At 60.7% G+C, this 57,671-nt stretch carries 46 protein-coding genes and 1 pseudogene (2 of these 47 cut by a window edge); 30 read left to right on the top strand and 17 right to left on the bottom strand.

From position 1 onward, the window contains the following. Positions 1 to 73, bottom strand: the 5' end (the start) of a protein-coding gene (locus tag FHT87_RS04520) for an NAD(P)/FAD-dependent oxidoreductase (protein WP_183725803.1). Its footprint begins 833 nt before the window's first position; only the first 73 of its 906 coding nucleotides appear in the window; the start codon lies at positions 71 to 73; the stop codon falls past the left edge of the window. A gap of 136 nt (positions 74 to 209) precedes the next feature. Between FHT87_RS04520 and FHT87_RS04525 the strand changes: the two genes are divergently transcribed. Beyond that, on the top strand, positions 210 to 665 hold the full coding sequence (locus FHT87_RS04525) for an Rrf2 family transcriptional regulator (RefSeq protein WP_183799810.1): 456 nt from the start codon (positions 210 to 212) through the stop codon (positions 663 to 665). 7 nt (positions 666 to 672) lie between these two features. Here FHT87_RS04525 and FHT87_RS04530 read toward each other — a convergent pair whose 3' ends face one another. Then, entirely contained in the window at positions 673 to 1,152 is a 480-nt protein-coding gene (locus FHT87_RS04530) for a class I SAM-dependent methyltransferase (RefSeq protein WP_183799813.1), read from the bottom strand. 121 nt (positions 1,153 to 1,273) lie between these two features. On the opposite strand from FHT87_RS04530, the gene FHT87_RS04535 reads away from it, so the two are divergent. Beyond that, positions 1,274 to 2,449 (top strand): DUF3095 domain-containing protein, encoded by a 1,176-nt coding sequence (locus FHT87_RS04535; RefSeq protein ID WP_183799815.1) that lies wholly within the window; start codon positions 1,274 to 1,276, stop codon positions 2,447 to 2,449. On the opposite strand, the gene FHT87_RS04540 is transcribed toward FHT87_RS04535, so the two are convergent. After that, on the bottom strand, positions 2,439 to 3,788 hold the full coding sequence (locus FHT87_RS04540; protein WP_183799818.1) for a nucleotide sugar dehydrogenase: 1,350 nt from the start codon (positions 3,786 to 3,788) through the stop codon (positions 2,439 to 2,441). The genes FHT87_RS04535 and FHT87_RS04540 overlap by 11 nt on opposite strands. 418 nt (positions 3,789 to 4,206) lie before the next feature. Between FHT87_RS04540 and FHT87_RS04545 the strand changes: the two genes are divergently transcribed. From FHT87_RS04545 to FHT87_RS04590, 10 genes are all read left to right on the top strand, one after another. Beyond that, positions 4,207 to 5,547 (top strand): adenylate/guanylate cyclase domain-containing protein, encoded by a 1,341-nt coding sequence (locus FHT87_RS04545; RefSeq protein WP_183725813.1) that lies wholly within the window; start codon positions 4,207 to 4,209, stop codon positions 5,545 to 5,547. Between the two features lie 183 nt (positions 5,548 to 5,730). Beyond that, the gene (locus tag FHT87_RS04550; RefSeq protein ID WP_183725815.1) at positions 5,731 to 7,620 is read left to right on the top strand and encodes an ABC transporter ATP-binding protein; all 1,890 of its coding nucleotides are present in this window, start codon (positions 5,731 to 5,733) and stop codon (positions 7,618 to 7,620) included. Beyond that, positions 7,620 to 9,524, top strand: coding sequence for an ABC transporter substrate-binding protein (locus FHT87_RS04555; protein WP_183725817.1), 1,905 nt, complete (start codon positions 7,620 to 7,622; stop codon positions 9,522 to 9,524). The genes FHT87_RS04550 and FHT87_RS04555 overlap by 1 nt, the downstream gene beginning before the upstream one ends. A gap of 3 nt (positions 9,525 to 9,527) precedes the next feature. Next, on the top strand, positions 9,528 to 10,526 hold the full coding sequence (locus FHT87_RS04560; RefSeq protein ID WP_183725818.1) for an ABC transporter permease: 999 nt from the start codon (positions 9,528 to 9,530) through the stop codon (positions 10,524 to 10,526). Beyond that, positions 10,526 to 11,701 carry an ABC transporter permease gene (locus FHT87_RS04565; RefSeq protein ID WP_183725820.1) on the top strand — a complete coding sequence of 392 codons (1,176 nt, stop codon included), beginning with the start codon at positions 10,526 to 10,528 and terminating at the stop codon, positions 11,699 to 11,701. Before FHT87_RS04560 ends, FHT87_RS04565 begins: the two co-directional genes overlap by 1 nt. Positions 11,702 to 11,796: 95 nt before the next feature. Further along, positions 11,797 to 13,005, top strand: coding sequence for a glycosyltransferase family protein (locus FHT87_RS04570; RefSeq protein WP_183799821.1), 1,209 nt, complete (start codon positions 11,797 to 11,799; stop codon positions 13,003 to 13,005). Between the two features lie 11 nt (positions 13,006 to 13,016). Beyond that, the gene (locus FHT87_RS04575; protein ID WP_183799823.1) at positions 13,017 to 14,264 is read left to right on the top strand and encodes a glycosyltransferase; all 1,248 of its coding nucleotides are present in this window, start codon (positions 13,017 to 13,019) and stop codon (positions 14,262 to 14,264) included. Next, positions 14,261 to 15,394, top strand: a complete 1,134-nt coding sequence (locus FHT87_RS04580) for a glycosyltransferase (protein ID WP_183799825.1) — start codon at positions 14,261 to 14,263, stop codon at positions 15,392 to 15,394. The genes FHT87_RS04575 and FHT87_RS04580 overlap by 4 nt, the downstream gene beginning before the upstream one ends. Positions 15,395 to 15,588: 194 nt before the next feature. Beyond that, a complete protein-coding gene (locus FHT87_RS04585; RefSeq protein ID WP_183725828.1) occupies positions 15,589 to 18,303 on the top strand; it encodes an ABC transporter ATP-binding protein in 2,715 nt (904 codons plus the stop codon). A gap of 96 nt (positions 18,304 to 18,399) precedes the next feature. Further along, positions 18,400 to 18,867: a cyclic nucleotide-binding domain-containing protein gene (locus FHT87_RS04590; protein ID WP_183725830.1), complete on the top strand. Its 468-nt coding sequence runs from the start codon at positions 18,400 to 18,402 to the stop codon at positions 18,865 to 18,867. 77 nt (positions 18,868 to 18,944) lie between these two features. On the opposite strand, the gene FHT87_RS04595 is transcribed toward FHT87_RS04590, so the two are convergent. After that, positions 18,945 to 20,276, bottom strand: coding sequence for an MFS transporter (locus tag FHT87_RS04595; RefSeq protein ID WP_183725832.1), 1,332 nt, complete (start codon positions 20,274 to 20,276; stop codon positions 18,945 to 18,947). 374 nt (positions 20,277 to 20,650) lie between these two features. Here FHT87_RS04595 and cyoA point away from each other — a divergent pair, with 374 nt between their 5' ends. Genes cyoA through FHT87_RS04620 form a run of 5 tightly spaced genes read left to right on the top strand, consistent with a single transcriptional unit; the run spans position 20,651 to position 25,687 of the window. Next, on the top strand, positions 20,651 to 21,811 hold the full coding sequence (gene cyoA, locus FHT87_RS04600; protein WP_183801015.1) for a ubiquinol oxidase subunit II: 1,161 nt from the start codon (positions 20,651 to 20,653) through the stop codon (positions 21,809 to 21,811). A 42-nt stretch (positions 21,812 to 21,853) separates the two neighbouring features. Beyond that, a complete protein-coding gene (gene cyoB / locus FHT87_RS04605) occupies positions 21,854 to 23,857 on the top strand; it encodes a cytochrome o ubiquinol oxidase subunit I (RefSeq protein ID WP_183799828.1) in 2,004 nt (667 codons plus the stop codon). Positions 23,858 to 23,863: 6 nt separating this feature from the next. Further along, positions 23,864 to 24,484, top strand: coding sequence for a cytochrome o ubiquinol oxidase subunit III (cyoC, locus tag FHT87_RS04610; RefSeq protein ID WP_183799831.1), 621 nt, complete (start codon positions 23,864 to 23,866; stop codon positions 24,482 to 24,484). Continuing rightward, on the top strand, positions 24,481 to 24,882 hold the full coding sequence (gene cyoD / locus FHT87_RS04615) for a cytochrome o ubiquinol oxidase subunit IV (RefSeq protein WP_183725838.1): 402 nt from the start codon (positions 24,481 to 24,483) through the stop codon (positions 24,880 to 24,882). Before cyoC ends, cyoD begins: the two co-directional genes overlap by 4 nt. A gap of 46 nt (positions 24,883 to 24,928) precedes the next feature. After that, the gene (locus FHT87_RS04620; RefSeq protein ID WP_183799834.1) at positions 24,929 to 25,687 is read left to right on the top strand and encodes an SURF1 family protein; all 759 of its coding nucleotides are present in this window, start codon (positions 24,929 to 24,931) and stop codon (positions 25,685 to 25,687) included. A gap of 81 nt (positions 25,688 to 25,768) precedes the next feature. Here the strand turns inward: FHT87_RS04620 and FHT87_RS04625 are convergent, their stop codons facing one another. The 4 genes from FHT87_RS04625 to FHT87_RS04640 form a co-directional block, all read right to left on the bottom strand. Continuing rightward, the gene (locus FHT87_RS04625; protein ID WP_183725842.1) at positions 25,769 to 26,545 is read right to left on the bottom strand and encodes a hypothetical protein; all 777 of its coding nucleotides are present in this window, start codon (positions 26,543 to 26,545) and stop codon (positions 25,769 to 25,771) included. 123 nt (positions 26,546 to 26,668) lie between these two features. Further along, positions 26,669 to 28,594: a PAS domain-containing sensor histidine kinase gene (locus FHT87_RS04630; protein WP_183725843.1), complete on the bottom strand. Its 1,926-nt coding sequence runs from the start codon at positions 28,592 to 28,594 to the stop codon at positions 26,669 to 26,671. A gap of 78 nt (positions 28,595 to 28,672) precedes the next feature. After that, positions 28,673 to 30,079, bottom strand: a complete 1,407-nt coding sequence (locus FHT87_RS04635) for an FAD/NAD(P)-binding protein (protein ID WP_183725845.1) — start codon at positions 30,077 to 30,079, stop codon at positions 28,673 to 28,675. Between the two features lie 275 nt (positions 30,080 to 30,354). Next, positions 30,355 to 31,224 carry an aldose 1-epimerase family protein gene (locus FHT87_RS04640; protein WP_183799847.1) on the bottom strand — a complete coding sequence of 290 codons (870 nt, stop codon included), beginning with the start codon at positions 31,222 to 31,224 and terminating at the stop codon, positions 30,355 to 30,357. A gap of 201 nt (positions 31,225 to 31,425) precedes the next feature. Here FHT87_RS04640 and FHT87_RS04645 point away from each other — a divergent pair, with 201 nt between their 5' ends. The 5 genes from FHT87_RS04645 (at position 31,426) to FHT87_RS04665 (ending at position 38,013) form a co-directional block, all read left to right on the top strand. Continuing rightward, entirely contained in the window at positions 31,426 to 33,387 is a 1,962-nt protein-coding gene (locus tag FHT87_RS04645) for an ABC transporter ATP-binding protein (protein ID WP_183799850.1), read from the top strand. Positions 33,388 to 33,411: 24 nt separating this feature from the next. Beyond that, positions 33,412 to 35,307 (top strand): ABC transporter ATP-binding protein, encoded by a 1,896-nt coding sequence (locus tag FHT87_RS04650; protein WP_183725849.1) that lies wholly within the window; start codon positions 33,412 to 33,414, stop codon positions 35,305 to 35,307. 190 nt (positions 35,308 to 35,497) lie between these two features. Beyond that, a complete protein-coding gene (locus tag FHT87_RS04655) occupies positions 35,498 to 35,803 on the top strand; it encodes a hypothetical protein (RefSeq protein WP_112546130.1) in 306 nt (101 codons plus the stop codon). 336 nt (positions 35,804 to 36,139) lie between these two features. Next, on the top strand, positions 36,140 to 37,180 hold the full coding sequence (locus FHT87_RS04660; protein WP_183799853.1) for a LacI family DNA-binding transcriptional regulator: 1,041 nt from the start codon (positions 36,140 to 36,142) through the stop codon (positions 37,178 to 37,180). A gap of 20 nt (positions 37,181 to 37,200) precedes the next feature. Beyond that, a complete protein-coding gene (locus tag FHT87_RS04665) occupies positions 37,201 to 38,013 on the top strand; it encodes an inositol monophosphatase (protein ID WP_183799856.1) in 813 nt (270 codons plus the stop codon). 65 nt (positions 38,014 to 38,078) lie between these two features. Here the strand turns inward: FHT87_RS04665 and FHT87_RS04670 are convergent, their stop codons facing one another. Further along, positions 38,079 to 39,371: an MFS transporter gene (locus FHT87_RS04670; RefSeq protein ID WP_183799859.1), complete on the bottom strand. Its 1,293-nt coding sequence runs from the start codon at positions 39,369 to 39,371 to the stop codon at positions 38,079 to 38,081. Between the two features lie 172 nt (positions 39,372 to 39,543). Here FHT87_RS04670 and FHT87_RS04675 point away from each other — a divergent pair, with 172 nt between their 5' ends. Then, complete coding sequence (locus tag FHT87_RS04675; protein ID WP_183799862.1) at positions 39,544 to 40,809, top strand: glycerate kinase; 1,266 nt, start codon at positions 39,544 to 39,546, stop codon at positions 40,807 to 40,809. Positions 40,810 to 40,844: 35 nt separating this feature from the next. On the opposite strand, the gene FHT87_RS04680 is transcribed toward FHT87_RS04675, so the two are convergent. Beyond that, complete coding sequence (locus tag FHT87_RS04680) at positions 40,845 to 41,705, bottom strand: DUF1989 domain-containing protein (protein WP_183799865.1); 861 nt, start codon at positions 41,703 to 41,705, stop codon at positions 40,845 to 40,847. Between the two features lie 145 nt (positions 41,706 to 41,850). On the opposite strand from FHT87_RS04680, the gene FHT87_RS04685 reads away from it, so the two are divergent. After that, complete coding sequence (locus FHT87_RS04685; protein WP_183799868.1) at positions 41,851 to 42,720, top strand: LysR substrate-binding domain-containing protein; 870 nt, start codon at positions 41,851 to 41,853, stop codon at positions 42,718 to 42,720. Between the two features lie 8 nt (positions 42,721 to 42,728). On the opposite strand, the gene FHT87_RS04690 is transcribed toward FHT87_RS04685, so the two are convergent. Beyond that, on the bottom strand, positions 42,729 to 44,300 hold the full coding sequence (locus FHT87_RS04690; protein WP_183799871.1) for a diguanylate cyclase: 1,572 nt from the start codon (positions 44,298 to 44,300) through the stop codon (positions 42,729 to 42,731). A gap of 428 nt (positions 44,301 to 44,728) precedes the next feature. On the opposite strand from FHT87_RS04690, the gene FHT87_RS04695 reads away from it, so the two are divergent. The 5 genes and pseudogenes from FHT87_RS04695 to FHT87_RS04715 form a co-directional block, all read left to right on the top strand. Next, complete coding sequence (locus FHT87_RS04695) at positions 44,729 to 45,754, top strand: ABC transporter substrate-binding protein (RefSeq protein ID WP_183799874.1); 1,026 nt, start codon at positions 44,729 to 44,731, stop codon at positions 45,752 to 45,754. A gap of 40 nt (positions 45,755 to 45,794) precedes the next feature. Further along, positions 45,795 to 46,673 carry an ABC transporter permease gene (locus FHT87_RS04700; protein WP_183725871.1) on the top strand — a complete coding sequence of 293 codons (879 nt, stop codon included), beginning with the start codon at positions 45,795 to 45,797 and terminating at the stop codon, positions 46,671 to 46,673. Continuing rightward, entirely contained in the window at positions 46,649 to 47,389 is a 741-nt protein-coding gene (locus tag FHT87_RS04705) for an ABC transporter ATP-binding protein (protein ID WP_183799877.1), read from the top strand. The genes FHT87_RS04700 and FHT87_RS04705 overlap by 25 nt, the downstream gene beginning before the upstream one ends. Before the next feature lie 20 nt (positions 47,390 to 47,409). Continuing rightward, positions 47,410 to 48,786 carry an LLM class flavin-dependent oxidoreductase gene (locus tag FHT87_RS04710; protein ID WP_183725874.1) on the top strand — a complete coding sequence of 459 codons (1,377 nt, stop codon included), beginning with the start codon at positions 47,410 to 47,412 and terminating at the stop codon, positions 48,784 to 48,786. Between the two features lie 90 nt (positions 48,787 to 48,876). Next, positions 48,877 to 49,941 (top strand): annotated as a pseudogene (locus FHT87_RS04715) (LLM class flavin-dependent oxidoreductase); the annotation flags it as partial. Positions 49,942 to 50,070: 129 nt separating this feature from the next. On the opposite strand, the gene FHT87_RS04720 reads toward FHT87_RS04715, so the two are convergent. Both FHT87_RS04720 and FHT87_RS04725 read right to left on the bottom strand, forming a co-directional pair. Continuing rightward, positions 50,071 to 51,666 carry a DHA2 family efflux MFS transporter permease subunit gene (locus FHT87_RS04720; RefSeq protein WP_183799880.1) on the bottom strand — a complete coding sequence of 532 codons (1,596 nt, stop codon included), beginning with the start codon at positions 51,664 to 51,666 and terminating at the stop codon, positions 50,071 to 50,073. 23 nt (positions 51,667 to 51,689) lie between these two features. Next, positions 51,690 to 52,901, bottom strand: coding sequence for an HlyD family secretion protein (locus FHT87_RS04725; protein ID WP_183799883.1), 1,212 nt, complete (start codon positions 52,899 to 52,901; stop codon positions 51,690 to 51,692). A gap of 134 nt (positions 52,902 to 53,035) precedes the next feature. Here FHT87_RS04725 and FHT87_RS04730 point away from each other — a divergent pair, with 134 nt between their 5' ends. Then, positions 53,036 to 53,683: a TetR/AcrR family transcriptional regulator gene (locus tag FHT87_RS04730; protein ID WP_183799886.1), complete on the top strand. Its 648-nt coding sequence runs from the start codon at positions 53,036 to 53,038 to the stop codon at positions 53,681 to 53,683. 206 nt (positions 53,684 to 53,889) lie between these two features. On the opposite strand, the gene gfa is transcribed toward FHT87_RS04730, so the two are convergent. The 4 genes from gfa to bioD all read right to left on the bottom strand — a co-directional run. Further along, positions 53,890 to 54,462: an S-(hydroxymethyl)glutathione synthase gene (gene gfa / locus FHT87_RS04735; protein ID WP_183725882.1), complete on the bottom strand. Its 573-nt coding sequence runs from the start codon at positions 54,460 to 54,462 to the stop codon at positions 53,890 to 53,892. Positions 54,463 to 54,810: 348 nt separating this feature from the next. Further along, positions 54,811 to 55,794 carry a beta-ketoacyl-ACP synthase III gene (locus FHT87_RS04740; protein WP_348649349.1) on the bottom strand — a complete coding sequence of 328 codons (984 nt, stop codon included), beginning with the start codon at positions 55,792 to 55,794 and terminating at the stop codon, positions 54,811 to 54,813. Further along, the gene (locus FHT87_RS04745) at positions 55,791 to 57,071 is read right to left on the bottom strand and encodes an adenosylmethionine--8-amino-7-oxononanoate transaminase (protein ID WP_183799889.1); all 1,281 of its coding nucleotides are present in this window, start codon (positions 57,069 to 57,071) and stop codon (positions 55,791 to 55,793) included. Before FHT87_RS04745 ends, FHT87_RS04740 begins: the two co-directional genes overlap by 4 nt. Next, on the bottom strand, positions 57,068 to 57,671 hold the 3' portion of the coding sequence (bioD, locus tag FHT87_RS04750; RefSeq protein ID WP_183799892.1) for a dethiobiotin synthase. 38 nt of this gene lie beyond the right edge of the window; 604 of the gene's 642 nt are visible here — the last part of the coding sequence; its start codon lies beyond the right edge, outside the window — the gene reads right to left on this strand; it ends in the stop codon at positions 57,068 to 57,070. The genes FHT87_RS04745 and bioD overlap by 4 nt, the downstream gene beginning before the upstream one ends.

The raw sequence follows: 57,671 nt of genomic DNA on the forward strand, positions 1-57,671 counted from the left end.
GCGCCCGGGCAAGCTGCATGGCTGCGGACAGGCCAGCGAAATTTCCGCCGATGACGATGACCTCGAATGACATGGACCTCTCCTTTGACGTCGCCTCAATCATGAAGCAACATAAGTTACATGAAATGATGCAGTCAAGCATCATGTTACTTGTCTTGTTACGATCCGCTTGTGATAATGGCCCATTCGATCGATGGGAATAGAACTTCATGCGCAATGACAGCCGCCTTTCACGCATGCTGCACGTGCTGATCCACATGGATCGGCATGAGCATTCGGCGACCTCCGAAATGATTGCAAAGATGCTGAACACCAATCCCGTCGTCGTCCGCCGCACCATGGCCGGCCTTAGAGAACAGGGCTATGTCCGTTCCGAAAAGGGGCATGGCGGGGGCTGGACGCTGGTGCGCCCGTTGTCGGAAATCACGCTGCTCGATGTCTACAACGCCATCGGCGAACCGCATCTTTTCGCCATCGGCCCAGCCGACGACCAGCCGAAATGCCTTGTGGAACAGGCTGTGAATGCTGCTCTCGAGGATGCGATGAAGGAGGCGCAGGCCCTGCTCCTGCGGCGATTGGGCAGCGTGACGCTGGACGAAATCGCGGCCGACTTCGAGGCAAAATATGCCGCGCTCTCGGCTGCGTCCTATTCCTGCGCCTCATAAGCGCGGATCATTTCCTGCGGTAGAGGAAATACCGGCCTTCCTTGATGCCGCCGGGCAAAGGCAGAGGCAAAAGTTCGGGATGTTCCAGCGGCAGGCCGCTGACGGCGATGCCGTGATGGGTAAGCACGCCGGCCATCAGCTGCGGCAGCCAGGTCAGCGTCACGGCATCGATCTCGTCATGGCCGGTGCCGATATCGGCATGGGCGAGCGCGGCATTGATCCCGAGGAACGCCTGGCCGGTGTCGCGGATATTGCCCGTCACCATATTTTCGGCTGGCGGCGTGGAGGCGGAATAGGAGCGTATTTCCCAATCGAAGGCGATAATGCGGCGATCGGGAAAATGCTCGCGCAGATGGTCGTAGGTGCGGCCATTGCCGAGGCCGAATTCGAGCACCGGCCCCTCCACCTCTTCCACCAGATCGATGATGGCATTGAGAATATCGCGTTGAGCCGACAATCGGCGAATGAAGCTGTCGAGGCGGCTCATCTTGTCCTGTCCGTCATAAAATATGTCAGCGGTGCTACCATATCGATGCGGTGCAAGTCGATTGCCGGAACCGCAAATTGCCGTTGCAGCGGCAACACGGGTCTGTGATAAACTCGGCCCCATGAACGAGATATCCAGCGACGCATTCTTCGCCAACGTGCCTGTTTTCAGCGACTTCGAAGGCGTGACCGATGAGAGCAATTACCAGCCGCTGCCCGAAGGGTGGGTGCTGGCGATGGCCGATATCGTCGGCTCGACGAAGGCGATTTCCGGCGGCCGCTACAAGGACGTCAACATGGCCGGCGCAAGCGTCATTTCCGCGGTGCTGAATGCCGTTGGCAAGGGCGACTATCCCTTCGTCTTTGCCGGCGACGGCGCGTTGATCGCCTTGCCCGCTTCGCTTGAGAAGGAAGCACGCAAGGCTCTTGCCGCGACGCAGGTCTGGGTGAAGGAGGATCTTGACCTCGATCTTCGTATCGCCATCGTGCCGATCGCCGATATTCGCGCGGAAGGTCTCGATGTACGCGTCGCTCGCTATTCGGCAAGTCCTTACGTCACCTATGCAATGTTTTCCGGCGGCGGCACGCTTTGGGCCGAAAAAAACATGAAGATGGGCCGGTACGGCGTCGAAAAGGCCGCGCCCGGCACTCGGCCGGATCTGACCGGCCTCTCCTGTCGCTGGAGCCCGATCGAGGCCCGCAATGGCGAGATCGTCTCGATCATCGCCGTACCGGGCGAAGCTGGTCCGGGGCCGGAATTTCAGGCTCTCGTCGCCGGCATCGTTTCGCTCACCGCCGAGCAGAACCGCAATGGCCATCCGGTGCCGGAAGATGGGCCGGAGTTTGCTTTTTCAATGAGTGGCATCAATCGCGAGGTGAATGCGACGGCGCCCAAAGGCAAACGACTGCGGCAAAAGCTGTTCATCTTCCTGCAGACCGGCTTGATCGTTTTCCTGCACAAATTCGGCCTCACCTTCGCTCATTTCAACGCGCGCCGCTACAAGCGGGACATCGCGGGTAATTCGGATTTCCGAAAGTTCGACGACGGACTGAAGATGACCATCGACGTGGATGCCGCCCATCTCGCCCGCATCGAGACGCTGCTGAAGCAGGCGCAGGAAAGAGGCGTGGCTCGCTACGGCCTGCACTGCCAATCATCGGCACTGGTGACATGCTTCGTGCCGACGCCACTGTCGCGCGACCACATGCACTTCATCGATGGTGCCGCCGGCGGTTATGCGGTCGCTGCCAGCCAGATCACCGGCAAGCAGCTTTCCGGCGCGCTCGTTACGCCTTGATAACGTGATCGGCAGTAAGGCCGAGCCGGCTGAAGACGTTTCGGGTATCGACAATCAGTTTGGCGCTCCTCGAAAGAGCCGCATAGTCGATCATGTCGTGATCGGTCGCGATGAGAACCGCGTCGTATCCCGCAACGACTTCCGGCGTCAGGTCGATGGATTTCCGGCCCTTCAGTGCCTGATATTCACGGGTCGGCGGAATCTCCGCGACGAAGGGGTCATGATAATCCGCCTTGCCGCCGCGTTCCTCGATAATTTCGATCAGGCGCAGCGACGGGCTTTCCCTGATATCGGCAACGTTCTTCTTGTAAGCGAGGCCAAGCACGAGGACGCGTGAGCGGCTGAGCGCCTTGCCGGCACGGATATCCAGCGCCTCGGCCAGTTTGCCGACGACATAGCGCGGCATCGCCGAATTGATCTCGCCGGCAAGTTCGATGAAACGGGTCGGCAGTTCGTATTCTCGCGACTTCCAGGTGAGGTAGAAGGGGTCGATCGGAATGCAGTGACCGCCGAGACCGGGACCGGGATAGAAGGGCATATAACCGAACGGCTTGGTCTTGGCAGCGTCGATAACCTCCCAGACATCGATCCCCATTGCCGCGTAAACGGTCTTCAGCTCGTTGACGAGTGCGATGTTGACCGAGCGGAAGATGTTTTCGGTGAGCTTCACCGCTTCCGCCGTCGCATTGGAGGAGACCGGAACGACGGTCGAAACGGCTGCCCCGTAGAAGGATTTCATCAACGACAGGGCTTCTGCACCGTCGCCTGCAACGACCTTCGGGATGGTAGCGGTGTGGTAATGCTGGTTGCCGGGGTCCTCGCGTTCCGGCGAGAAGCCGACGAAGAAGTCGGAACCGGATTTCAGCCCGGTCTCTTCGAGAATGACCTTCACGATATCATCGGTGGTGCCAGGATAGGTGGTCGATTCCAGCACGATGAGCTGGCCCGGCCGCAGATGGGCGGCGATCGACCGCGACGTCGCTTCCACGAAGGAGAGATCGGGATCGCGATGTTTGGTGAGCGGCGTCGGCACGCAGATAACGATCACGTCGCAATCCGCAAGGCCGGCGAAATCGGTCGTCGAGAAAAAACGCCCCGCATCGATCTCGGCTGTCAGCGCCTCATTCGTCACCGCATCGATATAGGAGCGGCGGGCATCCAGCGCGACGATTTTCTTCGGGTCGATATCAAAGCCGGTCACAGTAAAGCCGCTGCGTGCCACAGCCATCGCCAACGGCAAACCGACATAGCCAAGGCCGATAATGCCAGCGCGCGCCGTGCGGGCCTCAATCTTCTTTGAAAGCGTCTCGAAGGTGGAAGAGCGTGCGTCCAAGGCCATGCCTCTTGCGAAAAGTGAATCCGAACGCTGATCTAATGCATGATCGCGGCAAATTAAACCCGGCCCCTTCGCAGCGCCTGCCCGCGCCACGGCTTGGATTCATCAGCGGGGTGTGGCGAACATGGTTCGGTCCGAGCAGTGCCACAACCGAGACGCACAAAAAAATCCGGATCCCATTGTTTCGCACTTCCGGCGTGCCTATTTTGGCAAGTGATAATGAACCATTTTGCAAAGATTGCTCGCCCGTTTCCAGGAGGTCGGAAGCTGGCGGGTGTCAGTGCCGGGTCATCGGCACATCGTTGACACGATAATACCGCTCGTACATCCTGAATTCTTTGCGATCTGCTCATCGTGAATGGGCAGGTCGGGTTGTTTTTGTCTTTGAGGATGGACGTGCGACATGAGGATAATACCAAGAATGAGCACGATCGAATCCAGCGTATCCTCCATTTTGTTGGACCGTGTTGCTGAATGGCTGACGAATTCTTCGCTGGCCGGTGACGACCTTGAAAACATCGTGCGCGGTTTCTGCGAGCGGCTTGCTGCCGCCGGTCTGCCACTCGCGCGCGTGCACCTGACCTTCTCGATGCTGCATCCGCTCTACGACGCACTGAGCTTCACCTGGAAGCGCGCGAGCGGCGTAACCATCGAAGGCTTTCGGATGCCGGCCGGCCAGAAGCAGGATCGTTTCCTGCAGAGCCCCTATTTCCATCTTCTCGACAACAATCTGCAGCATATCCGCCGCCGTATCATGCCTGAAGGCCCGAATGAATTCCCGATTTTCGAGGATCTGCGGCAGGAAAAGATCACCGATTACCTCGCCTTCGTGCAGCCGTTCGGTGACGGCTCGGTGCAGGGCATGATGGGTTCATGGTCGACCGACAGCCCGGTCGGTTTTTCCGACGACATGATCGACGCGCTGCTGCGCATGCAGAACCATCTGGCGGTCGCCGCCAAGATGGCGGTGCTTGCCAAGCTCGCCAACAATATGCTGACTACCTATCTCGGAGGCGATGCCGGCAAACGCGTGCTGAACGGGCAGGTTCGCCGTGGCGACGGCGAAACGATCCGTGCGGCCCTCGTGATGGCCGACATGCGCGAATCGACCATGTATGCCGAGAAGGAGGGCCGGCAGGCCTATATCGATACGCTCAACCAGTTCTTCGACGCGATCGCCGCACCCTTCAACCGCAATGGCGGCGAAATCCTGAGCTTTCTCGGCGATGGCTTTCTCGCGGTCTATCCCTGCGGCCGCCACAAGGACCCGTCCAAGATCGCCTGCGAGGCAGCGCTTTCAGCCGTACACCACGCGCAGGCGCGTGTTGCCGAACTCAACAAGGATCGCGAGACAAAGGGGCTTCCAAAGATCGGCTATGGCATCGGCCTACATGTCGGCAACGTCATGTTCGGCAATGTCGGCCTGAAGGACCGCCTCACCTTCTCTGCCTTCGGTTCGGCGGTGAACGAGGTGCAGCGCCTGCAGGTACTGACGAAGAAATATAGCCGCGAGGTCGTCGCGAGCCAGGCCTTTGCCGGCTATTGCGGCGGCGAATGGATCACGCTCGGCGAGGAAAAGCTGCGCGGCATCCGCCAGAAAGTGACGGTGCTGCAACCGCGCGCGCCGGCATCTGCCATTCACGTCGACGAAGGCTTCCGCGAAGCCGTTCAGAACGGCCTTTCGGAAGCAGAACAGGTCATCATGCTTCACCGCGACAAGAAACAGGTAAAACGCACGCCGATCGAAAAATTCATTCAGTAACCACGCGCGAACATTGCAGCCGCTTTAGCCGTTGCGTCTATATGAGAACCCTCGCACCAAGCGGCCTGTAAAATGGGCGCCCTGTGCCGCTTTTTCCCATGTCTGTCATCAACTGGACACCCCGTTTACGGTACGATAGTGTGCCTTAACGGGAACACATAAAGACTGGGGAATTTCATTGGTATGGCGTCTGCAGCCGATCTGTTGCGTGTTGAGAATCTGGATGTCGCCTTCTCCGTTTTCGGCGACCGGCTGCGTGTCGTAAAGGAAGCCAATCTCCGCATCCTGCCGGGAAAAGTGACTGCCCTCGTCGGCGAAAGCGGCTCCGGCAAATCCGTCATCAGCCAGGCGATCATGGGCATCTTGCCGGCACCGGCACATGCAAGTGGTCGCATCCTGTTTACCGATCCGCTAGATGGCAAGGCGACGGATATCGTGGCGCTGTCGCGCGATAGCGGTGAGATGCGCGACCTGCGCGGCCGCCGCATGGCGACCATCTTCCAGGAGCCGATGACGTCGCTCTCGCCGCTCCACACGGTCGGCAACCAGATCAGCGAAGTGCTTCTGATCCACACGGACGCCGATAAGAAAGAAGCGCGCGAGCGCACCGAGGAAATGCTCGGCCTCGTCGGTTTTTCCAATCCGAAGCGCACCTACGACATGTATCCGTTCGAGCTTTCCGGCGGCATGCGTCAGCGCGCCATGATCGCGATGGCGCTGATCTGCAAGCCGGCGCTGCTGATTGCCGACGAGCCGACGACGGCGCTCGACGTGACGATCCAGGCGCAGATCCTGGAACTGCTGCGCGACCTGCAGGCCAAGCTCGGCATGGCGATGCTGCTCATCACCCACGATCTCGGTGTCGTCGCCAATATGGCTGACGAAGTGGTGGTGATCTATCACGGCGAGATCATGGAGGCCGGCCCGGTCGAGGCAATCTTCCGCAATCCGCAGCATCCCTATCTCAAGGCCTTGATGGCCGCGGTTCCGCATTTCGACATGAAGCCAGGCGAGCGGCTGAAGGCACTGCGCGAGGTACCGGTCAATCTGGAATCGCTGATCGGCAAGAAGAAGTCGGTCGAGAAGGAGGCGCCGGGCGTGCTGCTTTCCGTTGCCAATCTTTCCAAAACCTACAAGACGCGCAAGCGCGGCTTCTTCGGCGGGCAGGAAGCGGCCATCGTGCACGCCGTCGATGATGTCAGCTTCGATATCCGCCTTGGCGAATGCCTGGGGCTGGTCGGCGAATCCGGCTGCGGCAAGACGACGGTCAGCAAGATCCTGATGCGTGCAGTGACACCGGACGGCGGCTCGGTCCTCTTCAACGATGGCAAGGACGTCATCGACGTCCTCTCCGTCAAGGGCTCGGAACTGCAGGACCTGCGCACCAAGATCCAGATGGTGTTTCAGGACCCTGTCTCCTCGCTCTCGCCGCGCATGACGGTGCGCAACATTCTGAGCGAGCCTCTTGAGATTCACGACCGTGGCAACAGCGCCGAGCGCAAGCAGAAGGTCGAGGCGCTGATGGGCGCGATCGGCCTCGATCGGCGCTATCTCAACCGCTATCCGCACAGCTTCTCCGGCGGCCAGCGCCAGCGCATCGGCATTGCCCGCGCGCTCGCCCTCGGTCCCAAGCTCATCATCCTCGACGAACCGGTCTCGGCCCTCGACGTCTCGGTTCAGGCACAGATCCTCAATCTCTTGAAAGACCTCCAGAAGGAACTCGGGCTCACTTATCTCTTCATCTCGCACAACCTCGCCGTTGTGGATTATATGGCCGATCGCATCGCCGTCATGTGCAAGGGACGCATCGTCGAGATCGCGCCGCGCGAGATCATCCTGCGCAACCCGGTTCACCCCTATACGAAGTCACTGCTTGCCGCCGTTCCCTTCCCGGACCTCGACCGGCCGCTCGACTTCAAAGCGCTGCAGGAAAACGGTGCAGCCGACAAGCAGAACTGGGGCGGCGTCTTCACGGCCGATCATGACGATGCCTCCGAACTCGCCTTTGCCGACCTCGGCGGCGGCCATCTGGTGCGCGCCCGTAAGGGCGCCGACGCAAAGGAGCTGGTCTGATGGTGACACGCCGCATCTTTCTCGGCGGCCTGATCGGTTCGGCTATCGCGCCTTCGGTGCTCCGGGCACAGCAGATCGCCGAGCCAGAAATTTTGAAGGCCAGGGTCGCTGACGGCAGCCTGCCGCCAATGGCTGAGCGCATTCCGACTGAGCCGCGTATCGTCAATCTCAAGGAGATGGGCCGCGTGCCCGGCACCTATGGCGGCAACGTGCGCACCATCATCGGCGGTGTGCGCGATATCCGCTACATGACCGTCTACGGCTATTCGCGGCTGGTCGGCTACGACACGAAGTTGCAGTTCCAGCCCGATATCCTTCGTGACTTCACCTCGGAGAATGACACGGTCTTTACCTTCTACCTGCGCGACGGGCACAGATGGTCTGACGGGCATCCTTTCACGGCCGAAGCCTTCCGATACTGGTGGGAAGACGTCATCCTCAACAAGGAACTGACGCCCGGCGGCGGCGCGCTGGAGCTACGTCCACATGGCTCCCTGCCGCGCTTCGAAGTGCTCGACGAGTTGACTGTGCGCTATAGCTGGGACAAGCCCAACCCGGTTTTCCTGTCGGCGCTTGCCGGCCCCCTGCCGCTCGTCATCTATGGCCCGGGCCATTACTTGAAACAGTTCCACAAGGGCTTCCAGGACAAGGTCAAGCTCGAGGAGCTGATGAAAAAGAACCGCGCCAAGAAGTGGGCCGATCTGCACATCAAGATGGCCCTCGCTTCCCGGCCCAACAATCCCGATCTGCCAACGCTCGATCCCTGGAAAAACCGCACCGCTCCGCCGGCCGATCAGTTCGTCTTCGAGCGCAATCCGTTCTTCCACCGCGTGGACGAAAACGGCATGCAACTGCCCTATCTCGACCGCTTCATCCTCAACGTCTCGTCTTCCTCGATCATCGCCGCCAAGGCGGGTGCGGGCGAATCCGACCTGCAGGCGACCGGCATCGACTTCAACGACTACACCTTCCTGAAAGAGGCGGAAAAGCGCTTCCCGGTGAAGGTCGATCTCTGGAAGATGACGCGCGGCTCGCGCATCACACTGTTACCGAACCTCAATGTCGCCGACGAAGCCTGGCGCGCGCTTTTTCGCGACGTGCGCTTCCGCCGGGCCTTGTCGCTGGCGATCAACCGGCATGAGATCAACATGGTGGCCTTCTACGGCCTCGGCAAGGTGAGTGCCGACACGGTGCTGCCGGAAAGCCCGCTCTTCAAGCAGGAATATGCCGATGCCTATGTGAATTTCGACCCTGATACGGCCAACAAGCTGCTCGACGAACTCGGCCTCGACAAGCGCGACAGCGATGGCATCCGCCTGCTGCCTGATGGACGCCGCGCCGAGATCACCGTCGAGACAGCCGGCGAGAGCAATCTCGACACGGACGTTCTGGAACTCGTGCACGATCACTGGGCCGATATCGGTCTGGCGCTCTTCACCCGCACCTCGCAGCGCGACGTCTTCCGCAATCGCGCCATGAGCGGCTCGATCATGATGTCGATCTGGTACGGGCTGGACAACGGCGTGCCGACCGCCGACATGTCTCCTTATGGACTAGCCCCTACACTGGATGACCAGCTTCAATGGCCGCTCTGGGGCATGTACTATCTTTCGGCCGGTCAGGAGGGCAAGGCGCCCGATCTGCCGGAGGCGGCCGAGCTTGTGGATCTCCTGAACCAGTGGGGCGCAAGTGCTACGACGGAAGAGCGTGAGGTTATCTGGCACAAGATGCTGTCCCTCTATACCCAGCAGGTCTTTTCGATCGGCCTCATCAACAGCACGCTGCAGCCGATCCTCATGTCCGCCAAGATGCAGAATGTGCCGGAGCACGCGCTCTACGGCTTCGATCCAACCTCCTTCCTCGGCGTCTACATGCCTGATACCTTCTGGTTCAAGGAGGCCTGAGCGATGATCCGCTATATTCTCTGGCGTATCGCCGCCATGGTGCCGACCCTGCTCGTGATATCGGCGCTGGTCTTCGTCATCATCGAACTGCCGCCGGGTGACTTCTTCGAAAGCCAGATCGCCGAACTGCGCGCACAGGGCGAGACCGCAAACCTGCAGGAAATCGAGGAGCTGCGCCATCAATACGGCTTCGACCAGCCGGGGATCGTGCGCTACTTCTTCTGGGTCGGCGGCATGCTGCATGGCGATTTCGGCTATTCCTTCGAATATCAGCTGCCGGTTTCCGACGTCGTGGGCGACCGATTGTGGCTGACGATCCTCGTCTCCTTCACGACCATCCTTCTCACCTGGCTGATTGCCTTCCCGATCGGCATCTATTCGGCAACCCATCAATATAGCTGGGGCGATTACGGCCTGACCTTCCTCGGCCTGCTCGGCATCGCCATCCCCAACTTCATGCTGGCGCTGATCCTGATGTATTTCGCAAATGTCTGGTTCGGGCTTTCCATCGGCCATCTGATGGACCAGCAATATCTGAACGAGCCGATGAGCTGGGCTAAGGCGCGGTCCATCCTCGCGCATCTCTGGATCCCGGTCATCATCGTCGGCACGGCGGGTACCGCCGGCATGATTCGCCGCCTGCGCGCCAACCTGCTCGACGAGATGCAGAAGCAATATGTGACGACGGCACGCGCCAAAGGGCTGCATCCGGTGCGCGCCCTGGTCAAATATCCGCTCCGTATGGCGCTCAACTTCTTCGTCGCCGATATCGGCTCGATCCTGCCGTCGATTATTTCGGGCGCCGAGATCGTCGCCATCGTTCTGTCGCTGGAGACGACCGGGCCGATGCTAATCAAGGCACTGCAGAGCCAGGATATGTATCTTGCCGGCTCGTTCCTGATGTTCCTCGCCTTCCTCAACGTCATCGGCGTGCTGATTTCCGATATCGCGCTCGGTTTCCTCGATCCCCGCATCCGTCTGCAAGGCAGGAGCACCAAATAATGTCGCCCCTACCCGCTCCCGGTGCGCCGCTGCCGCATTATGTTTCGACCGCCCCGTTCGATCCGATCGCAACGGAGACGATGACATCAGCGCAGTCGCGCATCCACCTTGCCTCGCAGAAGCAGCTCATGTGGTGGAAGTTCAAGCGCCACAGGCTGGCGCTTGCATCCGGCATCTTCCTCGCCGCCGTCTACCTGATGATCCTTATCGTCGAGTTCCTGGCGCCTTACGGGCTGCATACCCGCAACGTCGATTTCATCCATTCGCCGCCGCAGCGCGTCCGTCTTTTCGACAGCGAGGGCAATTTCGTCGGCCCCTTCGTCTATGGCCGGAAGATGACGCTCGATATCGATACGCTGCACCGTCTCTATACCGACAACCAGAACGACATCCAGCCGATCCGCTTCTTCTGCCGTGGCGATGACTACAAGCTCTGGGGCCTTGTCGCTTCCGACTTTCATCTCGTCTGCCCGGCAATCGGTGGACAGATGTTCCTGCTCGGCACCGACCGTCTCGGCCGTGACGTGCTTTCACGCATCCTTTATGGCGCACGCATCTCGCTCACCATCGGGCTGATCGGTATTTCCATCAGTTTCGTGCTCGGTATCATCATCGGCGGCCTCGCTGGTTATTGGGGTGGCATCTTCGACCTCATCGTCCAGCGCCTGATCGAAGTGCTACAATCACTGCCCTCCCTGCCGCTCTGGATGGCGCTCGCCGCCATCATGCCGGTGACATGGAGCCCGATCGTCATCTATTTCGGCATCACCGTCATTCTTGGCATCATCGACTGGACGGGCCTTGCCCGCGCCGTACGCTCCAAGCTTCTGGCGCTGCGTGAGGAAGATTATGTCCAGGCAGCCCAGCTCATGGGTGCCAGCACCCCGCGTGTCATCGGCCGGCATCTCGTGCCCGGCTTCATGTCGCATCTTATCGCATCCGCCACCATTTCCATTCCGGGTATGATCCTCGGTGAGACGGCGCTCTCCTTCCTCGGCCTCGGCCTGCGGCCACCCATTACCAGCTGGGGCATCCTGCTGACGGAGGCCAAGAGCGTAAGCGTCATCGCCTTCTATCCGTGGCTGCTGTTCCCGATCGTTCCGGTTGTACTGGTGATTTTGGCGTTCAATTTTCTGGGAGATGGCTTGCGCGATGCGGCAGATCCCTACAAATAGCGTCGAGTTCGACGGGCTGCTTTGCGTCCGCCGCCTCGTGGCCTCCGATTTGCGGGGGTGGTAGAAGTATGTCGTCCACCTCAGAGGGCACACCCATGGCCAGACGCCTCGAAGATGCACGCATCCTCATGTACAGCCACGATACATTCGGCCTCGGCCATTTGCGCCGTTGTCGCACGATCGCCCATGCCCTCGTCGAGGATTATCGCGGCCTGAACATCTTGATCATCTCGGGCGCGACGATTGCCGGCGCCTTCGATTATCGTGCCCGCGTCGACTTCGTGAAGATCCCGAGCGTCATCAAGCTTCGCAACGGTGAATATACCTCGTTGGCCAGCCACATCGATCTTCAGGATACGCTGAAGATGCGCGAGTCGAGCATTCGTCACACCGCCGAGACCTTCGAACCCGATATCTTCATCGTCGACAAGGAGCCGATGGGCCTGAAGGGCGAGATCGAGGAAACGCTTGCCTATCTGAAAGCGCGCGGCACCACTCTGGTGCTCGGTCTGCGCGAGATCATGGACGCACCGCATCTGCTTGAAGCCGAGTGGAAGAGAAACAGCATCATGCAGAAGATCGACCAGTATTACGACAGCATCTGGGTCTATGGGCCGCCGGACTTCTACGATCCGCTTGTCGGCCTCGACGTACCCGCCGGCGTTCGCCGCAAGATGGATTTCGTCGGCTTCCTGCAGCGCAGCGTCTCCAAGGGCAAGAACTCGCTGAATGCCCGCAAGGACGACTATATCCTGGTGACGACAGGCGGCGGCGGTGACGGCTCCGATCTCGTTCACGACGTGATGAATGCCTATGAGGCCGACGAGACGCTGACGCAGAAGGCGCTTGTCGTACTTGGTCCGTATATGCCGGCGGCCGAACGTGCAAAGCTGGTCAAAAAAGGGGAGAAGATCCCCTATATCGAGGTGATCGAATTCGACAATCACATGGAGGAATTGATCGACGGCGCCACTGCCGTCGTCGCTATGGGTGGCTACAACACCTATTGCGAGATCCTTTCCTTCGACAAGCCGGCGCTCATCGTCCCACGCGTCGCCCCGCGCGAGGAGCAGCTTCTGCGCGCCCGCCGCGCCAGCGAACTCGGCCTCATCGATATGCTGCTGCCAGTGCAATCTGCTGACCCGGCGATCATGGCCGAAACGCTGAAGCGCCTGCCCTCGCGGTTGCCGCCATCAAGGAGCGGCTGCAACATGCACCTCGAGGGGCTGGATCATATTTCCCGCACTGTCGGCATATGGCTGGACAGCCGAGGACGCCATCTTTCCCTCGTCGGCGCAGAATAAAGAGCCATCCTTTGTCGCCACGCCGCAAGATTCTCGTCGTGCTGAAAGGCTATCCCCGCCTTTCGGAAACCTTCATCGCCCAGGAACTGCTCGGCCTTGAAAAGGCCGGCTTCGACCTGACGCTGATTTCCATGCGCCGGCCGACCGACAAGAAGCGTCATCCCGTCCATGATGAGATCAAGGCGCGCGTCGTCTATCTTCCGGAATATCTGCATGAAGAGCCGATTCGCGTGCTGAGGGGCCTTCTTGCCGGCTTTTCGAAACCTGGCTTCGGCGCGCTGATGAAGCGTTTCTTTGCCGATCTGCCGCGCGACATCTCCCGCAATCGCTTCCGCCGGCTCGGCCAGGCGCTGGTCCTGGCACGCGAATGGCCTGACAACGGCGAGTGGCTGCACGCTCATTTTATCCATACGCCCGCTTCCGTGACGGAATATGCGAGCATTCTGACCGGCACGCCCTGGACCTGCTCGGCCCATGCCAAGGATATCTGGACCTCACCCGACTGGGACCTCGGCCAGAAGCTCGGAAGTGCCCGGTGGGCCGTCACCTGCACCCGCAGTGGCTACGAGCATATGAAAGCGCTGACGAGGCGCCAGGATGCGGTACATCTGAGCTATCATGGCCTCGACCTCGCCCGCTTCGGCCATTTCTCAGGCGAGCGCTCAAACCGCAACGGCAGCGATCCCGCCGACCCCGTCTTCATCCTCAGCGTCGGCCGGGCGGTGGAAAAGAAGGGCTACGACGTGCTGCTGCGCGCCCTTGCCCTGCTGCCGAAGGAGCTCAACTGGCGCATGGACCATATCGGCGGCGGCGAGGAGCTTTCCAAGCTGAAAAAGCTTGCCGCTGAACTCGGTCTTGCCGAACGCATCACCTGGAAGGGGGCGCTGGCGCAGGAAGACGTGCTCGATCACTATCGCCGCGCCGACCTCTTCGCGCTCGCCTGCCGCATAGCCGCCAATGGCGACCGCGACGGCCTGCCGAATGTACTGGTCGAGGCTTCCAGCCAACGGCTCGTCTGTCTCTCCACCAATGTCTCCGGCGTGCCGGAACTGCTGAGCGACGGCGAGAACGGTCTGGTCGTGCCGCCGGAGGATCCGGCAGCCCTTGCAAAGGCGCTCGAGACGGCGATCCGCAATCCCGATATGCGCAAACGGCTGGGCGATGCGGCGGAGGAACGCGTGCGAGACCATTTCGATTACCATTCCAGCATCCGTCAGCTGAGCGGCCTGTTCGAGGCAGAATGGCAGAAAGCGTCATGACTGCTCCCCGTATCTTCTTTTATGTCCAGCATCTGCTCGGCATCGGTCATATTGCGCGCGCCAGCCGCATCGCCAATGCGTTGGTAAAGGACGGCTTCGAAGTCACCGTCGTCACCGGCGGCCTGCCTGTGCCGGGCTTTCCGGGCGACGGTGTGAAGACCATCGAACTGCCGCCGGTCGTCGCCAGCAATGTCGGCTTTTCCGGCCTTGCCGATGCCGACGGGCAGGCGGCAGGCGAGGAATTTCTGTCCAGACGCCGCGACCTGCTTCTGAAAGCCTTTGAGGAAGCGAAGCCCGAAGTCGTCATTATCGAGGCCTTCCCCTTCGGCCGCCGACAGATGCGCTTCGAACTGCTGCCCCTGCTCGATGCGATCGAAAAGGCCAACCCACGGCCGAAGCTCTTAAGCTCAGTGCGCGACATCCTGCAGGAAAACCGCAAGCCCGGCCGCGACGAGGAAACCGTCAAACTGGTCAGGGACCATTTCGACGCCGTGCTCATTCACGGCGATCCGGATTTCGTGCGTCTGGAAGATACTTTTCCGCTGACAGCCGATATAGTCGACCGGCTGCGCTATACCGGTCTTGTCGCTCCACCGCCGGCGCCGGAACCATCCGAGACATTCGACATCATCGCTTCGGCGGGCGGCGGCGCCGTCGGGTTGGAACTGATCCGCGCCGTCCGCGATGCGGCCGCACTTCTGCCTGCCGATATCCGCTGGCTGCTAATTACCGGCCCCAACCTTCCCGCAGCCGATTTTTCCGCATTGTCGGAAGATGCGCCTGCCAATGTCACCCTGGTACGGTTCCGCAAGGATTTCCCCTCGCTGCTGCGCGGTGCGAAAGTCTCTATCTCGCAGGCCGGCTACAACACGGTGGGAGATCTCTTGCGCACCCAATGCCGCTCGATCCTCATCCCCTTCGTGGCGGCGGGTGAGACGGAACAGACCGTGCGCGCCGAACGGTTGCAGGCGCTAGGCCTTGCCGAAATCCTGCCGGAGAAGGGGCTGACCCTCGACGACGTCAAGGCTGCGGTCGAACGGGCACTTGCCGCCCCGCCGCGTCCGGCCGTTCGCCTCGATCTCGACGGAGCCGCAAAAAGTGCAGCCATCATTCGCTCGATGATCGGCTGAAACCCTCGCCTATTCCAAAATTCATGTGATATAAGAAAATTTCCGGCGAGAATCGGCGTTTCGACATCAGTCCGCTCCGCCTTGTTTTCGTTGCGATATCGGCGGTCTGACTGCATGGTCCTGTACTCGGAGATTCCCTCTTCTTCAGCATCAGGATCACTGCACGGACTTTCCCCACAGTCTGACGGTTAGCCATGGAAAAAAGCCTCGCGCGTTATATCTGGAAGAATACGCGGCTGCAGCAGCTCTGGATTCTGCTGGTCGTCGCAGCCTCCATGGTGCCTTACTTCCTGTCCTTCGACCTGCCGAAGCAGATCGTCAACGGACCTATTCAGGGTGACGGCTTCGAAGGGCCGGGCGCAAGACAGACCTTCATGCACATCGCTTACGACATCCCGCTGATCGGGCATGTCGAATTCTTCAAGGGCCTGGAGCTCAACCGCTTCCAGATGCTGATGGCACTGAGCCTCGTCTTCCTGGCGCTGGTCGTGCTGAACGGCCTCTTCAAGTTCTACATCAACACCTACAAGGGCCGGCTCGGCGAGCGCATGTTGCGCCGCATCCGCTTCGAACTCATCGATCGCGTGCTGCGTTTCCCGCCCGCCCATTTCAAGCGGGTGAAATCCGCCGAAATCGCCACCATGATCAAGGATGAGGTGGAGCCGATGGGTGGCTTCACAGGCGACGCCTTCGTCTCACCCGCCCTGCTCGGCGGCCAGGCGATCACCGCCCTTGCCTTCATCATCATCCAGAATTTCTGGCTCGGCATGATCGCGGCTGCCATCGTCGGCGTGCAGGCGGTGGTCATCCCCCGCATGCGCAAGCGCCTGCTGGAACTCGGCCGTCAGCGCCAGCTGACCGCCCGCGAACTTTCCGGCCGCGTCGGCGAGATCGTCGACGGCATCGGCACGATCCATGGCAACGATACCTCCAACTTCGAGCGCGCCGATATCGCCACCCGCCTCGGCCGCATCTTCTCGATCCGCTACGACCTTTATCAGTGGAAGTTTCTGGTCAAGTTCATCAACAACTTCCTCGCCCAGGTCACGCCCTTCCTATTCTATGCGATCGGCGGTTATCTGGCGCTGCAGGGCCGGCTCGACATCGGTCAGCTCGTCGCCGTCATTTCCGCCTACAAGGACCTGCCCGGCCCGCTGAAGGAGCTGATCGACTGGGACCAGATGCGCCAGGACGTGCAGGTCAAATATGCGCAGGTCTACGAGCAGTTCAATATCGAGCCGCTGATCGAAAGCCGCATCCAGGAGCTGGCCACGACGCCGGTGACGCCGCTGACGAGCGCCTTCGTCGTCACAAACCTCTCCGTCAGCGACGACAGCGGCGCACGCCTCGTCGACCATGTCTCGGTCGAGATCAAGCCCAACGAGACGGTTGCGATCGTCGGACCGAACGGCAGCGGCGCGGAAGCCTTCGCCGAAGCGCTTGGCCGGCTCGTTTGGCCGGATTCCGGCCGTATCACCATCGACGGACAGGATCTGCTGGATCTGCCGGAATCGATTACCGGCCGGCGCATCTCCTATGCCTCCGCCGACAGCTATTTCTTCCACGGCACGCTACGCGACAATCTGCTCTACGGCCTTAAGCATGCGCCGATGAGGGAACCCGAGTATGACGGCAAGGCCGCGCAGGAATATAAGTGGCATGTCGCGGAATCGCAGAAGGCCGGCAATCCGACACTCGATCTCAACAGCGACTGGGTTGACTACAAGGCAGCCGGCGCGAACGGCCCGGAAGACCTGCTGAAGGCGATCCGGCCGGTGCTCGACGCCGTCATGATGTCGCAGGACATTCTGGATCTGGCATTGCGATCCACCGTCAATACCGAGGTTCATACTGCGCTCGGCAGCCATATCGTCGAACTCAGGACGTCGCTGCGCGAGCGGCTTGCCAGCGAAAACCTCGACGCCATCGTCGTGCCCTTCGATTTCGACACTTACAATACACAGGCAACCGTCGGCGAGAACCTGCTCTTCGGCACGATGAAGCGGCCGCTGATGAACAATCGTCGGCTTGCCGGCCACCCCTATTTCCAGCAGCTCTTCCGCGATACCGGGCTCAGCACCGACCTCTATGCGATGGGCCTGGAGATTGCCGAGAACGCGGTGGAACTCTTCCACGACCTGCCGCCGGACCACCCCTTCTTCCAGCAGCTCACCTTCATGACGGCGGATGATATCCCGACCTATCAGGCGCTGCTGCAGAAGCTGCAGGGCAAGCGCTTCGAGGATGCGACGCCGGAAGACCGGGCCAGCATCATCCGCCTGAGCTTCGCCTATATCGAACCACGGCACCGCTTCGGCCTCTTGACCCAGGCGCTGATGGACAAGATCGTTAGCGCCCGCAAACAGTTCCACCAGAACATCCCCGACGATCTCGCCGAGCTGATCGAGCGTTATGACATCAACCGCTTCACGGCTTCCGCAAGCCTGATGGACAATGTGCTCTTCGGCCGCATCGCCTATCAGCAGGCCGATGCCTCCGACCGCATTCGTCTCATCATGGGTGAACTTTTCGATGCGCTCGATCTCTACGACGACGTATTGTCGATCGGGCTCGAATTTGATGTCGGCTCCGGCGGCAAGCGCCTGACTGGGGTGCAGCGGCAGAAGCTCAATCTCGCCCGCGCCCTGCTCAAGCGCTCCGACTACTTCATCTTCAACCGGCCGATCCCGGCGCTCGATCAGCGCATCCAGGATCAGATCACCCACAACGTCATCGAAGGCCTGCATGAGGAAGGCAAGCGTCCGGCGATCATCTGGGTGCTGTCCAACGCCAAGCTTGCGGAAATCTTCGATCGAATTCTGCTCTTCGATCGCGGCGATCTTGCCGAGGTGGGCAACTATCCGGAACTTTCCGAGAAAAACGGGATGTTCAAGGAACTGTTATCGTAATATTCTATTGGGGCGGCAGAGACGGCGCCCGCAAGGCGCTTGGAATTGGTTTTTAGCGCATGATCAAGGACCATGCGGCAGGGGGTTGTAACGCTCATGCTGTTGAGAGATGAAGTCGAAATGCTGCGGCGGGTGCCGATCTTCTCGAGGATCGCACCAGCGAAACTCAAGCTCTTGGCCTTCACCTCCGATCGCATGACCTACCACGCCGGCCAGAACCTGTTCCGCCAGGGCGATGTCGGCGACGCCGCCTATGTCGTTCTGTCCGGCACGGCCGATATCATCGTTTCCTCGCCTGCCGGTGAGATCAAGGTCGCCGATGTCGAGGTCAATTCCATCGTCGGCGAAATCGCCATTCTCTGCGACGTCTCGCGTACCGCGACCGTGCGCGCCACCTCACCACTCGAAGTCCTGCGCATCAGCAAGGAACATTTCCTCAAGCTTCTGAGCGATTTCCCGGAAATGGCCGTGGAGATCATGCGCGTGCTCGCCGACCGTCTCAACCATACGACCGCCGAACTGACCGCCGCGCGCGCTGCCAAGCAGCCGCAGATGGCGCAGTAAAGCCCGAAATAGGCGCCCCAAACAAAAAGGCCTGCCGGGTTTCCCAAGCGAGCCTTTTCGTTATACCTCTATGCGCACTATTCGCGCTGTTCCAGCGCCCTGCTGAAGGCGAGAGCCGCCAGCGTGCAGATCGCGCCCGAGAGCAGGTAGTATCCGACGAAGGCCAGGCCGAACTGGCTCGACAGGCTGAGCGCCACCAGCGGCGCAAAACCGGCGCCGACCAACCAAGCAAGGTCGGAGGTGAACGCCGCTCCTGTATAGCGATAACCACGGCCGAAGCGCGACGAGATCGAGCCGGTCGCCTGACCGAAGGAAAGGCCGAGTACGGCAAAGCCGATAATGACGTAGGCATCATGCCCGGTATTATCGGCACCGATCAGCAGCGGTCCGATGAAGCTGAAGATTGCGATCAGGACGGCACAGATCGCCAGCTGCGCGCGGCGGCCGATGCGGTCCGCGATCATGCCCGAGGCAATGATGGCGACGACGCCGACGATGGCACCGATAACCTGTACCACCATGAAGGCACCGATCGGCCGATCGCTGTGAAGGCTCACCCAGCCGAGCGGGAAGATGGTGACGAGGTGGAACATAGCGAAGCTTGCCAGCGGCACGAAAGCGCCGATCAGAATATCGCGGCCGTGGACGCGCAGCACGTCGAGGATCGGTGCTGCTTCAAGCTCATGCTGCTCCAAGAGCGTGCCGAAATCCTTGGTCATGACGAGACGAAGGCGGGCAAAGAGCGCGACGACGTTGATCGCGAAGGCGACGAAGAACGGATAACGCCAGCCCCATGAGAGGAAGTCTTCCGGGGAAAGATTGGCGACGAAGTAACCGAACAGGATGCTCGCCAGCGCAAAACCGATCGGTGCGCCGAGCTGCGGGATCATCGCATACCAGCCACGGTGATTCGGCGGCGCATTGAGAGCAAGCAGCGAGGCAAGGCCATCCCAAGCTCCACCAAGCGCAAAGCCCTGGCCAAGGCGAAAGAGGGCCAGCAGCGCAATCGACCAGTAGCCGATCTCGTCATAGCCCGGCAGGAAGGCGATCGATGCCGTCGAACCGCCGAGCAGGAAGAGCGCGATGGTGAGCTTCGTGCCGCGCCCGTACAGACGATCGATCGTCATGAAGACGACCGAGCCGACGGGGCGGGCAAGGAAGGCGAGCGAGAAGATAGCAAAGGAATAGAGCGTGCCCGTCAGCCTGTCCGGCGCGAAGGGAAAGACGAGTTGTGGAAAGACGAGTACGGATGCAAGGCCGTAAACGAAGAAATCGAAAAACTCAGACATGCGACCGATCACCACGCCGACCGCGATGCTGCCGGGCGAAACCGGCTTGTCATCGTGAATGCGCCGCGCATCCCGTTCCAGCGATGAAGATGATGGTCCTAAATGTGTGGCAGTAGCCATATGAAACGCCTCCCTCGTTCAAGGTGCTTTTTGCAAAGCGCCCCAAACTGATCTTGTTCCATCTTTGCAGCTTATCAAGTCCCGATTGCCCAAATAGTTACGCGAAGTTCTCAAAAATCAATGCGATGGAAAAATCGCGTGATACCTATCCCGACCTATTCCAGAGTTTTATTGGGCAAAGTCTTGTATTTCGGATATACAAAAATCGGCGCCGGAAAAATTCCTTCCCGTTTTCATCAGGATTTCGCGGCGTTGTGGACGCTGACTTCTCCCGCGATGCAAAATGCATGTTGCACTGCGACCAAAGACCTCATATCGCTCATCGTGCCAGTGCTTTAGTCGGCAATCGAACGAAACAAAAAGAGCTTAGAGACGTGCAAAAACTGCCAAAGTTTTCCCGCCTTCTATTAGTCTTGCCGCTGTTTTTTTTGGCAGGATGCAACATGGTGGTCATGTCGCCTTCAGGCGATATCGCCATCCAACAGCGCGACCTCATCATCGTCTCCACGGTGCTGATGCTGCTGATCATCATTCCGGTGATCTTCCTCACGCTGCTTTTCGCCTGGCGCTACCGGCGCTCCAACACGGCCGCGAGCTACGCGCCCGAATGGCACCATTCGACCCGCCTCGAAATCGTGATCTGGGCAGCACCGCTCGCCATCATTATTGCGCTTGGCGCCGTCACCTGGATTTCCACGCACAAGCTCGATCCTTACCGCCCACTCGACCGTATCGATGCGGACCGTGCCATTCCGGCAGATACCAAGCCGCTGACCGTCGAGGTCGTGGCGCTCGACTGGAAATGGCTGTTCTTCTATCCCGACCTCGGCATTGCGACGGTCAATGAGCTCGCAGCTCCCGTCGACGTGCCGATCAGCTTCAAGATCACCGCCTCCTCGGTGATGAACTCCTTCTTCATCCCCGCCCTTGCCGGTCAGGTCTACGCCATGCCCGGCATGCAGACGAGACTGCACGCCGTCATCAATAAGGAAGGCGAGTATGAAGGCTTCTCCGCCAATTACAGCGGCGCAGGCTTCTCGAATATGCGCTTCAAGTTCCACGGCCTGAACCAGCAGGGCTTCGATGCCTGGGTGGCGCAGGTCAAGCAGCGCGGCACGATGCTCAACCGCGACGCCTATCTGAAGCTCGAAAAGCCGAGCGAGAAGGAGCCGGTGCGCTATTATGCCGGCGCCGATGCCGATCTCTACGACGCGATCCTCAACATGTGCGCCACGCCCGGCAAAATGTGCGCGAGTGAGATGATGCATATCGACATGATGGGCGGCGGTGGCAAGGAAAGCGAAGAAAACCGCGAAAAGCTGACCTACGACAACCGCCATGCGGACGAAGGCATTGTCGCACCTGCGGCAACCGTGCCCGCAACGGGCGCTCCTGCACGCAGCGAGCCTGCCGGAAGCACCGATGGCAGCAGCATGCACAACATGCCCGGGATGGACATGCAGCATGATGGCCATTCCATGCCCGGCAATAGCAATGGCGGCGATCCGGCGCCGGCGCAGCTCAACAACAATTAACCTGGCGCTTTGCGTCGCAAGACATAATGAACGGGTTGTTCCATGTTTTCCAATCCTGACCTCCTGAAGTTCATCTTCGGCCGGTTGACCCTCGACGCGATCCCGTATCACGAGCCGATCCTGGTCGTGACCTTCATCGGCGTCGTCATCGGCGCCATCGCGGTGCTGGGCATTATCACCTATTTCAAGTTCTGGGGTTCGCTCTGGAACGACTGGATCTGCAGCGTCGATCACAAGAAGATCGGCATCATGTACGTCATCCTCGCCGTCATCATGCTGTTGCGCGGCTTTTCGGATGCCATCCTGATGCGCGTACAGCAGGCAGTTGCCTTCAACGGCATTGAAGGCCCCCTGCCACCGCATCACTACGACCAGATCTTCACCGCCCACGGCGTCATCATGATCTTCTTCGTGGCGATGCCCTTCGTCACCGGCCTCATGAACTTCGTGGTGCCGCTGCAGATCGGTGCGCGCGACGTCTCCTTCCCGTTCCTCAATAACTTCTCGTTCTGGATGACGACGGCAGGCGCCATCATCATCATGATTTCGCTTTTCATCGGCGAATTTGCGCAGACCGGCTGGCTCGCCTATCCGCCGCTCTCGGGTGCCGCCTATAGTCCAGGCGTCGGCGTCGACTATTATATCTGGGGCCTGCAGGTCGCCGGTGTCGGCACGACACTGTCAGGCATCAACCTGATCGCGACCATCGTGAAGATGCGCGCGCCGGGCATGACCTTCATGAAAATGCCGGTTTTTACCTGGACGGCACTCTGCACCAATATCCTGATCGTCGCTTCCTTCCCGATCCTGACCGCGACGCTCGCCCTCCTGTCGCTCGACCGCTATGCCGGAACGAACTTCTTCACGAACGACCTCGGCGGCAATCCGATGATGTATGTCAACCTCATCTGGATCTGGGGCCACCCGGAAGTCTATATCCTGGTTCTGCCGGCCTTCGGCATCTTCTCGGAAGTGGTTGCGACCTTCTCCGGCAAGCGCCTCTTCGGTTACGCCTCGATGGTCTACGCCACCTGCGTGATCATGATCCTTTCCTATCTCGTGTGGCTGCATCACTTCTTCACGATGGGTTCGGGCGCTTCCGTCAACTCCTTCTTCGGCATCACCACGATGATCATCTCGATCCCGACGGGGGCGAAGATGTTCAACTGGCTCTTCACCATGTATCGCGGCCGCATCCGCTACGAGGTGCCGATGCTGTGGACGGTCGGCTTCATGGTGACTTTCGTCATCGGCGGCATGACCGGCGTCATGCTTGCCGTTCCGCCTGCCGACTTCGTGCTGCACAACTCGCTGTTTCTGATCGCGCACTTCCATAACGTGATCATCGGCGGCGTTCTCTTCGGCATGTTCGCCGGTGTGAACTACTGGTTCCCAAAGGCCTTCGGCTTCAAGCTCGACCCCTTCTGGGGCAAGATGAGCTTCTGGTTCTGGCAGATCGGCTTCTGGTTCGCCTTCATGCCGCTCTACGTGCTCGGCCTGATGGGTGTCACCCGCCGCATGAGTCAGTTCGACGATCCATCGCTGCAGATCTGGTTCATCATCGCCGCCTTCGGCGTCGGCCTGATCGCGCTTGGCATCGCGTCCTTCCTGATCCAGATCGTCGTCTCCTTCAGGAAGCGCGAAGAGCTGCGCGACGACAGCGGCGATCCGTGGGACGGCCGCACGCTGGAATGGTCGACCTCCTCGCCGCCGCCGGACTACAATTTCGCCTTCACGCCGGTCGTGCATGATCACGACAGCTGGTACGACATGAAGAACCGCGGCTATGAGCGTCCGCTCGGCGGCTTCAAGCCGATCCACATGCCGAAGAATACCGGCGCCGGCGCGATTCTGTCCGCCATCAGCGTGGCGCTCGCCTTCGGCCTGATCTGGTACATGTGGTGGCTGGTGGTCGTCTCGGCCGTTGCCATGTTCATCGTCGCGATCCGCCATACGTTCAACTACAAGCGTGACTTCTACATCCCTGCGGATGAAGTCACCGAAACGGAAGGCAAGCGCACCAGGCTGCTTGCCGAGCAGGTGTAAGAGACCATGAGCGATCACACTATCGACACGGCCGAAAAGCCTGAATTCTACCTCACGGAAGACCATCATCCGGAGAACAGCACCAATCTGGGCTTCTGGCTCTATCTGATGAGCGACTGCCTGATCTTCTCGGTGCTGTTTGCCACCCATGCCGTGCTCGGTCGCAGCTATGCGGCCGGCCCGTCGCCGGCCGATCTCTTCGATCTGAGGCTGGTCGCCATCAACACGTCGATGCTGCTCCTCTCCTCCATCACCTACGGGTTTGCGATGCTGCAGATGGAGCGCAACGCAAAGGCGGAAACGCTGTTCTGGCTGGCCGTGACCGGCCTCTTCGGCGCAGCCTTCATCGGCCTCGAACTCTATGAGTTCGTGAACCTCATCCATGAGGGCGCAGGACCGCAGCGCAGTGCCTTCCTGTCATCCTTCTTTACGCTGGTCGGCACACACGGTCTGCACGTCACCTTCGGCCTCATCTGGCTGGTCACGCTGATGGTGCAGGTATCCATGCACGGTCTGATCGAAGCCAACCGCCGGCGTCTGATGTGCCTTTCGATGTTCTGGCACTTCCTTGACGTCGTCTGGATCGGCGTCTTTTCCTTCGTTTACCTGATGGGAGTTCTTGGATGAGTTCGCAAGCACCCGCACATGAGGATGCCCACGAGGCTCACCACGGCCATAGTCACGGGCATCAGGCCGGTCACGGCACATTCAAGAGCTACGTGACGGGCTTCATTCTGTCCGTCATCCTGACCGCCATTCCCTTCTGGTTGGTCATGGCAGGCGTCTTCGAAAGTCACATTGTCACCGCCATCCTGGTGATGGCGCTCGCCGCCGTGCAGATCGTCGTTCACATGATCTTCTTCCTGCACATGAATACGAAGTCGGAAGGCGGCTGGACGATCATGGCGCTGATCTTCACGATCATCATCGTCGCGATCGCGCTGTCGGGTTCGCTCTGGGTCATGTATCACCTGAATACGAACATGATGCCGATGAGCCCTGAAATGATGAAGAACATGCCGTAACGGCTGGGGAACGGGCGGCGGCAAGGCCGCCCGTTGCGGTTTACTCATGACCGATATCTCTTCCGACCAACAGGACAGGCCGCGTTCGGCCGTTACACTTGCGATCCTTGGGCTCGGCCTTCTGGCCCTCGTCGCTGCCTTGATCGCGCTCGGCACCTGGCAAGTCTACCGGCTCTCCTGGAAACTCGATCTGATCGCCCGCGTCGATGCGCGCGTCCACGCCGAGCCCGTCGTCCCGCCAGCTCGCGCCGACTGGGGCAAGATCAACGCCGCCGATGACGAATATCGGCGAGTGGCGGCAACAGGCGCCTTCGAAAACGACAAGGAGACGCTGGTTACCGCATCCACCGCGCTCGGCGCAGGCTACTGGGTACTGACGCCGCTTCGGCTTGCGGATGGTAGCGCGATTCTCATCAATCGTGGCTTCGTGCCGGCCGACCGCCGCGATCCGGCTTCACGGCCGGAGAGCTGGATTGCCAAACCCGCAAGCGTCACCGGGCTGATGCGCATGAGCGAGCCGAAAGGCATGCTGCTGCGCTCCAACGATCCGATAGCCGACCGCTGGTATTCGCGCGATGTCCCAGCCATTGCCGAAAAGCGGGACATCGCAGATGTCGCGCCGTTTTTCATCGACGCGGACGCGACGCCCAACGCCGGCGGCTTGCCCGTCGGAGGGTTGACGGTTCTCGACTTCCCGAACAACCACCTTGTCTATGCGATCACCTGGTATGTGCTGGCAATCATGGTGGCGGGGCTGCTCGTCTATATCCTGCGAAACGAGATCAGGATACGCCGGGGAAGGTAAGTGATCACCGGCCGGGACGGCAGGCTTCCCGACTTTCATGATAAAGGCGAGAACGTCACAACCCGTTCTCGCCGTCCCTCGTCACTCCTGAATCGTGGCTTGCTGTTGGGACAGGAATATCTCTCTCTGCTGTTTCCACGTTTCGAGCTTGTCGGCCTGCCTCTGAAGCTGCGCATAGAGCGGATCGCCCATCATCGCCTGGTAGTCCACTGTCGGTGGTTCGGTGACGATCGGTGGCAGCGCGGCATATTGGATCTGTGTGAGAGCCGTTCTCGATTTCGAGATCTTGCCGCCGAGCATAGCGGCGATCTGGTCCGCCCTGTCTTGAGCGAGGTCCGGTCCGTTCGTCCCATTGACACTGCCCTTCAGGACGTCCCTCAGCTTCAACCCCAATGCGTTATCGTTTGTCTGTACCCCGCCGTCATTGAAAATCGTTGCCACGACCCGTCCACCGATGGATACCGTCGCATAGGGCTTGTTGCCGGGATAGTTCGACAGATCCGGCGGCTCGGGGAAATGCGTGTACTGCCTTTCCAGGTATTGTCTGTTGGCCACAATCCTCGCCGCCTCTCCTTCAATAAAGGACTGATATTCATCTTCGGGCAGTTCGGAGATGTTGATCGGCTTGAGATCGACGGCAAGTTTAGTCACGGTGATCACCTGCCCCATGAACTTGACGGTCGCCACGGACGGACGGGGATCAATAGGCTCGTCCGATTGACGCGAGCCGGTCGTCTCCGTCGTGGATTCCCGCCCGCTGGAAATACCGGAATAGACCTCTCCAGATGTCGTCGAATTTGCCTTGTCGTAACTGCTATGGCGAGTGCTGTAATAGGATGTTGGCACAATAGTCGTCATTGAAAATCCCCCACATTGGTGCAAATGCCGGGCTTCAATATATTAAAACTCTTGCGTGTAACTTGTGCTCGCCGGCTACGTGTGGATCACGGAAGGCTCCTCGAAACCAGAAGCCTCTCCGCATTAAACGATTGCCCGCCCGATCGCTTCGGCAAGCTGGGCCTGTGAAAAGGGTTTGCCGAGGCGCGGCACGTCAATGATACCGACGCCTTCGGGAATCTCGGCAAAGCCGGTCGCAAGGATGACGGGCATATCAGGCCATTCGGTCCGGATTGCGAGTGCCAGTTGCGAACCAGTCATGCGCGGCATGGCATGATCGGAAATGACGAGATCGACCTCTTCGTGGCGAAGAATATCGAGCGCATCGGCGCCGGCGGTCGCCTCGAATACGGTGTGACCGAGATCTTCCAGCATGAGGGCCGTATTCATCAAGACCAGCCCGTCGTCATCGACGGCAAGAATGCGCAGCGGTCGCGAACTGATTAAGGTCTCGGGCAAGGATTGTTCAGGCTGTTCGACCACGCATTCGGCTTGCGCGACCGGGAACCACAACTCGGCCGTCGTTCCCTCCCCGAGTCGGCTTTTCAGAACAAGCCTGCCGCCAGACTGGCCGGCAAGACCCTGCACCATGGAAAGACCGAGCCCTGTGCCCTTGCCGACACCCTTGGTGGTGAAGAAGGGCGTGGTGGCCTGCTTCAGCGTCTCTTCGTCCATACCTTCACCGTCATCGCTGACGGCGACACGAATATAATGACCGGGCGGCAGATTGCCATCCTCCGACACGACCTCTTCTGAAGCGTTGATCCTGATACGGCCGCCATCGGGCATGGCGTCGCGGGCATTGACGACGAGGTTGAGCACGGCCGTCTCGAGCTGGTTCGGATCGGTGGCGATCGCCGGCAGGCTCTCGGGAAATTCGGTTTCAAGCGAGGCGATCGGGCCGAGGGAACGCGAAACCATGTCCATCATACCGCGCAAGAGCTCGCAAACATCAATCGTCTCCACCTGCAACTCCTGACGGCGGGAAAAGGCGAGCATGCGCTGGGTCAGTGCCGCGCCGCGCTGGGCGCCGAGCATGGCATTGTCGACAAGCGGCGACAGAGCTGGGTCCTGCCGCATGCGCTTCTTGAGGATTTCGAGGCTGCCCAACACCGCCATCAGCAGATTGTTGAAGTCGTGCGCGATACCGCCGGTCAACTGGCCGATCGCTTCCATCTTCTGCGCCTGGAAAAGTTCTTCGCGGGTCCGCTCCAGCGCACGTTGCGTTTCCAGCTTCTCAGTGATGTCGCGAGTAATCTTGGCAAAACCGATAATCTCGCCGAAATCGTCTCTGATCGCGTCGATCACGATACTGGCCCAGAAGCGGGAGCCATCCTTGCGCTGGCGCCAGCCTTCCTTTTCGAACCGTCCGTCGCGGCTGGCGATGGCCAGTGCCTGCTGGGGCAATCCGTTAAGGCGATCTTCGTCCGTATAGAAAGTGGAAAAGTGTCGGCCAATGATCTCTTCCGACCTGTAACCCTTGATGCGTTCAGCGCCGGAATTCCAGCTCGTCACGTTGCCTTCGAGATCAAGCATGTAGATCGCATAATCGGAGACGCCCTGAACGAGAAGGCGAAACTGCTCTTCGCTGCGCTTCAACGCGTTCTCGGCCTCCTTGCGCTCCGTCAGGTCGCGGGTGATCTTGGCAAAACCCATCAACTCGCCGGAGGCGTGGCGGATCGGATCGATGATGACATGTGCCCAGAAGCGCGTGCCATCCTTGCGCTGGCACCAGCCTTCCCCCTCGAAGCGTCCTTCCGCCGCGGCAATTTTAAGCGCCCTGGCGGGCAGACCGGCCTCTCTGTCAGCATCAAGGTAGAAACAAGAAAAATGCTGGCCGAGGATTTCGGAAGCGCGATACCCCTTGAAACGCTGGGCGCCGGAATTCCAGCTCGCCACAAGACCTTCGGGGCTTAGCATGTAGATCGCATAGTCGGTAATCGCATCGACGAGCACCCGGAAACGCCCCTCGTCTTCAAGAGACGTATCATATCGATTCAAGGCTTCCATCTGCCCCTCTAAACGATTCACCAGCGCATTATAACGCTGGTTCGCGGGGATGGTTCCAGAGAAGGGCTGCGAATTACCTCAGACGGCTTGGCTCTGCGGATAGAAGCGTTCCGCAATACGTTCTGACGCCGAATAGGCCTGGGTGACGATCTCAGGCACGAGATCGATGTCCGGCAGACTGCCGAGACCGAGCGGACCGACGGCAAAAAGTCCATCGATCGACGAGCCGTCGTCCAGGAACGGTTCGCCGCGGGCATTGACCGCCAGGCCAAGCGCAAGCTCGTCAGGCATGGCGAGACGCGCCGCAAGCAAGCTCTGAATCAGAGGAGCGGAAAGATCCGGCGCATGACAACGGCAATCGATGATGCGTTCGGCATGGATGATCTCTTCGCTGGACGAACCGGCCGGCGTGAAGAACAGGCCGCTGAGGCCCCGGCGCCCGGCGCGGCCGCGCCTGAGCACCGTGCGGCCCTCGGCAAGCTCCCGCTTGAGGCGCAGATGCATGGTCTCGGGCAAGCGGTTGCGGTGGCTGTCATAGATGGCCCGCAGATGCCTGTTGAACTGACGCTTCTCGCGCGCCGGCAACGAACGCCAGAGCGAACGGGCGTGCCTGCGAAGACCGTTCATGACCGACTGCCAGCTCCGCCCCTCCTCTTCCGCCTCACGGCAGGCCTGGCGGATGAAGCGGACGATGTCCGGCAGGCCTTGCGGTAGCGCCTCGGCCGGGAAGACCGGATCTGCGGAATTCGGCGTGTGGCTCTGCGGCAGGAAACCGTGCCGCGAAATGATAGTTACCTGCCCGGCATAACCGGCGTCGCGAAGCTGCAGCAGCTGGTCCACGACGCGAATGCCGCTGCCGAGAAGCACCGTATGAGGACGGGCAACGAGGCGTTGCGCCCTGACCGGTGAAACCTCCTGCTCTTCGGCTTCCGATCGAGGCAGGCCGTAGCCGGTCGCGAGGATAACGGTATCGAAAAGCGGATTGGCAGGATTGGCGCTTTCGAGCAGGAAGCGGTTGCCATGGCTCCTGCGGATTGCCACGACCGGATCGCGACAGACCTGGACGGTGATATCCCGACGGGCGGCGAGCGCTTCGGAAAAGCGCTGGTAGACATAATCGCTGAAGATTTCCCTCGGCACGAAAATCTGCCGGAAGCCTGGAATCGCGGCCGGCACGGCGGCGCGGAACTCGGCATTGCTACAGAGCCAGTCGTTGAAATCGTCGGGATCGCCGAGCGAGACGGAGAGGTCACGAACGCGCGTATTGAGAATGGTGGATGACCGCGCCGAGGAGAGAGCCTGACCGCCGTTGACTGTGGAGTTCGGATCGAAAAGCTGGAGGTGGAACGGCGTGCGCACGGTGCGCATCAGCGCTACCGCCATCATCATGCCGGAAAAACCACGGCCGACGATCGCAATGCGCGGCACGGCGGAAATTTGCGCCGCCGCAGTCGCTTTCCCGGAAAAAAGTCCCTGAACCGTCATCTCAACTCCCTTGCGGCTCATCCGCACGTGTCTCGATCGAGGTTTCAACGCAGAACATCTGAAGCTCTGCGTTGGCAGGTTCATGCGGCCATGCAAAACATTCGCCGCTAAATCGGGTTCCGTCCGGAACCATTACAGGCTGGAGAAGACACCCTCACCCCGCCTCATAGTCTATCAAACTAGTCGTGTATGAAAGCGCGAAAAGCACAAGGTGGCAAGAAGTTTATTTTACCACCTGCCCAACACCCTGATTCGAAACGGAAAATGAGTCCGGCCTAAGCGAGGATTTCGGCGGTGAAGGAAAAGCGCGCCGTTTGGCCCGCAGCAAGCATCTTCGTATAGGGGCGCCCCTCCAGATCGTCCGAACCGCCATTTTCGGCGGCCGTTCCGTGCCAGGGCTCGATGCAGAGGAAGGGAGCGCCGGGCTTGGTCCAGAGCGCCAGATTCGGCAGGTTCTCGAAGCTGAAATGCATGGCCGGGCCGCCTTCGGCCTCATAACGCAGACCGAAGCCTGCACCTTCGGGGAAGATCATCGCATCCTGCTCGAACATCGAATGGTCGAGCACCAGGCTGCCGGCCCTGAAGGGCGAGGCAAGTTTCTTCGGCGAGATCAGCCCTCCTTCAAGCCTCAGCAGCGCCGGCTCGGCACCATTGTCCAGTGTAATGGTATGCGACCTCTTTGCAGCACCCGGCAGCGGCCAGAGAAAGGCCGTATGAAAACCGAGGCCGAAAGGCAGCGGGCGGCTGTTGCGGTTGGTGACTTCGGCAGCAACGGTCAGAACCCGGCCTTCGACGCTGTGGATGACGGCCAGCAGGAAATCGAAGGGATAGACCGCCTTCGTTGCCTCTGAAGCGGCAAGCTCGTAGCGGCAGCTTGTCTCGGACGAGGATGCCAGCGCAAATTCGCTGCGACGAGCAAAACCGTGCTGGGCCATCGGCGCGCTCTGACCATCGACTTTCAGGATATCGTTCGGCGCCTTGCCGACCATCGGAAACAGGATCGGCGAACGGCCGGTCCAGAAGGCGGCGTCACCATTCCAGACCCAGGCGCGCCCGTCGCTCGATGTCAGCGACTGCATTTCTGCCCCCAGCGAGGAAATGTCGACGGTGAGAAACTCATTTGCGATCCGGACCGTGGATGACATCGAACGCCCTCTTCGTGCTGGTTGGCGAGCGGACCATACATGCCCGGCAAACGGATTTCCACTGGCGATACGGCGTTGCCAAGTTTTCGTTTTCGAGCTGAAAATTGCAGCTGCTGCGTGTGACGGGTGAAGCAGTACGGTAGCGTTACCGCCCAAGCGAGGGAGGCTCACGTAAAAATAACCAGCTGGTGAATTCTTTACTTGAACCCCCTGTCGGAATCGGCAAATGTGGGTGCGCTATCAATCCCTTCATGGATTTGCCGTCTTTCCGGGCCATCGGTCCGAGCACACATCTATTGGAAAAATACCGTGAGCAGCGATGCGTCCATACGCGCGACGAAGCCTTCGGCTTCGATGGCGCTTGCAACCGCGGCAGGGTGGGGCAAGGGCCTCTACACACTGTTCCGCATTACCGTCATGGCCTTCCGCCATCCCTGGCAAGCGGGTCTTGCCATCGGCGCCACCCTGATCGCCTCCGCCTTCCAGCTGCTGATCCCCCGCCTCCTCGGCCAGGCCGTCGATCATACGCAGGTGGCGCTTCATGGCGGCACGGTCGGACAGCAGGCGCAGGACGCGCTTTTGACGACGGCGCTGCTCCTGCTCGGCGCCAGCGTGCTGCGCGGCATCTTCACGATGATCCAGAACTACTACAGCGAGGCGGTCGGCCACCATATGGGCTACGAGCTGCGCCTCGCCTGTTACGAGAAAATCCAGCGCCTCTCCTTCTCCTTCCATGACAGCGTGCATTCGGGCGACCTCATCACCGTCGGCCTGCTCGATCTCGAAGGCGTGCGCATGTATTTCTCGACAGCGCTCGTGCGCGTCTTCCTGCTTTCCATGCTGATCGGCATCGGCGCCTACATGCTGCTGACCACGGACGTCGTGCTTGGTCTGCTGGCGCTCTCCTTCGTGCCCTTCGTCGGCTGGCGCTCTTCCGTCACCCAGCTTCGCCTGCGCGCCACCTGGCTCGACCTGCAGCAGCGGCTATCGGTGCTGACGCGCATCATGGAGGAAAATCTCGGCGGCATCCGCGTCGTGCGCGCTTTTGCGGCCCAGGACCACGAACTGTCGAAGTTCGACGAAGCCTCGAAGAATGCGCTGGAACTTGCCCACCAGCGTGTCGGCATCCGTGTCATCAATACCAGCGCCATGACCTTTTCCTTCTTCGTGGCCATGGGGCTGGTGCTGTGGGTCGGCGGCGGCAAGGTGCACTCCGGCGAGATCACCGTTGGTACGCTCGCCTCGTTCCTGACTTTCATGACCATCCTGCAGATGCCGGTGCGCCAGCTCGGCCTGATGGTCAACGCCTTCGCCCGCGCTTCGACCTGCGGTACGCGCCTTTTTGACCTTCTGGATCTTGAAATCGCCGTGCGCGACGCCCCGGATGCGAAGGAGTTGACGGTAACGGATGGCACGCTGCGCTTCGAGAGCGTCAGCTTCGCCTATCCGAGTTCGCCGATGCACGAAGTGCTGCACGACGTGAGCTTCGAGGCGAAGCGCGGCGAGACGATCGGCATCGTCGGCCCGCCCGGCAGCGGCAAATCGACGCTCGCGCACCTGATCCCGCGCTTCTATGATGCGACCGGCGGCAAGATTACCATCGACGGACAGGATATTCGCAAGGCGACCCTGCAGTCACTGCGCCGTGCCATCGCCGTCGTGCAGCAGGATTCCTTCCTGTTCACGACAACGATCGAAAACAACATCGCCTATGGCGACCCCTGGGCCAAGGAAGGCCGAATCGAGCGCGCCAGTGAAAGCGCACAGCTGCACAACTACGTGCTCGGCCTGCCGACGGGCTACGGCACGGTCGTCGGCGAACGCGGCGTATCGCTCTCCGGCGGCCAGCGGCAGAGGCTTTCGATCGCCCGCGCGCTGATGCTGAAACCCGCTGTGATGGTGTTCGACGATTCGACCGCAGCGATCGATGCGGCAACCGAGCAGCGCATTCGCAGCGCCATGCGCCGCTATGCCACCGACCGCGTGACGATCATCGTCGCCCATCGCCTGAGCTCGCTGATGCATGCCGACAAGATCTTCTTCATCGAGGACGGCCGCATCGTCGAACAGGGCACGCATGACGAGCTCCTGGCGCTCGGCGGACGATACAAGGCACTTTACGATTTGCAGGTGCGACCGGGCGACGACGCTTTGAGCGCGTAAGAAACCGGCGCAGGAGGAAACAGGATGGCCGAGGAACTGGAAACCGAGCGTCCGGACGTTCGCGAGGATGGCAGACGTCCTCCGCGGGCGGTCGTCGGATCGCAGCGTGTCGAAGAGGAAATCTTCGGCAAGGTCTTCGATTCCAACATCGTCAAGCGCATCTGGGCCTTCGTGCATCCCTATCGGCGCGATGTCATCCTGTCGGTGATTTCAGTACTGGTTTTCACCGGCATGCAACTCATGATCCCGCTGATCATCCGCTACGCTATCGACCATGGCATGCAGCCAGACGACAACAGCTCGGCTTTGACCTGGGCGATCCTCGCTTTCCTGATCGCCATCCTCATCAACTACGGTGCCAGCTACTGGCAGGAAACGCTGGTCGGCGGCGTGGCAGAAAACGTGCTCTTCGATATCCGCAAGGCGATGTTCTCCCATCTCCAGCGTGTGTCGCTCTCCTTCATGGACAAGACCGAGGTCGGCCGGCTGATGTCGCGCCTGCAGGGCGACGTCAACTCGATGCAGGAATTCCTGGAGACCTGTGTGCTTTCGGTCGGCGATATCTTCCTGCTCTTCGGCATCGTCTTCGTGATGCTCTATCTCGACTTCAAGCTTGGCCTGCTGACGCTGTCGGTGTTGCCGGTGCTCTTCGTCGTCCGCCTCTTCTGGCTGCCGCTCGCCCGCAAATCCTTCATGGCAGCGCATGAGACGAACTCGGTGGCGAACGGCGCGCTGGCGGAAGCAATCCATGGCGTTCGCGCCGTCCAGAGCATGGATCGGCAGGAGGTCAACTTCACGCTTTACGATGACAAGGCGCATGCCAACCTACTGACGCATCTGACCGCGGCCCGTTACGCACAGATCATGGTGCCGATCGTCGATACGCTGACAGGTATCGCCATGGCGCTCGTCATCGTCGTCGGCGGTGCGCGTGTGTTGAACCAGGCACTCGACGTCGGTGTGCTCGTCGCCTTCCTCTTCTACATCCAGCGCTTCTTCGACCCTATCCGCTCGCTGACGCTGCAATATTCGGTCATGCAGCGCGCCATGGCCTCGGGCCAGCGGCTGACCGACGTGCTCGACGTGCCGATCGATATCAAGGATGCTCCGGATGCCAAGGTGCTCTCGCCCGACATGGACGGCTCTGTCGAATTCCGCGATGTCGTCTTCGGCTATAATCCCAAGCATCCGGTGCTCAAGCATGTGAGCTTCAGGGTCAATCCCGGCGAGACGGTCGCCCTTGTCGGCCCGACCGGTTCAGGCAAATCGAGCTGCATGTCGCTAATCCACCGCTTTTACGAAGTGCAGCAGGGACAGGTTGTCGTCGGCGGCCATGACGTCCGCGAGTTGACGCAGGATTCGCTCGGCCAGCAGATCGCCATGGTGCTGCAGGAGCCCTTCCTCTTCACGGGGACCGTTTTCGAAAACATCCGCTATCACAAGAGGCAAGCCACCCGCGAGCAGGTGATCGAGGCTGCCAAGGCTGTCGGCGCGCACGACTTCATCATGCGCTTGCCCCAAGGCTACGACAGCATGCTCGGCGAGCGCGGCGGCAATCTCTCGCTCGGCCAGCGCCAGCTTCTCTCCTTTGCCCGCGCACTGGTGGCCGACGCCAAGATCCTCGTGCTCGATGAGGCGACGGCCAATATCGACAGCTATACCGAAATGCTGATCCAGAAGGCGCTCGTGAAGCTACTCGAAAACCGTACCGGCCTCGTCATCGCCCACCGTCTGGCAACGATCCGGGAAGCCGATCGCATTATCGTGCTGCAGAATGGCGAAATCGTCGAAAGCGGCAATCACCAGCAGCTCATGAAAAACGGCAAGCTTTACTCGAAGCTCTATAACCTCAACTACGCTTCCTTCGACGATATTCCCGAGGACGTGCTAGAAGAAACGGTGACGGAATCGGCGACCTGATACCGGCAGTTGCGATTGCGCGTTTGATCCGCCGAATTCGCGCTGAGGATTTCAGTGCAAAATATAAATTGAGGCCCTACGCGCCGTTTCTTGGCGGGCTTGCCTCAAAAGGTGCAAGATTTGAACGAACAAACGCCGCCGTGGAGCATTTTATGTTCGATAGGGGCGATTTGCGACTAAGGAGAATGTTATGAAGAGAATTGTTAGCAGTCTGTTGATTGCGACGGCCCTCGTGGGCTCGGCTATTCAGCCTGCTGCGGCACGCGATCATCATCACCACGACAATACTGGCCGTGCCATTGCCGGCGGCCTGGCAGCGGGTGTCGTCGGTGGCCTGATCGGCGGCGCCATCGTCAATAGCGGTCCCCGCTATGTCGACGGCCCCCGTTATTATGACGCAGGTCCGCCGCCGCCGAGGTGCTGGTACGAGGATCGTGACGTCCGCAACCGTTATGACGGTGGCTATCATACTGAAACCGTGCGGGTCTGCGATTAGCGGCTTCGAGAATCACCTGATGCACTAAAGCGGCGTTGACCTGATCCCCGGGTTATCGCCGCTGCCTCTCGCCCCCTCGGCCGGGATTGCAGCTGCAATCCCGGCCATGCTTTTCTGGCAATTGACAAAAGCGACCGACGACATCAGTTGCGACCCATTCCTGCCACGCAGAAAATCATCATCTGTCATTCGCCTGCAAAGAACCGCCGTTAGTTGTCGTCCCGGGCAATTGCATGGCTGTGCGACATGATTGCACCTATGCAACGGGCAGAAAAATGAACCGGGACGGATTCCTGAAACGGCACAACATTGCCAGCCGCTCCGGCGCGGCCCACGATGACTGATGGTCCTGTGAACGACGGCAAGATACCGAAGAAGGAACGAATGCGCTTCGTGAGCGCCGAACAGGTGGCGCAGCTTGCTGGTGTTTCCCGCTCGGCCGTATCGCGCACCTTTACGCCGGGAGCAAGCGTTGCGCCCGCGACGCGCGAGAAGGTGCTGCGGGCGGCTGAGGAACTCGGCTACCACGTCAACGATCTTGCCCGCGGCGTGCTGGCCAATCAGAGCCGTCTTGTCGGCATTGTCGCCACCAAGCCGGAAATCGGCTTCCGCGCCCATCTCGTCGCATCGCTCGCCAAATTCCTGATCCAGCGGGGCAGCATTCCGATCCTCATCAACACCGGCCAGACGGAAGACGAACTGCTGGCCGCCCAGAAGATGCTGATCGGCCATCGCGCCGAGGCGATCATCATCCTGTCGGGCTCGCCGCCGGCAAGCTTCTTCGAGCTTGCCCAGCGCAATGGCCAGCCGCTCATCGTCATCGGCCGTTCCGAACCGGATGCCGACCATGTGCGCGCCGGCAATTCGGAAGCCTCCCGCAAGGCGGCGACAGTCTTTTTCGAGGCCGGACGGCGCCGCCTGGCAGTTGCCGGCTCCAACACCGGCACACCGAGCATTATCGAGCGCGAAAGCGCCTTCCTGTCGACAGCCGAAGGTCTGGGCGCAGAAGTGTTCATCGGCCGCGGCGCGGATTCGGATTATGAGAGCGGCATTACCGCAGGCCGCGCCCTGTTTTCGCAAAAGGTGCGCCCCGATGCCGTCTACTGCGCCAACGACCAGATCGCTTTTGGACTGATGGACTACGTGCGGCAGGAGGCGAAGCTGCGCATTCCCGAAGATGTCGCCATCATCGGTTTCGACGATGTTCCCGAGGCGTCCTGGCTGAGCTACCAGCTCACCACCTTCCGTCAGGATCCGCTGGTCATGGCACTGCGCGCCGTCGAACTCATGGAGCGGCGCCTCGGAAATCCGGACTTGCCGCCAGGCTATGAACGCGTCATTCCTGAGCTCGTTTTCCGCCAGAGCTTCAGGCTCTGATTCCTTTCCGAAAGATCCCCATGCATTGCGAATTTCCCGATGATGCCCGCTTCGTGCTTGCCAAAGACGTGATCCTTGATGCGGCGGGTAAGGCGCTCTCCTACTTCTCCGATCTCTCGTCACTGGAAACAGGCCACAAGCTGAACGGCCAGGATGTTGTGAGCCAGGCCGATAAGGCCGTGGAAGCAATGATCCGCGAGCGCATTTCCGCCGCCTTCCCCGATGATGGCGTGCTCGGTGAAGAGGAAGGACTGGCAGAAGGTCCCTCCGGTTATCTCTGGGTCGTCGATCCCATCGACGGCACGAGCTGCTTCGTGCACGGCCTCGACCAGTGGTGCATCTCGATCGCCGTCATGAAGGGTAAAGAAACCGTACTCGGCCTCATCTGCCAGCCGACATCGGGCGATCTTTTCGTGGCGAGGAAAGGCGCCGGCGCCTTTCTGAACGGCAAGGCCATCAGCGTCGACAACACCACCAGCATCGGCACCGGGCTTCTCGGTGTCGGCGCCAATTTCCGCATTCCGCTGAAGCAGGTCTCGATCTTCATCCACCTGCTGCTGGAGACAGGCGGCATGTTCATCCGCAACGGGTCCGGTGCGCTCATGCTGGCGCAGGTCGCCTGCGGTCGGCTCGCCGGCTATTATGAACCGCATATCAACGCCTGGGACTGCATGGCCGGGCTCTTGATGATCCGCGAGGCCGGCGGCTGGACCGAAGCCTTCCCCGGTAAGGGCACGCTTTTGACCGGCGGCCCGGTCATTGCCGCAGCTCCCGGCGTGAAGGACGATCTCATGCGGCTCGTCAGCGGCTCGCTGCAGGATGAATTGGCGTAAGGACCGCCGCCCTGCGGAAAACAGCCTCGGCACGTTTCGTGCCGAGGCTTTGATTTACAGGGTCGTCAGGCGCCGCGCGGCACGGCGTCATGCTCCTTGCGCGCCATCATGGTCGCGACGACAAAGACCAGCAGTGCGCCGGCGGCAAGGCAGGCGGCCAGGAAGAACATCGGTGCAATGATGCTTCCCGTTTCATCCTTGATCCAGGGCACGACGTTCTGGGCAACGAAGCCGCCGAGATTGCCGACGGAATTGATGGCGGCAAGACCGGCCGCCGCCCCCGCCCCCTTCAGGAAGCGCGAGGGCAGGCTCCAGAAGACGGGCTGCGGCGCGAAGATGCCGGCTGCGGCAATGCAAAGAAAAACGAATTGCAGCACGTGGTTCGAAACGAGTGCGGACAAAAGCAGGCAGGCAGCACCGATGAAGGCCGGAATGACGATATAGGGCGTCTTTGCCTTCGCCCGGTCAGCGGCAGCCGGCACCGCCCATAAGGCGATCGCGACGAGCACCCAGGGGATGATGTTGATGAAGCCGTTCATGGTGTTGCTGACACCGAAGGCGCGAACGATCGTCGGCAGCCAGTAGCTGAGGCCGTAAGCTGCGAGCGGAAAGGCGATGTAGCAGAGCGCCATCAACAGGACGCGGGGATCGACGAGCGCCTTGAAGCCGTTTTCGGCATTGTGGTCCATGCCGGAATTTTCGGATGCAAGCCGATTTGCGAGCCAGCCCTTCTCCTCGTCACTGAGGAAACTTGCACTTTCGGGCTGGTCGTAAAGATAGAAGAAGGTGACGACACCGGCAATGACGGCCGGAATGCCGGTTGCCAGGAACACCCATTGCCATCCTGCATGGCCGAGCAGGCCGTCGAGATCGAGCAGCATACCCCCGACCGGCGCGCCGACGGCATTGGCAAGGGCGCTGAAAATCATGAAGAGTCCCACCATGCGGCCGCGATAGGCCGACGGAAACCAAAGCGTCAAAAGATAGAGGACGCCGGGAAAGAAGCCCGCCTCGCAGACCCCGAGCAGGAAGCGCAGGATATAGAACATCGGCGCGTTCTGCGTATAGGAGAGCAGGATGGTGACGATGCCCCAGGAGACAAGGATGCGGGCGAACCAGACGCGTGCGCCGAATCTGTCGAGGAACAGGTTGCTCGGCACTTCAAAGAGGAAATAGCCGATGAAAAAAAGTGAGGCGCCAAGGCCATAGGCATATTCGCTCATGCCGAGCGCATCGACCATTTCGAGCTTGGCGTAGCTGACGTTCTGACGATCGATATATGCAATGAGGTAAAGGATTCCGAGGAATGGCATGAGCCGCCAGGTAATCTTCGAGATCAACTGCTGTTCGTTGACCATATAAATTCTCCAAATGGTTGTTGCTTTTCTCCTCAATAGATAGCCGCATGCCGCAGATTATCAACCGCACCGAGCGGTTGGGGGAAGCCTCCGCATTGACAAGCGATATGTCGACAGTCATGCCTAACGGAGCGGAAGCCATCCATCCTGTCGTATCTCCAGAGAGGTCATCATGACCCTGCCCTCCCCCCGCGATTTCCTGACCTTGCTCTTTTCCGCAGCCGTGCGTGCCGCTGATCCCCTGACCGGCATCACCGCGCATCTGCCGCAAAAACCTAGGGGTAAGACGGTGGTGATCGGCGCCGGCAAGGGAGCGGCACAGATGGCGCGTGCGCTGGAAAGCGTGTGGGACGGGCCGCTCGAAGGCGTGGTCGTCACCCGCTACGGCTATGGCTGCGAAACACGGAACATCGAGATCGTCGAAGCCGCCCATCCGGTTCCAGATGCTGCCGGCCTTGCCGCCTCCAGGCGGCTGATGGAGGCCGTCGCAGGATTGAGTGAGGACGATCTCGTCATCGCCCTGATCTGCGGCGGCGGCTCGGCGCTGCTGCCCTCCCCGCCCGAAGGGCTGACGCTGCAGGACGAGATTCTCTTGAACGAGTTGCTTCTGGCTTCCGGTGCACCGATCTCGGCCATGAACGTCGTGCGCAAGCATCTCTCCACCATCAAGGGCGGACGGCTGGCGGCTGCGACCAAAGCCCGCGTCGTCAGCCTGATCGTCTCCGATATTCCCGGTGACAACCCCGCCCATGTCGCCTCTGGCCCGACCGTTCCCGACAGCTCGACCCGGCATGACGCGCTTCAGATCATCCGGCAATACAGCCTCAAGCTCCCACAGGCGGCCATCGATCATCTGAACTCCCCAAAGGCCGATGCGCCGCGACCGGGCGATCCGGTCTTTGCCCGCCACGAACATCACATCATCGCCTCGGCCGGCGTATCGCTCGAAGCCGCAGCCGAGCTTGCCCGTTCTGAGGGCATAACACCGGCGATCCTGTCGGATTCCATCGAAGGAGAAGCGCGCGACGTTGCGCTGGTGCTGGCGGCGATCGCCCGCGAGGTCGCCGGTCGCGACCGGCCTTTCACGAAACCCGTCGTCATTCTCTCCGGCGGCGAGACGACGGTGACATTGCGCACCAAGGGCGGCAAAGGCGGCCGCAACGGCGAATTCGCGCTCGCGCTCGCGCTGGCGATCGACGGGTGTGACGCCATTCACGTGCTTGCCGCCGATACGGACGGCATCGACGGCTCGGAGAACAATGCCGGCGCATTTTCCGACGGCGGTACGGTCAAGCGGCTGCGCGCTGCCGGCCTCGACCCACGCCGTGTGCTCGACGGGAACGACAGCCATTCCGGCTTCAAAGCCATCGGCGACCTGTTCGAAACCGGCCCGACCGGCACCAATGTCAACGACTTCAGGGCAATCCTGATCGCCTGACTGTTCGTCTACGCAAGATCAGGGTGGTCACCGCTCTACCGATGCGTTCTCGGATAGGGATTTGGCTCCGGCGGCGTCCAATTGGCGAGCGTCGCGGGATCGGGTTTCCATATCTCGACTTTCAAAGGATAACAGGCGGCCGCATCGCTGGAATGGCTTGCGCCGCAATCGCCACCTGGGCAGGCCGACAAGGCGCCGAGAAGATCGATCTCTGCAAAGAATTCGATGAAATCTCCCGGCCGCACGGGACTGGCCTTCATGAAATATTGGTGTGTATCCCTGGTGAAGCCGGTGCACATGAAAACATTCAACACATCATGCACATGCATTTCGGCCTGTTCGAGCGGCATGCCCGTGTCGGCGGCAAGCGCCCGCGTCAGGTTCGAATGGCAGCAGTGATGATAATCACCGCCCTTCAGCAACCGGTTGGTATAGGGATCGCAGCGGGTGCCGATGACATCATGAATGCCGGCGCCGTCATCGTCCCAACCGTACCAGCCGAGACTGTCATAGGTGATGGTCGCCATGGGGCGCAGGTAGGGCAGCGTGCTCCAGAGACGATCACCGACACCGACATGGGTGGCATGCAATGCCCGCGTCTTGCCGCTGAAAAACCGTTCGGTGAGATCGGCAGCGTTCCACAGATTGAGGTCACCGACCTGTGGGCCGTCGACGCTGACGATGCGGAAGAAATGCCCCTGCGGAACATGGAAGCTGCCCGCCTCGCGCGGCGGCACGATCAGTTCGCTGACCTTCGTCAGCATTTGCCGGGCACTCTCGAAAAGACTGAGATCGGCCGACGGCAGCGTTGCGACGGGATAGACGACCACGGGCGGTGCTGCGCGTCGCTCGGCTGCGTCAGAAGGAATTGGCACTGCTATGGACTGCTTCGACATCCAGATATTTCCGCTCCGCTGGCGATCTTCGGGTGCTGTGCCCCGCGAGACACGACAGGTCGACGAGCACTCTTAGCGAGGCTGCGGCATTGGGCAACCGAGATGATCCTTGCCCTATGGGCAAGTTTTGCTTAGTCATCCTGACATGAGAAACCTTCCCCTCGCATCACTGCGGGCATTCGAAGCCGCCGCACGCCACGAAAGCTTCGTCAGGGCGGCTGCCGAACTGAACCTGAAACCGGCCGGCATCAGCCAGCATGTGAGGGCAATGGAGAATTGGCTCTGCATCCCCTTGTTTCGGCGTCATAGCCGCGGCGTGACGCTGACGGCCGCCGGCAGGGAGTTCGGCGCAGCCGTCACGCATGCGTTGGTCCATATCGACGTCGCCGCCGGGCAGTTGCGCCCGGAGGCGAACAGCCGGCCGGTCAGCGTCGCGTGCATTCCTTCCATGGCGGTGCGATGGCTTATTCCGCAGCTGCCGAGACTGAGAACTGCTTATCCTGATATCAGGATCAACATTGTCTATGCGCTCGACGCCAGGACGCCGGAAGCTGCCGGTGCCGACCTGCTGATCTGCCATGGCGTCCGACCGAGCACCGGCGCCATCAAGCTCCTGGATGCCGAGACCAGACCAACCTGCTCAGCGGAATTCCTCGCTCGGCATGGTCCCTTTCATGTGCCGGCCGACCTGCTTGCCTGCGAAATTCTGCACGATGAGACAACCGATGCCTGGGCACGCTGGTTGTCAGGTGCCGGCATCCATTCCGCGCCGAAGGCTGGACCTATTTTTGCCGACTTCAATCTCATGATCGGCTCGTTGATCAGCGGCCAGGGTGTCGGCCTTTGCCCGACCGCGCTGATCGCAGACGAGATCGCGGCGGGTTTGCTCGTTTCCCTCTTCGAGAGAGCTTCCGATATGGATAAGGCCTACTGGCTCATCGAGGCGAAGGGGCTCTCGCGCGAGGCGAGAACGCTTCGCGATTGGCTGCTGGCAGCAAGGCGGGACGAGACCTGACGGGCCGATCAGGCCTTGGCGCGCTTCAGAACAGGTAAATCCTGATGTGTCATGCGCCAGATGTTGCGACCATCGGCCTTGGCGCGATAGAGCGCCCGATCCGCCTCCTGCATGAGCGCTTCGCGGTCCACTCCGTCAGCCGCAGCAATCCCGATGCTGATGCCGAGGCGGATGGCAAGACCGTTGATGGTAAAAGGCTGCTCGAAGGCGCCGATGCAGCGCTCGGCGAGATCAATCGCTTCGGCTCTTTCTCCCGTCATCAGGATTGCGAATTCATCGCCCCCGAGCCGGGCGACCAGATGACCTCGCGCATGCATCTGAAGCCGATTGGCGACATTTCTCAGCACCTCATCCCCGGCAGCATGGCCAAACGTGTCATTGACGGGCTTGAACCCGTCCAGATCCAGACAGCAGATGATGACCTTTCCTCGTTCCTCCGATGCAAGGGCTTTTTCGAGCGCCTTGTAGAATTGCATCCTGTTCGGCAGGCCTGTGAGAATGTCGTGATGCGCCAAACGATTGGCTTCAGTCTCGGCAAGAATTCTGTCGCTAACGTCGGCCACGGTAAGCAGCAGCCGATGCTCGGCTCCCTCGTGGAGTTGGCGGACATAGATCAGCACGTGGCGCTCCGATCCGTCCTGCGTCGTCTGTCGCCAGATCGTGCGCGCATCACAGTCACTGTCGAGATGGAGGAGGACTTTCTCGAATGCCTGGAGTTCGCTGTCTACATGCATGTCGCAGGCTCGCTTCGACAGTAGTACCGCAGGTTGGATACCATAGAAATCAACAGCTGCCCTGTTGGCCTGAAGAATGGCGAGGCTATCGCCATCGCATAGAAGCATCGGCATGGGATTGGCGTCAAACAATTGGCGAAGCCAGTCCTCCCGCTGCTTGAGGCCGGTGATATCGATGCGCATGCCGATCGCGCCGCCGTCGGGCGTGCGCCGGTCGTCGTGGCGCAGCCACCTGCCGTCCCGCAACTGCTGCTCCTCCTGCGAAACCGGCTGATGGAACTTCTTCATGCGTTCGCTGAGCCAGACCTCCTTGTCTTCGACAAGTTCGCACATCCCGTCGCCGGCGAGGCTGGTCCTCAAAATATCCTCAAAGGCGACACCGGGCCTGAGGTGCTCGGCTATGTCAGCATAGAGTTCGGCATATTTCTGGTTCCAGAGCACATAGCGGTCGTTGGCGTCGAACACGCAGACCGCCTCCGGCAACATCTCGATGACATAGCGCAGCCGCAGATTGGCCTCACGCGCCGCATGACCTGCCGGACGCTCGTCATCGACAGGTTCGAGGAACGCCGCCGTGACTGTTTCCGCGCCTGTGGGCCAGCTTATGACCTTCACGCGGCATAGCCGACGACAACCGGGACGATCGCTGACGAGCACCATGGAGACGCCGGATGACAATGGCCATTCAGGCATGAGTTCGGCAATATCCACGCCGGAAGGCAGGTCTTCGAGATCGAGGAGATGCTTGGCTTCGGCATTGACGAAGATGACCTGACCGTCGGCGTCTATCACGAGCACCGCCATCGGACATGCCTCCAGGAATGCAACGATCTCAGCCCCAAGCATCGTTATCCCAACCGTAAAGTCGCTTCAGCAGATCTTTCGGATGTGACTTTAACAGCGGAACGTAAAGGAATGTAACCAAGCCTCACAGTGCGAGAATTTCATACGCACTCCGAAGCAAGACACGGTTTCTCGAACGTTAACAGAAGATCCTGATGTAATGTTGTACGACGAAATGGCTTGGGCATTGCATTGGCTTCACTGCTCTGACCCCGACCACATCACAATGCAAGGCCGCGTCTTCTCGCCTAAGCTGGATATCGCCATACACTCAACAGGCAACGCGTGCGTCTGTCACGCCTGCACAATTGGTAGGATTTTTCATGGACCGGCAAACGAAAAGAATAAATAGTCTATAGATTTTATAGATAATTCGACACCCTTCCTGTTATCGCTTCCTGACATTGCAACCTCAAACGGGAAACATCACGATGACATTGGCAAAGACATTGGGAATGGCTGTGCTCGGCCTCATCTCCCTCGGCATGTTCAACAACGTGGCAATGGCCGAGACGAGCCCACCGCTGCTCGACAAGGTGCCGCCGGGAACGGTTCTGACGATCGGCGATCCGGTCACGCAGAAAGCCCTGGAGGTTTCCGGCCTCATCAAGGAATTCACCTTCGAGGTCAAATGGGCCAATCTCAGCGGCGGCCCTCAGACCTCCGAAGCCTTCCGCGCGCACGCTCTCGATGTCGGCTCCGTGGCCGAAATCCCGTCGATCTTCGCGACCTGGAACAACCTGCCCGTCCGCAACATCGCCTATCGCGAACGCAAGGACCCGATTGCCAATCCAATCTACCGTTTTGGTATCGCGCCTGGCGTCGAGGTCAAGTCGCTCGCGGATTTCCGCGGCAAGCGCATCGCCTTCAGCCCCGGCCAGGCGCAAGGTACACTCGTGCTTCGCGCGCTCCATGCTGCGGGACTGACGAAGAAAGACGCCACTCTGGTTGAACTGCCGAGCACGGGTGACGTCTATCCAAAGGCACTGGCAAGCAAGCAGGTCGATATCGCGCCGCTCGGCGGCGTCAATATCCGTCGCTACATCAGTCAATATGGCTCGGATGGCGCAAGCCTCGTCGAGCATGGCCTGCGTGACGATCCCTCCCATCTTTATGCACCGCAATGGGTGCTGGACGATCCGGCAAAGGCAGCCGCCCTTGCCGAATATGTCCGCCTCTGGGCGCGCGCAACCGAATGGATCGATCAGAATCCGGAAATCTGGATCAAGGAATATTACATCGGCCAGCAGGGCCTCAGCCGCGAGGACGCCGAATTTCTCGTCAAGCTCGCAGGCACCCAGGTGATCCCCGATAGCTGGGCGGACGTGAAGAAGCGCCATCAGGAAACCATCAACCTGTTGGCCGACGAACTTGGCTACAAGCCCTTCGACGTCGAACAGATCTTCGACAACCGCTTCGAAAAAATCGCTGCAGGCACTCTGACAAGAAGCCAGTGATCGCACATGCCGTCCACAGTAAGGAGAGGAGATCGCAAGCATGGCAACCACCTGGGATGCAGATAGTGTCAAGACATCACGGATATCGCCGCGCGAAAGCGCTGGCGTAACAGCCACAGCAAAACACGGAGCCTCCCGCGCCCGCCGTAGGCTCGGCCCAGGACGCGAGATACCCTTCGGACTGCAGATCGGCCCGGCACTGCTGGTGCTGGCCTGGATTGCCGGATCGGCGCTCGGCTGGATCGATCCGCGCATTCTCTCGGCACCCTGGACGGTCGTCGAGGCCTTCGGACGGCTGATCGCCGAGGGCCGCCTGCAGGACAACTTCGTGACGTCTGCGACCCGCGCACTGCTGGGCCTTAGCATCGGCCTCGTCATCGGCACGGCTCTCGCAGTCATCGCCGGCCTGTCCCGTGTCGGCGAAGCGCTGATCGATGGGCCGATCCAGATCAAGCGCGCCATCCCGACGCTGGCGCTGATCCCGCTTTTCATCCTGTGGTTCGGCATCGGCGAAGGCATGAAGGTCACGACCATCGTGCTTGCCGTCATCATCCCGATCTACATCCACACCCACAACGCACTGCGCAGTATCGACAGCCGCTATGTCGAGCTCGCCGAGACGCTCCGCATGAGCCACAAGGACTTCATCTTTCAGGTCGTGCTGCCCGGCGCCCTGCCCGGCTTCCTTCTCGGTCTGCGCTTTGCCGTGACCCTCTGCTGGGTGTCGCTCGTGGTGGTCGAACAGATCAACTCCACCAGCGGCCTCGGCTACATGATCGATCTTGCCCGCACCTATGGCCAGACGGATGTCATTCTCGTCGGCCTCGTGGTCTATGTGCTGCTCGGCCTCGTCTCGGACGGTCTCGTCCGCCTGCTCGAACGGAGGGTCCTGTCATGGCGCCGCACTCTGGCCAACTGAAACCCGCCGTGCATGTGGAAAAGCTCGTGCGACGTTTTGCGGCGAAGACGATCCTCGACGGCGTCGATCTCAATATCGGTGAGGGCGAGTTCGTCGCCCTGCTCGGCAAAAGCGGCTCGGGCAAGAGCACGGTCCTCAGAGCCCTTGCCGGTCTCGACCACGAAGTCGAGGGAACGGGGACGCTCGAGACACCCGAAAAACTTTCGGTCGTCTTTCAGGATGCCCGTCTGCTGCCCTGGCGCACGGTCATTCAGAACGTCACACTCGGGTTGCCGGGTGAAACCGGACAGGAAGCCGGACGCAAAGCGCTCGCCGAAGTCGGTCTCGAAGGACGGGAAACTGCCTGGCCGAACCAGCTTTCGGGAGGGGAACAGCAAAGGGTGGCGCTCGCCCGTTCGCTGGTGCGGGAGCCGGCGCTGCTGCTGGCCGACGAACCCTTCGGCGCGCTCGATGCGCTGACCCGGCTGAAGATGCATGACCTCTTGCGGGAGCTTTGCGCCAGACACCGCCCCGCCGTTCTCCTCGTCACCCATGATGTCGATGAGGCGATCTCGCTCGCCGACCGGATCCTCGTGCTCGACGAGGGTCGTTTCGTGGAGGATCTGCACGTCGACTTGGCCGTGCCGCGCGATCACGGCGATCCGCGCTTCGCACAGATCCGAACCCGTCTTCTAAGCCGGCTCGGGGTTGATGCCACCGGCCGTCACGCTGCCTGAAACCAAAGGAGATCGTCATCATGGCTAGTCAGAAAAGACAGATACGGCTTGGCGCGTTCATCATGGCAACGGGCCATCATGTTGCCGCCTGGCGCCACCCGGACGCACAAGCCGACGCCGGCCTGAATATCGATCACTATCGCGAGCTCGCCCAGACCGCCGAGCGCGGCAAGTTCGACCTGGTTTTCGTTGCCGACAGCCCGGCAGGCTGGGAGCGGGCCAAAGACCCCGAAGCGCTGCGCCGCACCGCGCAGGGCGCCCACTTCGAGCCGGTGACCCTATGGGCGGCGCTTTCGCAGGTCACAAGCCATATCGGCTTTGTCGCAACCGCCTCCACCACCTATGAAGACCCCTATCTGCTTGCCCGCAAATTCGCTTCGCTCGACTATATCTCCAAGGGGCGCGCGGCCTGGAACGTCGTCACCACGGGGGCCGATGTCTCCAAAAATTTCTCGATCCCCGGCCACCCGGCTCATGCCGACCGTTACGCGCGGGCTGAGGAATTCGTCGATTTGGTGAAGGGCTTGTGGGATTCCTATGAGGACGATGCCTTCATCCGCGACAAGGAAAGCGGCGTCTATCTCGATCCGGACAAGGTGCATCAGCTCGACCACAAAGGCCAGTTCTTCTCCGTCAGCGGCCCCTTGAATGTCGGCCGCCCGGTGCAGGGTTATCCCGTCATCGTCCAGGCGGGCGCATCCGAGCCGGGACGCGAGCTCGCGGCGCGCACGGCCGAGATGATCTTCACCGCGAACCAGACGCTGGAAGACGCTCAGGAATTCTACTCCGACGTCAAAGGACGTCTTTCCCGCTACGGACGCGGCCCGGACGAGCTGCTGATCAGCCCCGGCATCTTCCCGGTGCTCGGCAGCACGGAGGCTGAGGCCAAGGCAAATTACGACTATATCCAGTCGCTCGTTCACCCCTCGGTCGCCTGGAACATCCTGTCACGCCACTACAAGGGCGTCGATCTCTCCGGTTATTCGCTCGACGATCCGGCCCCGCCGCTTCCTGACAACACCGAGCTCAACAAGAGCCGCCTGAAGCTGGTCACCGATCTGGTCTCGCGCAACAATATGACGCTGCGCGAATTCTATCTGGCCGTCGCGACCGCCCGCGGCCACCGCACCGTGGTCGGCACGCCGGAACAGGTGGCGGACGCGATGCAGGAATGGTTCGACAATGGTGCCGCCGACGCCTTCAACATCATGCCGCCGATCCTGCCGAATGGGCTGACCGATTTCGTCGATCAGGTCGTGCCGATCCTGCGCAAGCGCGGTCTTTTCCGCGAGGAGTACGAAGGCACGACGCTGCGCGAGAACCTCGGCCTGCGGCGTCCACCGAATGGGCTGGCGCTGAGAGCCCGGCAGGGCACATCGGCCCGGGCGGCCGGATAACCCCCCTTCGCGGGAACACGCGGGCGATCGCAACGCAGCCGGCCGCACTATTCCTTCTCATTCAATCACAGAGAACCGCAGGCGCATCACATGAGCAGCAATCCGGAATTCCTTTGGTATATCCCCAATGCCGTCAAAGCCGGCCATCGCGGCGATTCCGCAGTCGCAGACCATAACAGCCTGGAAACGCTGACCAGCCACGCCAGAGCGCTGGAAGAGCACGGCTGGAAGGGCGCGCTCATCGGCACCGGCTGGGGCCGCCCCGACACCTTCACGCTGGCCACCGCGCTTGCGGCACGCACCACCACCTTCGAGCCGCTGATCGCAATCCGCCCCGGCTACTGGCGGCCGGCGAATTTCGCCTCGGCGGCAGCCTCGCTTGACCATCTCACCGCTGGGCGGGTGCGCGTCAATATCGTCTCTGGCAAGGACAATCTTGCCGCCTATGGCGACAGTGAAGGCGATCAGGCGCATCGCTACGGCCGCACCAAGGAATTCATGCGGCTGGTGCGAAAACTATGGACCGAGGAAAACGTCACCTTTGCCGGTGAACATTTCGGGGTCAGCGAATCCACCGTCGTTCCCCGCATCGAAGCCCGCGGCGAGCGGCGTCATCCGAAACTCTATTTCGGCGGCGCCTCGGAAGCGGCCGAGCGTGTCTCCGCTACTGAAGCCGATGTTCAGCTCTTCTGGGGCGAACCGCTCGATGGCGTGAGGGAACGGATCGAACGCCTGAAGAGGCTGAGCCGTGACCTCGACCGCGACCTGCCGCCACTTCAATTCGGGCTTAGGATCACGACCCTGGTGCGCGACACCACCGAAGAGGCCTGGGCCGACGCCGAGGCGAAGGTCGCCGAAATGGCCAACAATAGCGGTGCCGGCTGGCACGACCACCAGCGCGCCGTCGCCGTCGGCCAGCAGCGTCTGCTCGATCTGCACCAGCGCGGCGAAGTGCTTGACGACAATCTCTACACCACGCCCGGCAAGTTCGGCGGCGGCGGTGCGGGCACGACCTGGCTGGTGGGCTCCGCAGCAGATGTCGCTCGCTCGCTGCGCCAATATGAGGCGCTCGGCATCAGCCATTTCGTGCTCTCCGACACGCCCTATCTCTCCGAGATCAAGCGGCAGGGTAGCCAGCTACTGCCTTTGCTGAGAGATCCCGCGCGGTTCGATGCTGATCTGCAGGAAACGCATAAAACCGGCGTTGCCCAAGAGCACACATAAGCGCACCCGGTCATCCCTGACCGGGTGCGCGCTGCTTTAGGCGAGTTTCAGACGGGCGGCTCAATGGGCGCCCGTGCCTCCACCGGTCTGCGGCTTTTTGGTGAAAAGCAGAGCGAGTGCCGCCAGCGCCAGCACGACGCCGATGACAGCAAACGTGTCGCTGAAGCCCATGATCAGCGCCTGGCGCTTGACGATCTGGCCGAGCGCGACGATCGCCTTCTGGGATGCGACGGCCGGATCGGTGACCCCATGCTGGGTAAAGTAGCCTGACAGCTGGGTCAGGCGATCACGGACCTCATCACGGGTCAGCGTAATCGACTGGCCGATAATGTTCGAGTGGAACTGCTCGCGCTTCGTCAGGATCGTGCCGAGCGAAGCCGTGCCGACGGCACCGCCGAGGTTGCGCAGCATATTGGTCAGCCCCGAAGCAGCGGCTGCATCGGCGGGTGCAATGCCGGCGGTGGTGATTGCAGTGATCGGCGTTAGCACCAGGGCCTGGCCGATAGCACGCACGATATTCGGGATCCAGAACTGATCGCCGGCATTGTTGGCTGAGAGCGTAATGTTCATGAAGCAGCTGATCGCGAAGATCGAGATACCGAGGAAGCCGATATAACGGGCGTCGAAGCGCTTCATCAGAACCGGAACAAGCGGGATGAGCAGCAACTGCGGCAGGCCGGTCCAGGCAAGCACGTTGCCGATCTGCTCGGCATTGTAGCGCTGCACCTGACCGAGATATTGCGGCAGGATATAGACCGTGCCGAAGAGTGCGACGCCGACCAGCACATTGACCAGCACGCCGATGCCGAAATTGCGCTGGGTGAGCAGCCGCAGCTTTACCAGCGGCTTCTTGACGGTCAGCTCAATCCAGATGAAGGCCGCCAGGAAGACAAAGGCGACGATGCCGAGCTTGACGATGAAGGGCGAGGAGAACCAGTCGTCCTTGTTGCCTTCTTCCAGCACGGTCTGCAGAGCGGACAGGCCGATCGCCATGGTTATGATGCCGGCCCAGTCCCCTTCCTTCAGGAGGTGAAGCTGCATCGGCTGCTTGTCCAGCGTCGCTGCGAGAGCCGCCGCCATGATGAGGCTCGGGATGGTGTTGATGAAGAAAATCGTCTGCCAGCCGTAATTTTCCGTCAGGTAACCGCCGATCGTCGGGCCGATGGCCGGAGCGAAGGTGACCGACAAGGCGAAGACGGCAAGACCAAGCGGCTGCTGGCTCTTCGGCAGCTTGGTCAGCACCATGGTGAAGGCCATGGGGATTAGCACGCCACCCGCAAAGCCCTGCAGGCCGCGCAGCAGGATCATCGTGCCGAGATCGTGGGCGAAGGCACAGGCCATCGAGAAGAGCGGGAAGAGGATGGAATTGACCAGGATATAACGGCGGAACGAGAAGACATTGCTGAAATAGGCCGTCAGCGGAATGACGACGATCTCGCCGATGAGGTAGGAGGTCGAGATCCAGGCGCCGTTATCGACGCCCGTGCCGATGCCGCCCTCGATATCGAGGAGGGAGGCATTGGTGATCTGGATATTGAGGATCGCCATGAAGGCGCCGATCATGCCGGCGAGAACGGCGATCCAATCCCTTGTGCTGGCCTTGGTGCTGGCGCCCGGCTGCGGGACGGCACCTGATGTTGCTGCGATACTGGACATGACACGATCTCCTGCCCTTTCGCTTAGTTGCTGGCAGCATCGACCTTGGTATCGATGCTCGGCTGGACGGACATGCCCGGGCGCAGATCGCCCTTTTCGGCGGCATCGCCATCAAGCACGATCTTCACCGGAATGCGCTGAACGACCTTGGTGAAGTTGCCGGTGGCGTTGTCGGGCGGCAGCAGGGCGAATTCCTGACCGCTTGCCGGAGCCAGGCTGTCGACATGGCCATGATAAGTGCGGCCCGGGAACATATCGACCTCGATATCGACAGGCTGGCCGGCGTGAACGTCCGTCAGCTGAGTTTCCTTGTAGTTGGCAACGATGTAGGCTGCCGTCGTCGGCACCACCGCCATCAGTTGCGTGCCGGCCTGAACATATTGGCCGACGCGCAGCGTCCGGTTGCCGATGGTGCCGTCAACGGGCACGACGATCGTCGCATAGGAGAGATTGAGCTCGGCCTGATGGGCGACGGCCTGGTCGTGGGCAAGTGTCGCCTTGGCCTGGGCAAGTTCGGCATTCAGAAGGTCGACCTGCTTGGTTGCGGCATCGAGAGCCGCCGTGTCCCGTACGATCGTTGCCTGGGCAGCGGCAATTGCGGAGGCCGCCTGCTGAGCCGTCTGGACCGGGGCATAACCGTTGGTGGCCAAGTTCGTATAACGCTTGTTGTTCTGCTCGGCGAAGATCTCGTTGGCCTTGTCGACATCGAGCGTGGCGCGGGCGGCGGCGATGGTCGATTGCTGGATGTCGAGCGAGGCCTGCTTGGCATTGACGGTCGCTTCGGCCGCAGCGACATCGGCGCGGGCCTGGTCAAGCGCGGTGCGGAAATCGCGGTCATCGATGCGGGCGAGCGGCTGGCCTGCCTTCACCGTTTCATTGTCGCTGACGAGGACTTCGGCAAGATAGCCCGAAACCTTAGGCGCAACGGTGGTGCTGTCGGCCTTGACATAGGCGTCGTCGGTCGAGACCTCGAAGCGGCCGACCGTCCAGTAATTATGGCCATAATAGGCAGCAGCGGCGATGATGGCGATAGCCGCCACGCCCATCATCAGCGATCGGCCGCCGCGCTTACGAGCCGGCGCATCAGCGGTTGGCGCCGTTGCGGCGGGCTCCGCGACACGCGGCGTCTTGCCTGCATCGAGCGTTGCAGGGGTGGCTTCCGGGGCAGTCTCAACGACAGATGTGTCTGCCGGGGCAGCGTTGTTATTCAATGCATGCAGCGTCTTGACGGACATTGTCTCTCTCCAAGGAAGGTCGCTGTCGTCTTGGCCGCGACCCTGAAATCCCGCTCAAGTCCAATTTAGGAAACTTGATGTTTTCCAAAATATGCACTAGAAATGAGATGTCAACGAGAATTTGGAAAATCACAATGGTCCAAAATCACAAAATCGAGAAGAAGCCGCGTGGCAGGCCGCAGATACGTTGTGACGAGGATACGCGCAGCGTGCTTATCGAGGCTGCCAACAAGCAGTTTCACGAGAATGGTTATGCCGCGGTCAGCATCGCGGCGATCGCACAGGAAGCCGGCGTTTCGACCAAGACGCTCTATCGCCTGTTTCCGACAAAGGCAGATCTGTTTTCCGAAATGGTCTCGGATCGCACCGGACGCTTCCTCTTGGCGCTCGATCCCGGCACCTTGGCAATGACCGAACTCCGCCAGGGACTGGAGCGCATGCTGATGGCCTATGGCATGCTGACGCTCTCGCAGGACACGATCACGATTACCCGCCTCGTCATCGGTGAATCCGACCGCTTTCCTGAACTCGCAACCTCCTTTTATGAGAAGGCGATCGTCCGAACCAATACATCGATGGAAAGCTGGCTGCGCCGGCAGGTGGAGCACGGGTTGATCAAGCTCGAGGATCCGCACGCCGCTTGCGGCATGCTGCGCGGCATGATGATCATGGAACCCCAACGCGCCGCCATGCTGCGCCAGCTGCCGGCGCCCAACATCGAAGAGATCGCGGCAAGGGCGAGAATGTGCGCGGATATTTTTCTGAAGGGATGTGCTGTCTAGGGCATGGAAATGCCTGCAGTCGCGCGGAAATATCGCAGATCGGGCAATCGCCCGAGCACGAGCTTGCGGACTGCCGATCGACGCGTTGCGGGCAGCCACGACGAATAAGGACTGACCCGCATGGGGCGAAGGCGCGCCGAGTGCCTTAATCCTGGAGCACCGCCGCGATAATCGCGACGGCGCCCAAAGCGAACTTCCGCAACACGTCAGGCCGCGAGAACCCCCGCCTTTTTCGCCGTCCAGATGGCGATCAAGTCCATCAGCGCGGGCGACAGGCAATCGTAAGGCTCAAGCCCAACCTCCTTGAGATGAGACCGCACGGCGCTCATCTTTCCAGGGTCGTATCCGCTTTCGATGATGGACGATACGAAGGCCGCAAAGCCGGGGCCGGCCCAGCCTTTCTCCTGGAACCGTTCGGGATGGACGAAGGACAGTCCCTGGAAGGCGTGCTCGCGCTCGACCGGCCCGTACATGTGAACCCCGCAATCCCTGCAGGCATGGCGCTGGATCAGCGCCGACGCGTCGACGACCGCCAGCTTGTTTCCATTCTCCAGAACCTCGACATTCTGCGTCGGGGTCACGGCAACCACCGAAAAGACCGCCCCCTTCGGCTTCCAGCATTTCGTGCAGCCGCAGGCATGGTTGTGGGCGATATCGCCCTTGATGCGGACCTTCACCGGGTTGCTCGCGCAGTTGCACACCAGCGTGCCGCCGGCAAATGACGCATCGCTCGCCCGGTATCCGGAATCCACGATCGGGTGGATCGCTACATTGGTCATGCGTTGTCTCCTTCCCTTCCTGGGCCGAGGCGGGATGCCGCGGCCAAGCCCTTCCTCATCGCGCAAAACAGTCGACGGTCAGCGCGAGATCGCCTCGTCGGGTGAGTATATCACCGCTACGAACGTGTGCCGTTTAAAAGCAGGAGACGACACCCCTTGGAGATCTGATGCGCTGGGTGAGCGCCAACATCACAATAACGCGCTATGACCAAGAGCGTGGACTTCTTCATTGACCGGAGTCAACGTTCAAGAGCGTTGGGCGTGTCCTGCTGATCCGGCTCGACTTCTGAGCCAAGCACCCTCTTCCCTGGCCTCCGCTGCAGAACCCATTCGGTGGCATGGCAATCTTCAGACGCCAAAGACGACTGCTCCGCCAATCATCCCTGCGCCGGCCGCAGCCAGAAGCAAATGTTCGCCAGGAGCGAACGGTTGCTGCTTGTTGGCCAGGGAGAGAGACAGAGGGATGGTGGCGGCCGAGGAGTTTCCGAATTCCCCTATAGTCCGCACCGCCTTGGCGGGCTGGAGGCCAAGCTGATCACAGGCAGCGTCGATAATGCGGGAATTGGCCTGATGCGGGACGAAGCGATCTATATCGCTTGCGGCCAGTCCGGCTTGTTCCATGGCCCTGACCGACGATTGCGTCATCATCCGGACAGCGTGCATAAACACAGCTCTCCCGTCACGCATCGTCATCCGAAGGTCCCGCGGATTGGTTCCGATCTCAAAAGGGCGCGCACTGCCGCCGGACGGGATCTGAATAAGGTCGTAATTCTCTCCCTCCTGCATCAGCTCGACCCCGAGGACACCGCCATGTGGATCCCTCGAAGGCGCAAGCACGACTGCGCCGGCAGCGTCCGCGAAGACTGCAGCGGTCCCCCGCTCGTCCATGTTGATGCGGCGACTGAGTATGTTGGCGGCAACGACAAGGGCAGGCCTACCCCAGGTCCTGACAAAACCGTCGGCCAGCACAAGCGCGTAGAGAAAGCCGGAACAGGCGCCCGCAAGGTCGATCGCTCCCGAGGCTTGCAAGCCGAGACGGCATGCAAGCAGCGGAGCCGAAGGCGGCAGAAGATGATCCGGCGTCGATGTTGCAAGAAGGGTCAGCGCGATGTCGCTGCGGTCCACGCCTGCTTCCTCAAGCGCCATCGCACCCGCGTTCGTCGCAAGATCCGTCAGTGTCTGGCCGGGCATCGCCCAGCGTCGCGAGCGGATGCCGGTCCGCCCCTCGATCCAGCCCGCATCGAGGCCAAGCTGCATTTCGATTTCCAGGTTCTCGACACGCCGCTCGGGAACATAATGCCCGAAGCCGGCCATCCGGCTAACGATCGTCACGATGCCGCTTTCCTGATGAAATCCGCCGCCTCTTCAATGGCGCCATAGGCCCGATCGAGATCGCTTTCTGTCACGCAATATGGCGGCATCAGATAGATGACGTTCCCGAGCGGGCGGATGAGGAGATCTCTTTGACGAAAGAAAGCCCTGAGACGCGGGCCAACCTCGGAAAGATATCCCGTTGTTTTGACGGCGAGATCGAGCGCGGCAATCGTGCCCTGCTGACGAATATTGGAAAAACGGGGATCGGGCCGAAACCGCGTCAGCCTCTCACGGTGCATGTCCGCAACCGCCTGAATACGCTCCTTGACCGGCTCCTTGCACCACACGTCGAGATTTGCCAGAGCCGCGGCACAGGCGATGGGATTGGCGGTATAGGAACTGGAGTGAAAAAACATCCGGCTGCGATCGTCCGAAAGATGCGCAGCAAATATCTCGGCCGTGCACAAGGTTGCCGCCAGAGGCAGGGCGCCGCCGGTAATCCCCTTCGAAAGGCACAGGATGTCGGGGGTGATGCCGGACTGTTCGCATGCGAGCAGGGTTCCGGTCCGCCCCCAGCCCGTCATCACCTCGTCGGCGATCAGAAGCGTCCCGCATCGTTCGGTGATCCGCCTGAACTCCGTCAGCAGATGAGGCGAGTACATCTTCATACCTCCGGCGCCGAGAACCAAGGGTTCAATCAGCAGGGCCGCGATCTCGCCGCCGCGGCAGAACCGTTCGAGGGCGTCGAGCGTCTGCTGCTCGCGGCCTTCTTCCGGGAACGGGATGGTGTCGACATCAAAGAGCAGAGGCGCGTAGGGCGCATTGAAGACACCACGTTCGCCGGCGGACATGGTGCCGATCGTATCGCCGTGATAGCCATGCTCCATGACGACGATCCGCGAGCGCGGCGCTCTGTTGTTGTGGAAGAACCCGAGCGCCATTTTTATGGCGACCTCGACCGCGGTCGAGCCGCTGTCTGAATAAAAGACATGGGCCATGCCTGGAGGGGCCAGGCGGATCAAACCGCGGGCCAAAGCTTCCGCCGGCTCATGTGTGTATTCGGCAAAAATGATCTGGTCGAAGCGCTCCAACGCAAGCCGGATCGCCTCCATGATGGCGGGATGGCGATGCCCGTGAGTGATGACCCACCAGGACGATATGGCATCGAAGACCGAACGACCGTCCTCGTCGATCAGATAGGCGCCATCCGTCCGGACGATCTGCTTGAAAACAGGTTCGAGTTGATGCTGGCTGAATGGATGCCAGACCGGCGATGTCGAAGAAAAGCCGGTCACGCTGCAGCAACCTTCTGAAAGACCGAGATATCGAAATGCGCATCGAAAGCGCGGCGCAATGTGTCCGGTGTCAGCCTATCGAGGCGCGGCAGGCGGCCGAGAATTGGGATGCCGCTCATTTCCTTAATGATCTTCTCGGTGTCGGAGCGCTCCTCACCGATGAAAGCAATGCCAAAAATCGGAATTTGCCGTCTGCTCATCGCTTCGATCGACAGCAGGGTGTGATTGATAGTGCCGAGCCCGGTCCTGGCGCAGAGGATGACCGGTTGGCGCCAGCGCGCGAAAACGTCGATGAAGGTGACATGCCGGGTCAATGGGACGAACAGGCCACCGACCCCCTCGACGACCAGAGGTCGCTTCGCGTCCGGTAGCAGAAGTGCATCTGGATCAATGGCGACGCCGTCGATCTCAGCCGCAAGATGCGGTGAAACCGGGGTCTGGAGGCGCCAGGCCTCGGGCAGGATCCGGTCAGGCGAAAGCCCGCCAAGTCGCCCGACCGTCTCGCTGTCCGTCTCCTCCTCGAGGCCCGATTGGACAGGCTTCCAGTAGCAAGCGTTGAGCGCACTCGTCAGTGCGGCCGCAAAGACGGTCTTGCCTATT

It is taken from the genome of Rhizobium sp. BK316 (assembly GCF_014193695.1).
In the GTDB taxonomy this organism is placed as follows: domain Bacteria; phylum Pseudomonadota; class Alphaproteobacteria; order Rhizobiales; family Rhizobiaceae; genus Rhizobium.

What these genes read in the sequence shown, in the direction of transcription:
- FHT87_RS04545 (WP_183725813.1), top strand. Translation starts at nt 4,207, where the DNA reads ATGAGCACGATCGAATCCAGCGTATCCTCCATTTTGTTGGACCGTGTT.
- FHT87_RS04705 (WP_183799877.1), top strand. Translation starts at nt 46,649, where the DNA reads ATGGCGCCGCACTCTGGCCAACTGAAACCCGCCGTGCATGTGGAAAAG.
- FHT87_RS04700 (WP_183725871.1), top strand. Translation starts at nt 45,795, where the DNA reads ATGGCAACCACCTGGGATGCAGATAGTGTCAAGACATCACGGATATCG.
- FHT87_RS04695 (WP_183799874.1), top strand. Translation starts at nt 44,729, where the DNA reads ATGACATTGGCAAAGACATTGGGAATGGCTGTGCTCGGCCTCATCTCC.
- FHT87_RS04725 (WP_183799883.1), bottom strand. Translation starts at nt 52,901, where the DNA reads ATGTCCGTCAAGACGCTGCATGCATTGAATAACAACGCTGCCCCGGCA.
- FHT87_RS04620 (WP_183799834.1), top strand. Translation starts at nt 24,929, where the DNA reads ATGACCGATATCTCTTCCGACCAACAGGACAGGCCGCGTTCGGCCGTT.
- FHT87_RS04595 (WP_183725832.1), bottom strand. Translation starts at nt 20,276, where the DNA reads ATGGCTACTGCCACACATTTAGGACCATCATCTTCATCGCTGGAACGG.
- FHT87_RS04660 (WP_183799853.1), top strand. Translation starts at nt 36,140, where the DNA reads ATGACTGATGGTCCTGTGAACGACGGCAAGATACCGAAGAAGGAACGA.
- FHT87_RS04535 (WP_183799815.1), top strand. Translation starts at nt 1,274, where the DNA reads ATGAACGAGATATCCAGCGACGCATTCTTCGCCAACGTGCCTGTTTTC.
- cyoB (WP_183799828.1), top strand. Translation starts at nt 21,854, where the DNA reads ATGTTTTCCAATCCTGACCTCCTGAAGTTCATCTTCGGCCGGTTGACC.
- FHT87_RS04710 (WP_183725874.1), top strand. Translation starts at nt 47,410, where the DNA reads ATGGCTAGTCAGAAAAGACAGATACGGCTTGGCGCGTTCATCATGGCA.
- FHT87_RS04560 (WP_183725818.1), top strand. Translation starts at nt 9,528, where the DNA reads ATGATCCGCTATATTCTCTGGCGTATCGCCGCCATGGTGCCGACCCTG.
- FHT87_RS04650 (WP_183725849.1), top strand. Translation starts at nt 33,412, where the DNA reads ATGGCCGAGGAACTGGAAACCGAGCGTCCGGACGTTCGCGAGGATGGC.
- FHT87_RS04730 (WP_183799886.1), top strand. Translation starts at nt 53,036, where the DNA reads ATGGTCCAAAATCACAAAATCGAGAAGAAGCCGCGTGGCAGGCCGCAG.
- cyoC (WP_183799831.1), top strand. Translation starts at nt 23,864, where the DNA reads ATGAGCGATCACACTATCGACACGGCCGAAAAGCCTGAATTCTACCTC.
- FHT87_RS04690 (WP_183799871.1), bottom strand. Translation starts at nt 44,300, where the DNA reads ATGCTTGGGGCTGAGATCGTTGCATTCCTGGAGGCATGTCCGATGGCG.
- FHT87_RS04685 (WP_183799868.1), top strand. Translation starts at nt 41,851, where the DNA reads ATGAGAAACCTTCCCCTCGCATCACTGCGGGCATTCGAAGCCGCCGCA.
- FHT87_RS04555 (WP_183725817.1), top strand. Translation starts at nt 7,620, where the DNA reads ATGGTGACACGCCGCATCTTTCTCGGCGGCCTGATCGGTTCGGCTATC.
- FHT87_RS04640 (WP_183799847.1), bottom strand. Translation starts at nt 31,224, where the DNA reads ATGTCATCCACGGTCCGGATCGCAAATGAGTTTCTCACCGTCGACATT.
- FHT87_RS04680 (WP_183799865.1), bottom strand. Translation starts at nt 41,705, where the DNA reads ATGTCGAAGCAGTCCATAGCAGTGCCAATTCCTTCTGACGCAGCCGAG.
- FHT87_RS04530 (WP_183799813.1), bottom strand. Translation starts at nt 1,152, where the DNA reads ATGAGCCGCCTCGACAGCTTCATTCGCCGATTGTCGGCTCAACGCGAT.
- cyoD (WP_183725838.1), top strand. Translation starts at nt 24,481, where the DNA reads ATGAGTTCGCAAGCACCCGCACATGAGGATGCCCACGAGGCTCACCAC.
- FHT87_RS04675 (WP_183799862.1), top strand. Translation starts at nt 39,544, where the DNA reads ATGACCCTGCCCTCCCCCCGCGATTTCCTGACCTTGCTCTTTTCCGCA.
- FHT87_RS04720 (WP_183799880.1), bottom strand. Translation starts at nt 51,666, where the DNA reads ATGTCCAGTATCGCAGCAACATCAGGTGCCGTCCCGCAGCCGGGCGCC.
- FHT87_RS04635 (WP_183725845.1), bottom strand. Translation starts at nt 30,079, where the DNA reads ATGACGGTTCAGGGACTTTTTTCCGGGAAAGCGACTGCGGCGGCGCAA.
- FHT87_RS04655 (WP_112546130.1), top strand. Translation starts at nt 35,498, where the DNA reads ATGAAGAGAATTGTTAGCAGTCTGTTGATTGCGACGGCCCTCGTGGGC.
- FHT87_RS04590 (WP_183725830.1), top strand. Translation starts at nt 18,400, where the DNA reads ATGCTGTTGAGAGATGAAGTCGAAATGCTGCGGCGGGTGCCGATCTTC.
- gfa (WP_183725882.1), bottom strand. Translation starts at nt 54,462, where the DNA reads ATGACCAATGTAGCGATCCACCCGATCGTGGATTCCGGATACCGGGCG.
- FHT87_RS04580 (WP_183799825.1), top strand. Translation starts at nt 14,261, where the DNA reads ATGACTGCTCCCCGTATCTTCTTTTATGTCCAGCATCTGCTCGGCATC.
- FHT87_RS04625 (WP_183725842.1), bottom strand. Translation starts at nt 26,545, where the DNA reads ATGACGACTATTGTGCCAACATCCTATTACAGCACTCGCCATAGCAGT.
- FHT87_RS04585 (WP_183725828.1), top strand. Translation starts at nt 15,589, where the DNA reads ATGGAAAAAAGCCTCGCGCGTTATATCTGGAAGAATACGCGGCTGCAG.
- FHT87_RS04665 (WP_183799856.1), top strand. Translation starts at nt 37,201, where the DNA reads ATGCATTGCGAATTTCCCGATGATGCCCGCTTCGTGCTTGCCAAAGAC.
- FHT87_RS04565 (WP_183725820.1), top strand. Translation starts at nt 10,526, where the DNA reads ATGTCGCCCCTACCCGCTCCCGGTGCGCCGCTGCCGCATTATGTTTCG.
- FHT87_RS04540 (WP_183799818.1), bottom strand. Translation starts at nt 3,788, where the DNA reads ATGGCCTTGGACGCACGCTCTTCCACCTTCGAGACGCTTTCAAAGAAG.
- FHT87_RS04630 (WP_183725843.1), bottom strand. Translation starts at nt 28,594, where the DNA reads ATGGAAGCCTTGAATCGATATGATACGTCTCTTGAAGACGAGGGGCGT.
- FHT87_RS04570 (WP_183799821.1), top strand. Translation starts at nt 11,797, where the DNA reads ATGGCCAGACGCCTCGAAGATGCACGCATCCTCATGTACAGCCACGAT.
- FHT87_RS04525 (WP_183799810.1), top strand. Translation starts at nt 210, where the DNA reads ATGCGCAATGACAGCCGCCTTTCACGCATGCTGCACGTGCTGATCCAC.
- FHT87_RS04670 (WP_183799859.1), bottom strand. Translation starts at nt 39,371, where the DNA reads ATGGTCAACGAACAGCAGTTGATCTCGAAGATTACCTGGCGGCTCATG.
- FHT87_RS04550 (WP_183725815.1), top strand. Translation starts at nt 5,731, where the DNA reads ATGGCGTCTGCAGCCGATCTGTTGCGTGTTGAGAATCTGGATGTCGCC.